This is a genomic window from Microbacterium alkaliflavum, assembly GCF_044325405.1.
Taxonomy (GTDB): Bacteria; Actinomycetota; Actinomycetes; order Actinomycetales; family Microbacteriaceae; genus Microbacterium; species Microbacterium alkaliflavum.
The window spans coordinates 586,503-642,216 of record NZ_JBIQWL010000001.1 but is presented as its reverse complement, the minus strand read 5'-3'; the positions used below and the strand labels follow the sequence as shown (position 1 = coordinate 642,216).

Genomic DNA, 55,714 nt, shown 5'->3' with positions numbered 1-55,714 from the left:
ACGGCCTCGTCGCCGGTCGCAACGATCCGCAGCTCGGTGCGGGTCACCGTGACCTCCAGACGCGTGCCGTGCCAGTGCACGTTGTACGCGAGCTCGTCCCACGACGCAGGGAGGCGCGGATCGAATGTCAGCTCGCCGAAGTGATCGCGCATGCCGCCGAATCCCGAGACGAGGGCGGTCCACACGCCCCCCGCCGACGCGACGTGCACGCCGTCCTGCGCGTTGTGGTGCAGGTCGCCGAGGTCGACGAACGCCGACTGCCGGAAGTAGTCGAGCGCGAGGTCCTGATATCCGACCTCCGCCGCGAGGATCGACTGCACGACGGCCGACAGCGTCGAGTCGCCCGTGGTCAGCGGGTCGTAGTACTCGAAGTCGGCGAGCTTCTCGTCGTCGGTGAAGTGGTTGCCCTGCAGGAACAGGGCGAGCACGACATCGGCCTGCTTGAGCACCTGGTACCGGTAGATCACGAGCGGGTGGAAGTGCAGGAGGAGAGGCCGCTTGTCGGGCGGCGTGTGCTCGAGGTCCCAGATCTCGCGCTCGAGGAACACGGCGTCCTGGGGGTGGATGCCGAGCGCCGCGCTGTACGGGATGTGCATCGCCTCTGCGGCACGCTCCCACGCCTCGGGTTCCTCCGGGTCCAGGGCGAGCCGGTCGACCATGACGCGATACGCCTCGGGGTCGGTGTCTGCCATGTCGCGCACGGTCCGCGCCGCGAAGCGCAGGTTGAAGCGCGCCATGACGTTCGTGAAGAGGTTGTCGTTGACGACGGTCGTGTACTCGTCGGGTCCGGTGACGCCGTGGATGTGGAAGGTCTCGACCTCGGTGCTGCCGTCGCTCGTGCGCCAGAAGCCGAGCGTCGTCCACAGCCGCGCCGTCTCCACCGCGATGTCGACGCCCTCGCGGTGGAGGAACTCGGTGTCGCCCGTCGACCGCACGTACTTCGCGAGGGCGAAGCTCACGTCGGCGTTGATGTGGTACTGCGCCGTGCCGGCGGCGTAGTAGGCCGAGGCCTCCTCGCCGCTGATGGTGCGCCAGGGGAAGAGCGCGCCGGCCTCGTTGAGCTGGAACGCGCGCCGCCGCGCCGCGGGCAGCATGAGATACCGCATGCGCAGGGCGTTCCGCGCCCACAGCGGCGTCGTGTAGGTCAGGAACGGGAGCACGTAGATCTCGGTGTCCCAGAAGTAGTGGCCGCTGTAGCCCGAGCCGGTGACGCCCTTCGCGGGCACACCCTGGCCATCGGCGCGCGCCGTGGCCTGCGCGAGCTGGAACAGGCACCAGCGCGTCGCCTGCTGCAGGGAGTCGTGTCCGGCGATGCGCACGTCGGAGCGCGCCCAGAACTCGTCGAGCCAGGCCCGCTGCCGCCTGAAGTGCTCGTCGATGCCGACGGCGAGCGCGCGGTCGAGCGTGCGGCGGCAGCGGTCGACGAGCTCGCGCGCGGGCACGCCGCGCGACGTGTGGTAGCTGACGAGCTTCGTGACGGTGATCGGCACGCCCGCCTTCGCCTGCACCCGGAACACGTTCTTGGCGATGTCGCCCTCGATGAGGCGCCGGGCCGAGTACTCGTTGTCCGTCTCGACGACGTGGTCGGCCGCGACGGCGAGCGTCATGCCCGACTGGGTCACGCGGTACGACAGCGCCGAGCGCAGGTCGTCCTGCCAGAACTCCTGCGGCTGCAGCACGCGCTCGTGGAACTTCTCGGTCTTGCGCGGGTCGAACCCGCTCCGCTTCGTCGCCACCGGCGACCCGCCGTAGACGTCTTCGCCGTCCTGGCGGTTGATGATCTGGCAGCTGACCGTGACGGGTGCGTCGTCGTTGAGGACGACGACCTTGACCCGCATGATCGCGAGGTGCTTCTCCTCGAACGACACGAGCCGCTCGAACTCGATGCGCACCTCTTTGCCCGACGGCGTCACCCAGAGCAGGCTCCGGCGCAGCACGCCGTCGCGCATGTCGAGCACGCGCTCGTAGTCGCGCACGTCGGCGACGTCGAACGAGAGCGGCTCGTCGTCGACGTAGACGCGCATGATCTTCGCGTCGGGCGCGTTGATGATCGTCTGGCCGACCTCGGCGAAGCCGTACGCCTGCTCGGCGTGACGGATCGGGAAGATCTCGTGGAAGCCGTTGATGAACGTGCCGTGCTCATGCGCGTGGCGACCCTCCGGCAGGTTGCCGCGCAGGCCCAGATAGCCGTTGCCCACGGCGAAGAGCGTCTCGGTGACACCCGCGTCGGCGAGGGAGAACTCCCTCTCGACCAGGCGCCACGGGTCGACGGGAAAGCGGTCGCGGTCGATCACGGAACGAGCTCCTCGAGGTCTGCGACGACGATGTGCGCGCCGGCCCCGCGCAGGTCTTCCGCACCCACGCCGCGGTCGACGCCGACGATGAGAGCGAAACCGCCGGCGGCGGCCGACTTGACGCCGCTCAAGGCGTCTTCGACGGCGACGCTGCGTGCCGGATCGACCTGCAGCATCTTCGCCGCCTCGACGAACACGTCGGGCGCGGGCTTGGAGGCGAGGTGGTCGCGCTCGGCGATGACGCCGTCCATGACGACCGGGAAGCGATCGCGGATGCCGGCGACCTGCAGCACCTCCTCCGCGTTCTTCGAGCTCGACACGATCGCGACGGGCGTACCGGCGGCCGCGAGCACGTCGAGCAGGGCCACCGACCCCGGATACGGCTCGATGCCGTCGGCGCGCAGGACGCGCGAGAACACCTCGTTCTTCCGGTTGCCGATGCCGCAGACCGTGTCGGCGGCGGGCTCATCCGACGGGTGTCCCCACGGCACCTCGACGTCGCGGCTGTGCAGCAGGCTCGCGACTCCGTCGTAGCGCTTCTTGCCGTCGAGGTAGTCGAAGTAGTCGCGGTCGGTGTAGGCCGGTTCGATGCCCCACGCCCCGAACAGCTCCTCGAACATCGCCCGCCAGGCGTGCATGTGCACTTCCGCGGTCGGTGTGATCACCCCGTCCAGGTCGAAGAGGACAGCGTCGTATGCGGTCAGGTCGGGCAGGGCGTCAGCGGGCACAGAACCTCCTGGCGAGGGCTGAACGGGTCGAGGAGTCGGCTCTACGTCGCGCCGTCATGCAAGCGTAGTCGGCACGACTCGGCGCGTGGGTGTCGGAACGATGACGGTTTGTCAGGAGGCGGCCGACAGGGTCTGGCGGGCGATCTCGAGCTCCTCGTCGGTCGGCACGACGAGCACGGTCACGGCTGAGGCGTCCGTCGAGATGATCCGGATGCCGCGGCTCCGCGCCGTGTTGCGCTCGGGGTCGACCTCGACCCCCGCGAACCCGAGGGTCTCGAGCGCCCCGGCGCGGACCTGGGGGGAATTCTCGCCGACGCCGGCCGTGAACGAGATGACGTCGACGCCCCCGAGCTGAGCGAGATAGGCCCCCGCGTAGGCGCGAAGTCGATGCAGGTAGACCTCGAACGCGAGGGCGGCCTCGGCATCCCCCTTCTCGACCCGCTCCTGGATGTCGCGCATGTCGGACGCGCCCGCGAGGCCGAGCAGGCCGCTCTGCTTGTTGAGCAGCGTGTCGAGGTCGGCGATCGAGAGGTCGGCGCGTCGGGCGAGGTGGAAGAGCACGGCGGGGTCGATGTCGCCCGAGCGGGTGCCCATGACGAGACCTTCCAGCGGCGTGAGGCCCATCGAGGTCTCGACGGAGCGCCCGCCGTCGACAGCCGTGACGGACGCGCCGTTGCCGAGATGGAAGACGATCTGCTTCAGATCTTCCAGCGGACGACGGAGGAAGGCGGCTGCCGCTTCGGAGACGAACTTGTGCGACGTGCCGTGGAAGCCGTAACGGCGGATGCGGTGCGTCTCGGCGAGCTCGCGGTCGATCGCGTAGGTGTAGGCGGCGGGCGGCAGCGTCTGGTGGAAGGCCGTGTCGAAGACGGCGACGTGCGGGAGGTCGGGGAACGCGTCCTTCGCGGCGCGGATCCCCTGCAGCGCGCCGGGGTTGTGCAGCGGCGCGAGCACCGACAGCTCGTCGATGTTGATCTCGACGAGGGGCGTGATGACAGTGGGCTCGAAGAAACGCGCTCCGCCGTGCACGACGCGGTGTCCGACGGCGACGGGCGACCGCTCGTCGAGCGAGGGTCCGTGCTCGGCGAACGCGTCGAGCATGACCCGGAATCCGACGGTGTGGTCGGGGATCGGGAGCTCCCGCGTGTACGTGGCGTCGGTGGCGGTGATGGACCCCTCGACAGGCTCGGGGACAGCCTCGCCCTCCCGGCCGCGGAAGAACACCGTGTGCCTCGACTCGCCCATCTCCTGGCCGATGCGCTCGACCAGGCCCGAGGCGAGGACCGCCTCGGCCTCCATGTCGATGAGCTGGTACTTGAACGACGACGAGCCGCTGTTGACGACGAGCACGACGCTCACGAGGCATCCCCCTGCGCCTGGATCGCCGTGATGGCGATCGTGTTGACGATGTCGTCGACGAGGGCTCCCCGCGACAGGTCGTTGATCGGCTTGTTGAGGCCCTGCAGCACGGGGCCGATCGCGACGGCGCCGGCCGAACGCTGCACCGCTTTATAGGTGTTGTTGCCCGTGTTGAGATCCGGGAAGACGAACACCGTCGCGCGGCCGGCGACAGACGACCCCGGCATCTTGGTCTTCGCGACAGCCGCGTCGGCGGCGGCGTCGTACTGGATGGGGCCTTCCACGAGCAGCTCCGGTGCACGCGACCGCACGAGGGCCGTGGCATCCCGCACCTTCTCGACCTCGGCGCCCGAGCCCGACTCCCCCGTCGAGTACGAGAGCATCGCGACGCGGGGCTCGATGCCGAACTGGGATGCCGTCGCCGCCGACGAGACCGCGATGTCGGCGAGCTGCTCGGAGGTGGGATCGGGGATCACGGCGCAGTCGCCGTAGACGAGCACTCGGTCGGCGAGCGCCATGAGGAACACCGACGACACGACCGAGACGCCCGGCTTCGTCTTGATGACCTCGAACGCGGGCCGGATCGTGTGCGCCGTCGTGTGCGCGGCGCCCGAGACCATGCCGTCGGCGAGCCCCAGGTGCACCATGAGCGTCCCGAAGTAGGAGACGTCCGTCACGGTGTCGGCGGCCTGCGCGTAGGTGACGCCCTTGTGGGCGCGCAGGCGCTCGTACTCCCGGGCGAACTTGTCGACGTGCACGGCGTCGAACGGCGACAGGATGTCGGCGCCCTTCAGGTCGATGCCGAGCTCGAGCGCCCGGTTTCGCACCTCGATCTCCTCACCGAGGATCGTGAGGTCGGCGATGCCGCGCGAGAGCACCGTGGCCGCGGCGCGCAGGATGCGGTCGTCGTCGCCCTCGGGCAGCACGATGCGCCGGCGGTCGGACCGTGCTCGCTCCATGAGCCCGTACTCGAACATGAGCGGCGTCACGACCGTCGCGCGGGCGAGGCCGAGCGATCGGGCCAGTCCTTCGGTGTCGACGTGCGTCTCGAACATCGCGAGCGCCGTGTCGTACCGGCGCTGCGAGTCGGCGGCCAGGCGCCCGCGCGTCGAGACGACCTTGACTGCGGTCTCGTACGTTCCCGCGTCGGTCGTCATGATCGGGATCGTCACGCCGAGGCCGTCGATGAGCCGATCGATGTCGTCGGGCAGCGGGAAGGGGCCGTTGAGCACGATGCCCGCGAGCGAGGGGAACGTCCCGGACCGGTGTGCGAGGAGGGCTGCGAGAAGCACCTCCGTGCGGTCGGCGGCGAGGATCAGCAGCGCACTCTCGAACAGGCGCGGCAGCACGTTGACCATCGACATGCCCGCCACGACCACGCCGAGCACTTCGCGGGTGAGCAGATCGGGGTCGCCCTTGAGCAGCTTCGCATCGAGTGCGCGCATGACCCCGCGCACCGACGGGGCGACGAGGAAGCGGTCTTCCGGAAGCGCCCACACCGACACCGTGCGGTCGGGGGCGGCGCGCTCGGGCGCCGGCGAGGCGTCCACGACCGACTGGATCGACTCGACGATGTCGACGAGCTTGTCCGGATCGGCGCGATTGGCGACGACGGCGAGCAGTCCGGCGCGGCCGTGCGCGAGCTCGGCGAGCGCGAGCGACGTGATCTGCCCCATCTCGTCGGGCGTTCGTGCCGGCGACAGGCCCAGCTCGCCCTGGCCCGCACGTCCGCTTAGCACGAGCAGCACGGGCGCGCCGAGGTTCGCCGCGATGCGGGCGTTGTAGCCCAGCTCGGCGGGGCTGCCGACGTCGGTGTAGTCGCTGCCCACGATCACGACGGCGTCGCACTTCGATTCGACGGCCTTGTAGCGCTCGACGATCGTCGCGAGCGCGGCATCCGGATCCCTCCGCACGTCGTCGTAGGTGACGCCGACGCACAGGTCGTAGTCGAGGTCGACGCCGTCGTGTGCGAGCAGCATCTCGAGCACGTAGTCGCGCTCGGCCGTCGACCGCGCGATGGGTCGGAAGACCCCCACACGCGGAGTCGCATGACTCAGCGCGTCGAGCACCCCCAATGCCACCGTGGACTTGCCCGAGTGACCTTCCGAAGACGTGATGAAGATGCTCTGCGCCACGGGTTCCAGCCTATGGGCGGGCCCGCCGCCACGGCCATGGATATCTCGCCGGCGAGGGAGATCGGTAGGCTCGCGGCCATGTCCCCGACACCCGGCGTCGACGTCCCCGACCACCGCGGCCGCACCGGCCTCGACCGCACGGGCCGCGACCTCGACCGCAACTCCAACGTGCGCGTCACCGACGTCGAGCTGCTCGCGGCGGCGTGGCATGTGCTGCGCAGGACGACGTTCGAATACACGGATGCCGCGGGCTCCACATCGACGCAGCAGCGCGAGACCTACGACCGCGGCAACGGCGCGACCGCGCTCCTCTACGACGCCGACCGCCGCACGGTGCTGCTCACACGGCAGTTCCGCTACCCCGTCTACGTCAACGACCACCCCGACGGCATGCTCGTCGAGACGGCGGCGGGCCTGCTCGACGACGACGATCCCGAGACGGCGATCCGCCGCGAGGCCGCCGAGGAGACGGGCCTTCAGATCGGCGAGGTCGAGCACGTGTACGACGTCTACATGAGCCCCGGCTCGGTCACCGAGCGGCTGCACTTCTTCGCGGCGCCGTACGAGGCATCCGCTCGCATGCACGACCGTGCCGGGCTCGCGGAAGAGGGCGAGGACATCGAGCTGGTCGAGCTGGGCATCGACGAGGCGCTCGCGTGGATCCGCGACGGGCGCATCCAGGACGCCAAGACGATCATGCTGCTGCACTGGTCGGTCCTCGAGGGTCCGTTCGCGCGATGACGGTGCGGCGCCGGGTCACGATCGCACTGCTCGTCGTGTACTCGGCGTTCGTCGCGTACCTGACGCTGACCCCGACGGGCCCGGACGATGGCGCGACGACTCGGCTCCTCAAGCGGCTCCTGGACCAGCTCCACGCGCAGGGCGTCCTGCTGTGGATCGACTTCCTGACGATCGAGTTCCTCGCGAACATCGCGATGTTCGTGCCGCTGGGGGTGCTCACGGCGCTGCTGATCAGCCGAAGGAACCGGTGGATGCTGCTCGTGATCGGCACGGCGGCATCTGGCTTCATCGAGCTCATGCAGCTGCTGTTCCTGCCCGAGCGCTATGCCGACTGGCGCGACCTCGTGTCGAACACGATCGGGTTCCTGCTGGGCGCCGGTCTCACCCTGGCGATCAGCACCCGTGCCCGTGCCCGCACCCGCGCGCGGGCAAAATAAGACTCTCCGCGAACCCGGCAGAGCCTGGTTACCCTTGCTACGTTTCCGTCCTGGGGGAGTTGGCCTGGATGCCGCCTCGCGGAGAGCTGTGAACAGTCTACCTGTCCCGCAACGTGTGAATGTCAGGGCCTCCCCTGATTCGCAGCCCGCGAATGTCAGGGCCTTCCCAGGCCCGCCCGTCACAGGGCACGGTTAGGATCGATTCACGGGCATCGACGCCCGGGCGCGACGGTGGGACGAGGGAGTCGCAGTGGCAGATACGGCGATGACGGATGCTTCGACGGAGGCTCCCGCAGATCTCGATGCAGACGGGTTCGCTCGCACCACCGAGCGCATCCTCGCGTCGGTCGGCAGCGTCATCGACGGCAAGCCCGACGCCGTGCGGTCGGCACTGGTCTGCCTCCTCGCCGAAGGTCACCTGCTGATCGAAGACGTGCCCGGCGTCGGCAAGACGATGCTCGCGCGAGCACTCGCGGCATCCGTCGACGCGACGGTGCGCCGCATCCAGTTCACCCCCGATCTGCTGCCCGGCGACGTCACCGGCGTGAGCGTCTTCAACCCCGTCGAGCGTGAGTTCGAGTTCAAGCCGGGCGCCGTGTTCGCGAACCTCGTGATCGCCGACGAGATCAACCGCTCCTCCCCCAAGACGCAGTCTGCGCTGCTGGAGGCGATGGAGGAGCGCCAGGTCACCGTCGACGGGCGCTCGCACATGCTCCCCGACCCGTTCCTCGTCGTGGCGACGCAGAACCCCCTCGAGATGGAGGGCACGTACGCCCTCCCCGAGGCGCAGCGCGATCGCTTCATGATGCGCATCTCGATGGGCTATCCCGACGCCAAGTCGGAGGCCCTCATGCTCCGCCAGCGCGACACCGTCAATCCGCTCGAGGCGATCACCGCCGTCGTGTCGGCCGTCGAGGTCGCGGCGCTCGTCGCGTGGGCGCGCGCCGTGCACGTCGCCCCCACGATCGAGGACTACGCGGTCGCGCTCTCGCAGGCGACCCGCAGCCACTCCGACCTGCGCCTGGGCGCGAGCCCCCGCGCGACGCTGCAGCTCGTGCGCGCCGCCAAGGTGTGGGCCGCTCTCGACGGCCGTGGCTTCGTCATCCCCGACGACATCACGGCCCTCCTCCTCCCCGTCTTCGCGCACCGCCTCATTCCGACGCGGTCCGCCGGCGGCTCGCGCGCCCGTTCCGGCGCCGACGCCATCACGGCGATACTCGAGCGCATCGCCCAGGGCGTGCGCGTTCCCATCGCAGCGAGGTAGGAATGAGGCGCCTCTGGCCGTTCACCCCCCGCGGGACGGGGGCGCTCGTGCTGGCGGTCGTCTGCTTCGTCGTCGCCAACGAGGTCGGCGTCGTCGAACTCCTCTATTTCGGGATGCTGCTCATCGGCGTGCTCGTCGCGAGCCTCGTGTCGCTGCACCTCGTGCGCCGCTCCGACCGCGTCACCCGCTCGCTCTCCCCCGACGTCGGCACCGTCGGGCGCCCGACCACCGTCATCGCGCAGATCGGCGTTCGCTCCCCCTTGCCCACGGCCCCCGGGAGGTGGGAGGACACGCTGCCCAAGGGCGTGCGGGGTGGCGCGGGGGGCACCTTCCCGGCGCGCGGCTCGGGCCTGAGCGGTGCGGAGCGCACCGTCGAGCTCGAATACACCGTGACCGGGGTGCGGCGCGGCATCCATTCGATCGGCCCGCTCTCGGTGACCTCGACCGATCCGTTCGGCCTCGCACGCCGGCGGACGGTCTTCACCGACGACACGCGCATCACGATCGCGCCCGCGATCCTCGAGCTCTCCGCTCTGACGAACCTGCTCGGCGACGCGGGTGGCACGCTGCACACGCAGAACAACCAGCTCGGCCAGGGCGCCGACAACCTCGTGGCGCGCCCGTACGTGCCAGGCGACTCGATGCGGCGCATCCACTGGCGTGCGTCGGCCCACCGCGGCGACCTCATGGTGCGACAGGAGGAGCAGGAGTCGACGCCCGACGCCGTCGTCGTGCTCGACCGCGGCGTGCTGCGCTACACGGCCGAGGCGATGACCTCCACGGGTGCCGACCCCGGATTCGAGGCCGCCGTCACGGTCGCGATCTCGGTCATCTCGCGGCTCGTGCATGACGGCTACGCGACCGACGTCGTCGACTCGGACGGCACGCCGCTCGTCGACCGTCTCGACGGCGGCGACATGACCGAGGTCGAAGACGTGCGCACGCTGTTCGCCAACGTCATGGCGCGCCGCGACGACCACCTGCACCACCTGCCCAAGCTCTTCGCCGGCACGATGACGGGTCCCGTCGTGCTCATCACAGGTCGCTTCGACAAGGCCGACGCCGATGCCATCGCACCCGTCGTGCACCACAGCTCGCTGCCGATCCTCTTCGCCGTCTCGCCGACGCCGGAGGCGCTCGACCGCGCGCTCGACGTGGGCTGGCACGCGGCATCCATCGATCCCGACGCCGACATCGCGCACGCGTGGACCGGCGCCGTCGAGCGGGGGGTGAGCCGTGCCTACCGCTGAGCCCCGCCTCCGCGCCGAGCCGCGCGGCGAGGCCCGTCCCGAGGAGTCGCGCCGCCCGCCCGACCTGCCGTTGACGATCGGCTTGTTCGTCGCGGTGTTCGCGGCGCTGCTGCCTGTACTCGGAGTCATCGAGGCGGGGCCGTGGCTCGCGGGGGCGGTGCTCTTGACGGCGCTCATCCTCGCCGCGGGCTACATCGCGCGGCACAACCGCCTGCCCGCCGTGGCGGTGAGCCTCATCGAGCTCGCCGTGTGGGTGCTGACGCTCACGTTCTTCTTCTTCCGCGACACGGCGCTGCTGTGGCTCTTCCCGACACCCGAGACGTTCCGCGCGGTGCCCGACGCCCTGGCCGTCGCGGGCAACGACATCGCCCTGGGCGCCGCCCCCCTCACGGCGGGCAACGAACTCGCGTTCATGATCGTCGGCGCGACGGGGCTCCTCACGATCATCGTCGACCACGTCGTCTTGACGGCACGGATGCCGCTCCTCGCCGCCGTCGGACTCATCGCCGTCTCGCTCATCCCGGCGATCGCCGTGCCGCGCGGAGTGGAACTGCCCGGATTCATCCTGCTCGCGGCCGCGATCCTCTTCCTCATCCGCTCGGAGACGCGGTCGCGCGAGCCGAAGGTCCAGCGCGACGCATCCCGTGCCGCCGGCGTGCCCGCTACGGCGCTCGGAATCGGCGCGATCGCCGTCGTCGTCGCGATCGTCGCCGCACCGCTGCTCCCACAGCCTGCCGCCCAGCCGGGCGCGGGAGGCATCGGCACCGGGCCGGGAATCGACGTGTCGCTGCAGCTCGGCGACGACCTGCGGCGCCCGCGCGAGACCACCGCGCTCATCGTGCGCACCGACGAGCCGTCGCCGCCGTACCTGCGCGCCGCGACGCTATCGTCGTTCGACGGCTCGGTGTGGGAGCCCGACCGACTGCGCTCGGTGCCACTCACGAGCGACTTCGCCCTCAACGACGTGAGCGTCGGGACGGGCGTGCGAGTGACGGAGTACAAGACCGAGGTCGAGGTCAGGGAACTCGTGTCGCCGTGGCTGCCTGTCGCGTTCCCCGCCGTCGCGGTCAACGGGCTGCAGGGCGACTGGGAGGCCGTGCCGTACAACCGCACTGTCGTGTCGCGCACGAGCTCGAGCGCGGGTCAGAAGTACGAGGTCGTGACGCACGATCCCCGGCCGACCCTCGAGCAGATGCGCGCAGCGCACTCGGGCGGCCCCGAGATCCGCGACGACACGACGAAACTGCCCGACAATCTGCCCGCGATCATCCGCGACACGGCCGCGCAGGTGACGGAGGGAGCCGAATCCGACTACGACGCCCTCGCGATGCTGCAGCGCTGGTTCCGCAGTGGCGACTTCACGTACTCCCTCGAATCGCCCGTCGAGCAGGGTTTCGACGGCAGCGGCGCCGACGCGGTCGCCAAGTTCCTCGAGGTGAAGAAGGGCTACTGCGTGCACTTCGCGTCGGCCTTCGCACTCATGGCCAGGACGCTCGGGATGCCGTCGCGCATCGTCGTCGGCTACCTTCCCGGCACGGCCACCAACGATTCGGTCGACGGCGAGACCGTCTACGAGGTCATGAGCAGCCAGCTGCACGCATGGCCCGAGGTGTACTTCGACGGCATTGGCTGGATCCCGTTCGAGCCGACGACCGGCCTCGGCGTGCCCACGACGTTCGCGCCGGCATCCACGCTCAACGGCTCGGGCGACGATTCGAACGACGTGACCTCGACCCCTTCGCCGTCGTCGTCGTCGCAGCGCCCCGACGAGGGTCAGGACCCGGGCTCGGTCGACCAGTCGTCGGGCAGCCAGTCGACGACCGCCATCAACGCCCTCCCGACCGCCGCGATCGCGTTCGGCGTGCTCCTCGCCCTCGCGATCCCGGCGCTGCTGCAGTTCGCGCGCACGCGGCGACTGCTCGGGGCGGCTGCGACCGGCGACGCCGTCGCGGCGTGGGTGATCGTGCAGGATGCGGCGATCGACCTCGGCATCCCCGTGCCAGGCTCGGACTCTCCGCGCGTGCTGGGCCGAAGACTCATCGACGAGTTCGGCGCTCCCCTGGCCGAGACGACTCTGCTCGTGAGCGCGATCGAGCGCGCGAGCTATGCCGGCGGGCTCCCGTACACGCCCGTCGCGGGACTGTCGGAGGCGGCTGTGGCCGTGCGCTCGGCACTTTTCGTCGGGATGCCGTCGGCTCGGCGGGCGTTCGCCGTCATCGTGCCGCGGTCGCTCGTCGTGCGGCCCGGGTCGGTGTATGCGGGGGCCGGGGCACGGACGCGGTTCTGACCGGTTCGGTCGGGTGCCGCTCAGCAGGTAGGATGGCCTACGGCCCTTTGGGGCCACGGAGGATTCGCCTAGTGGCCTATGGCGCACGCTTGGAAAGCGTGTTGGGTGAAAGCCCTCGGGGGTTCGAATCCCCCATCCTCCGCACGGTGATGAGTCGCGACATAGGAGACATCTGAGTCGCGTCATGGGAGACATTTCGTCAGGGAGAGCTCGGCCATCGGCCGGGCTCTTTCTGCGTGTTGCGGCAGTAGGTGCGGGTGGGGTCGATCGTGTCGGTCGCGAGGATCTCGCCGGTGTCGAGCGGGATCACGGTGACGGTGTGTTCAGCGGTGAGGGCGAGGATCTCTCGGGCGATGAGTCTCTTCACGCAGGGGATGATCTCGCGTTTTGCTGGGTCCTTCGGCGGTGCGACGTTCGACGTAAGCGCGCCGACTTGACGGCGGACTCCGGCCCGGGATGTTGTGCGCATCCCGGGCCGGGTCGTCGCTACGCGTCGTTGAATGGGCCGATCACAGTCCCAGTCCGGTGAGGAGACGGTTCAGCAGCGCGCCGATTCCATTCAGCGGGCCGCTGTTGTCGAGAAGTCCGGCGACCGCGCAGAGAAGGTTGCCGAGGAGGTTGCCCGCGCCGGGAACGGCGGTGATGTCGAGTTGGACTTCGTTGAGGTCGACGACCAGTCCGAGCAGGTCGAGGTGCAGCGGGCCGAGGTCCAGGTTGAGGATAGAACACGATCCGCCGACTGCGAGGTTGTCGATGGTTGTGGTGAAGGGTGTCGCGGCGATGGGTACGCCGTTCAGGACTCCTTGGATGGTTCCGGTCAACTGGAGAACGCCGTCGACGGTGCGGACGGTGAGATCACTGATCTGTCCGACGAAGCCAGTTCCTGTCACGGGCAACGCCGTGGGAGCGGCGGGCGCTTGCGCCACCGCGGCCGGCGACGTCGTCGGCGGTGCGGCGTTGGCTGCCATGGCGGGCAGCACACCCAACGTGGTTGAAAGGGCGAGGGCGACTCCTGCGCTGGCGAGTTTGCTCCTGCGCAACATGGTTTGCACTTCCTTTCATCGCGTCTCGCGGCAGGGTGCTGCGAGCCGAAGTGTCCACGGTAGATCGATTGCGAGGAACGAAGCTTCCGGGTTCAATTCAGGGCATCGCGGCGCTATGATCACGCTCCGGCGAATGCCCTCCCCTGCTTGGTGTGTGCGGTCACGGGGTGCGAATGTCGTTGGGACTCCGTTCCCACGACCGCGCCTCCTCCGGGAAATCCAGCCGTTCGCTCGATGCTCGCCCACGCGGGTGCGGCTGAGCACGTTCGGCGCTGACCGCAAAGGGGTTCAGGTGCACGAGGGCGCGATCCTCGATATGAATCGGCGTCGCCGACCCTCCGCAGTGGATGGTGCCCACATCGCTCACCCCAAATGCTCGCCCCATACGGTGGATGAGATTCTTCTCACCCCGCGACCCCTGCCGCGGCGCAGCCTGGGCGGTCCCTCGCTCGCGGGATTCGCCACGCGAGCGAGGGGCCTGGGCGAGGGCGTCAGCCGTCACGGACTAGGGGAATCACCCGCGGGGGTTCGGGCCACCACTGTTCAAAAGCGGAGCGCAACGACGCGCACGATCGCTTGCCGCCCAAGCTAGAGGAACGCGTACGAGGCGAGCGTGGGGTGGACACCGCGGCGCGTATGCGCTATCCCGCCCGGCTCGGTCTGGGGCTGTCAAGTCCCCCCCGATATTCGGGCGCCGGGGTTAGGTTTCCGAGATGAACGACGCGTTGCCGCACTTGGGGCGGAGAGGACGAACAGCGTGACTCAGGGCACCGATCAGCCTGACACCGCCGCCTTGCTCGATGGCCGCTACCACCTTCACGAACGCCTCGGCGTGGGCGGGATGGCGGAGGTCTTCCGAGCTGACGACGCCATGCTCGGCCGCACCGTTGCCATCAAGATGCTCCGGTCGGAAAGCGACGCGCTGGCCGCACCAGTTCGCGCTCAACGTGAAGTCAGCGCACTTTCACGCATGACGCATCCGTCCCTGGTGACCCTGCTCGAGGCGCAGATCGAGACGAATCGCGCGCGCTACCTGGTGATGGAGTTCGTCGATGGCCCCACTCTTGCCCAGCGGCTGCATGAAGGACCACTGCCGCTGGCACAAGCCCGCCACCTTGCGATCGAGCTCGCCTCCGGATTGAACGCCGTTCACGAGGCCGGCCTCGTTCATCGCGACGTCAAGCCGTCGAACATCCTGCTCGCACAGGCGTCCGGAGTTTCGGCCCACTTCCACGTGAAGCTCGCTGACTTCGGCTTGGCACAGCTCGCCAGCACGGCGGCCGTGACCACGCCCGGCCTGGTGATGGGCACCGCCGAGTACCTCGCGCCCGAGCAGGTGCGCGGCGAGGCGTGCAGCCCCGCCTCCGACATCTACGCTTTCGGGCTCGTGCTGCTGGAGTCGATCACGGGCGAGCGAGCGTTTCCGCACGCCTCCGGCATCGGCGCCGTCATTGTCAGGCTCATCGAGTCTCCCGAGATCCCTGCCTCCCTCGACCCGCAGTGGACAAACCTGTTGCGAAGGATGCTGGCGACCGACCCAGCGCAACGCCCCACCGCCCTCCAACTCGTCCACACCCTCACGTCGCTACCGGCTACAGACGCCAGCCACCCCAGCTCCGAACTCGCCCACACCCCGGAGGTCCTGCGATCCGCGACGGAAACGGATCTCGCGCGCTCTCGACCCCTGGTAGGCGACGCTCGGGTGCGTCCGGTCCGCCACGGTCGAGCGTGGCGCTTGCCACGTCCACTGCTCGCGATCGTCTCGGTGGCGGCAGCCGTTGTGCTCTGCTCATCCGCGATTTTGACTAATCTCGCACTCCCACCCGATGGCTCAGCGTCAGCCGACGTGCCGACCAGCCAGCGGGGAGTGCCAGGAACTCTGCCCGGCGCGGCAACCATCGACGCGGTAGTCCAGTCGGAAACGATCGACACCGTCGATGCGCCAGTTCCGCCGACCACGGATTCGGTCACCCCCGGATCGCCCGGGACGCAGGGAATCCACCCCCCGGCCCACGAAGACAAGGGCGCGCAACAGGACGCTCACAGCACACAGAAGCAAGCCGACCAGGCCGCGCGACAAGCGGAGAAGGACGCAGCGAGCCAGCAGCGTGACGCCGACAAGGCCGCTCGCCAGGCGGATCGTGGAGCCAAGAAGAATGGCTGAGCCAGGTCAGCGCCCCCAACTTGGGTGGCACAGTTAAGGCACATTCACTCGCGACGTGCCGTGAATCCTGAGGCCGATTTCTGCAGGTCGGGCATCCGGCGGCATTCCGAAATCCGCGGAATCACCGGAAAGGAGCCGGGTCATTCGCCCGGGAAGACGAGAGTTCGAATCCCGCATCCTCCGCCAAATGTTCTTTGGGTACTGCTCTTCGGCCTCGCACACAGATGCGACGTTGCCGACCCATCCCTCTACTCCGCCGCCCTCAGGCGGTGAGGGTGAAGTCGTAGCGGGCGCGGCCGCCGAGGCGGGGGGTTCGGGTGGGGTCGACGTGGGTGGGTGGGATGAACCAGACTTTCGCGGTCACGCCGGCGCCGTCGATGTGGATGTCCCAGTCTTCGTCGTGGACGCGGTGGTGGCAGCGGGTGCAGAGCAGGATGCCGTTGTCAAGGTCGGTGGGTCCGGTGTCCCGGTCCCACCATTTCAGGTGGTGGACCTGGGTCATCCCGGGTGGCAGGCCGCAGCCGGCGCAGCCGCCGTCGCGTTCGGTGAGGGCGAGTTTCTGGGCCCGGGTGAACAGGCGTTTGGATCGTCCGTAGTCGAGGATGTCGCTGTCTCCACCGAGGACGAGGGGGATGATGTGCGCGTCGGCGGCCATCCGCCGCACCGTGGCGACCGAGACGGGCTGGGCGATGCCGTCGATGGTGCCGTACCCGCTCCCCGTTTCGAGCTGTTCCAGTCCGATCCGGACGATGATGGTGGCGCCGCCGGTGGGGATGTCGGCGTGGTCGCAGTCCAGGACGTGCCGGCACAAGGTGGCCAGCGCGTCGGCCTGCAACTGCGGGATCGTCCGCCGGTCGTCGTCGCCGATCGGGCCGCTTCGGTCGCCGGTTGCGCCGGTTCGCTGATCGTGCCGCCGGCGGAGCTGTTCGCCGACGAGCGCGTCGATGGCGGTTTTGACGGGTGCGCCGCGTTCCGGGTCCAGGCGCGCGTCGATGACGATCGACCCGTCCTGCTCTTCCCGGATGTGCAGGTAGGCGGCCGCGCGGAGGTCGTCCTCATGCGGGGCGACGCCGTCGGGGTTCAGCCAGGCTTCGGCGCGGGTGAGGATCTTGCGCAGCTGATCCATTCCCAGCCCGTGCGCCTGCGCGACCAGCACCCGCTCCGCCTCCCGCAGCGCCTCCCGCAGCGCCTCCCCATCCGCGCGGTACGCGACCCGGTCCAGCAGCGCGACGATCGCCGCCGCCGCCGCCACGCTGAGCCGCCCACCGGACAAGCCGGCCGCGACCTCGGGATGCTTGGGTGGCGCCTGGGCGCCGGTGAGGGTCATCCGGGGCGCGGTGGCCTCCCCGACGGCGACCAGCCGGGCCGCGTCCCCCACGTTCGCGCCCGTCGCGGCGGCGATCATCGACGTCGGGGTGCGGTATCCCTGCTGCTTGGCCAGCCCCGCACTGCCCAGCTCCACCCGGGACGCCCGCGCGATCTCCGCGGCGATGGTGGCGTGCATCGCGTCCACATGCCGCCGCAGCACTCCCATCGCCGTGTTCAGCACCGCTAGCGGCGCACCCTCCACCCCATCCGCGGAGGCGACTCCGCCGACATGCGCGGCATCCCACGCCGTGCGGGCGGCCGCGAGTGCGGCTTCCACACCGGCGAAAGGATCTGTCATGCCACTATAGTACATACGTTCGAACCAAGTGTCTAGTATCAATCTTCGATTACCCACCCAATCAGGGCCGAAATCTCGGGACTGCCGCATTAGCGGGCTCACGCACCGTCGATCGATCATCGTATCTTTGTTCTATCCGCCGCTCTCGGGCATCTCGCCCATTACGCCACTTCAGTCGATATCGCCAGGGGGTCCCCGGAGGTTCGACCGCTTCCTAGCGTGGATGTCAGGGCGACCAATCCGGCCGCCGTTCGAATCCCTCGCAGGAACACGAAGGAGAGAGGCATGTCCTCAACTTGGGACGCCTGGGACTACCGTGAGTCGGCCGACCGGGGACCCGGATCGCGCGATGTGGTGGGCTACCACGTGCACGCCACCGACGGCGACATCGGCAAGATCGATGAAGCCAGCAACGAGGCGGGCAACAGCCGCCTGGTCGTCGACACCGGACCGTGGATCTTCGGCCGGAAGGTGATCCTCCCCGCCGGCACCGTGCAGCGGGTCGACGACGAAGACCAGAAGGTCTACGTCGACCTGACGAAGGATCAGATCAAGGACTCCCCGGAGTGGGACAAGAACAATGCGGAGACGGATGACGCCTACCGCGGCCGACTCGACTCCTACTACGGCGATCAGTACCGGTCATAAGCCGATCGGAGGGATGGGTGCTCAGCCCCGGCTGGGCACCCATCGCTTTGCGGTCGGCGGCCTCGCGAGTTGTTGCAGAATCTGCAACAACTGCCTGCAGGTCCCCTTCGAGGACGACAAGACCGCAAGAATCTCCGGTCGACCCGGAGACGACGACTGATCGTCAGCCTCTGGGCTTGGGCGAAACGCTCAAGACGGGTCGTCGGCGAGCGTCGGCTCCTCGGAGAGCATGCCGACGATCAACGCGATCATCAGGTGCTTCTCCTTCGGGTCGCTCATCGCGACCATGAGGGTGATCGCTGCGAGCGCGTTGTTCGAGATCCGCGGGACGCCGTGTGCGTCATCCAGCGCCCTGTTGCGCACGAGGAAGTGGGCGAAGAGCGCCGCAGCGCTGCGCTTGTTGCCGTCGGTCAGCGGGTGGTCCTTGACGACGAGGTAGAGCAGGTTCGCGGCCTTCTCCTGCACAGTCGGATAGAGCTCCTCTCCCCCGAACCCCTGGTAGATCGCGTCGATGATGCCGTCCAGGGCATCGCCTCGTTCACCGCCGAAGAGCGCGTCCTGCGGGAACGCGGCGGCGACCTGATCGATGACCGCTCGAGCCCCGTCATACGTGAGGAACCATGTGGGGCTGTCGCCCTCACCGGCTGGGATCTCGCCTTCGTCGTACGCGCGCAGGATGCGGAGACTGGGGAGATAGTTCGCGACGACCCTCGCGACGTTGGCGATCAGTTCATCGCTGGACTGGGAAAGCTCCTGCACGATCGATCTCTGCTGCGCGAGTCGTCGCTCGTTGAGAGCAACGCCCTCGATCAGGTACTGGCGCAGCACCTGCGTCGCCCAGCGACGGAAACTCACGCCCTCGGGCGACTTCACGCGGTATCCGACCGAGATGGCGACATCCAGGTTGTAGTGCGCGACCTGGTAGGTCTTGCCGTCGGCAGCAGTTGTTGCAAAATCTGCAACAGCTGCCTCGCGCTCCAGTTCACCGTCGTCGAAGACGTTGCGCAGGTGCCTCGAGATCGTCGACTTGTCGCGACCGAACAGCTCGACGAGCTGGTCGGCCGACAGCCACACGGTCTCGGCGTCGGCGCGCACGGCCAGCTCGAACTCGCCGCTCGCCGATCGGTAGAGCTCGACACCCTGGGCTTCCGGCACTCGTCGCCTCCCGCTGCGTATGGGGACGGAGGCGATCGGGCCGCCTCGCCAACACGATCAGGCTATGTCGGCTCGCGGAGGTCGGGCAGATCACGCGCCGGGCGACCGTGTGGTCCGGGATGCCTCGACCCGTGTTCCACACAGGGGAAGCGCGCGAGTCGAACGAGGTCGAGCGCGGAACCTCCGGCGTGGCCGGTCAGCTCCAGGTGTGCACAGGCTCGTTCGTGTGCATGGCCTCGCGATACTCGAGCAGCGTCGCCCGCAGCGCGTCATACCGGTCCATCCCGGCCCGGCCGTGCATCCGGTCCACGAACCAGCCGGCGCCCGTCACGCCCGACAGGCAGCGCCCCTCGATGATGCCGAGCAGGCGATCACGAACCGACGCGTCGACCCCCCACTTCTCGAGCCCCACGTGCGCCATCGGCAGCAGGCGCCGCAGCACGAGCTCGGTCGCGGGCACTTGACCGACGCCAGGCCAATAGAGCTGGGCGTCGATGCCGTCGCGGGCGGCGGTGTGGAAGTTCTCCTCGGCGGCCGTGAACGACAGCTGCGACCAGAGAGGCCGGTCGTTCTCGGCGATCGCCCGCACGAGCCCGAAGTAGAACGCCGCATTGGCCATGATGTCGACGACGGTGGGGCCCGCGGCAAGCAGCCGGTTCTCGACCCGCAGGTGCGGCACGCCGCCGGCGACGTCGTAGATCGGCCGGTTCCAGCGGTAGATCGTGCCGTTGTGCAGGCGCAGCTCCGCGAGGGACGGGATGCCGCCTGACTCGAGCACTTCCATCGGGTCGTCGTCGTGCACGATCGGCAGCAGCGCCGGGAAGTAGCGGACGTTCTCCTCGAACAGGTCGAACACCGACGTGATCCAGCGCTCGCCGAACCACACCCGCGGCCGCACCCCCTGCACTTTGAGCTCCTCGCTGCGCGTATCGGTCGCCTGTTCGAACAGCGGGATGCGCGTCTCGCGCCACAGCTCCTTGCCCAGCAGATACGGCGAGTTCGACGAGACCGCCAGCTGCACGCCCGCGATCGCCTGGGAGGCGTTCCAGTACGCCGCGAACGAGTCCGGCGACGTCTGCACGTGCAGCTGCGTGCTCGTGCACGCGGCCTCGGGAAGGATCGAGTCGGCGGTGGTCCGCAGTCGCTCGGGCCCGTCGATCGAGATCGCGATGTCCTCGCCGCGCGCGTTCAGGATCTGCTCGCTGAGCAGCCGGTAGCGCGGATTCGCGCTGATGCTGTCGGGGCGCAGATGCCCCTCGGCGAGGGTTGGCAGGATGCCGATCATCACGAGGTGCGCGCCGACAGTCGACGACCGCAGCTCGGCATTGTTGAGGCTGCGCCGCAGCCCCTCCTCGAAGGTCGTGAGCCCCCCTTGCCGCGGCCGGGCGGGTGGCACGTTGATCTCGATGTTGAACTGGCCGAGCTCGGTCTGGAACGCGGCATCCGCGATCGCCTCGAGCGCCTGCGCATTGCGCAGCGCGGGGTCGCCCTTCTCGTCGACGAGGTTCAACTCGACTTCGAGCCCCGTCAGCGGGTCGTCGGTGTCGAAGTGCGCTTCACGCAGCATGCGCGCGAACACATCGAGATTGCGCCGGACCTTCTCGCGATGCCGCGTGCGATCGGCGCGCGTGAACTCCAGTGCCGGGACGTCCTCCCCCATGGCGCAAACACTAGCGAGCAGCTCCCCCGCCATCCAGAGAGTGGATGCTTCAGCGCCGGCGTTCGCTCCATTGCGCGGGCTCCGGCATCCGGGATGCCGCCTGCTCCTCCCCCTCGGAGATGAGCGTCGCGAGCCGCAGGCGGGCGAGAACCTCGGTGCGCACGCGGCGCACGCGGGCCTCGTTCCGCTGCAGCGCCTCATGGCCGGCGGTGGACCACCACCGGTCGAGCGCGTCGTAGACCTCGGCCGCATCCTGCTGATCGACGAGGTCGCCAGTGAGCCGGGCGATGCCCGTCTGGCGCCCCGAGCGATCGGCGCGGAAGGCGTGGAACCAGAGGATGAGCGCCGCGACGCCCGCGCACGCGAGCAGCGTGAGGCCGGACGACGCCGCGAGGGACGGGTCGGCCGCGCCCCAACGGAAGACCACGACGTACGCCGCGGCCAGGAGCCACAGCATCCCGAATATGAGGTGGATCACGGCCGGAGCGCGCGAGCCCCACAGCGATCCGTTCGCGCGGCGCGGTTCGAGCCACCAGAACAGCGCCACCGAGACCGCCGCGCACAGGCCCGAGGACAGCATCCCGCTCTCCAGCGAAACTCGCGTCGTGAGCGCGAGCGCCACGGCGACTGCGCCGAGGAGGAACGCGAGACCGAGCAGCCAGCGGTGCAGCGAGGTCGACGTGCGCACTCTCGCGGCGATGGGGTCGCGACGCTCGTTCGCGGCCCGCACGGCCGCGGCACGCGTGCGCTCGTGGTCGGCGAGCACGCGGGCGTCGGAGGCGAGCACGGCGACCCGCCAGGCGTCCTCGATTGCGGCCCGGCTGTCGCGGTAGTCCGCGTCGAAGAGGATCAGGTCGATGCGGCCGAGCGCGCGGTCGTCGAGTCCCGTGACGGAGTCGTGTCCGGATCCGGCCATCGCACCCCCTCACCGTGAGGATCCGCGTCTACACCCCAGGGTAGGACGGCACGTCAGACCGCGTCAGGCGTCGGCTCCGACTCGGACTCGGTCATGTCGCTCGCGTGGAGCACGATACCCCTGCGGGTGGACGCGTCGGCGAGCTTCTGCAGCCACGTGGCGTCCAGCGGCTCTCCTTCGGGCTCGTCGAAGACGAAGCGCATCGGGATGGCGGGCTGCACGCGGATGGTCGTGCTCCCCCACATCTCGGCGGCGGGATGAGGCCAGGTGATCGTGAAGCTCTCGTTGCGCCGCAGCTTGGCGGAGATCACCACCTTGAGATGCGCGAGCAGGCGATCCGGCATCCACACCGGGGTGGCGACGACGCCGTAATAGAGGTTTCCCATGCTTCTTCCCGCGGCGCGCAGGCGACCCCCGACCTGCGCACGGCCATTGTTTGTGGACGCCCGCCGAGCGCTGCGAGTCGGCAGCGGAAGTCCCCCCAAGCGGCGGGCGTCCTCGATCGGTCGCAGCGTCTGTTCCGACCCCGCAGGTCAACCGATATAGGGATTCTATCGCGGCCCTATACCGTTTCTAAAGATGTGGAGCGGTTTCCCAGGGAGGCGCCGTCAGCCGTCGGCCGCCCACGACAAGCCCGGCGACAAAGGGGCCCCCGCGGGGGCCGAGGCGTGTTGCGCGGGGTGACGCGGCTGCGACCTCGAGTGGTGGTCGCGGGTCGAAGATGGAAGACGTGCCCGAGACCGCAGCATCCCTCACCCTCGACAGCCCCCACGCGGACGCCACCGTGCTCGACAACGCCGCGTGGCACGCGCTGACGGGCCCGCACGCGCGCTTCGCGATCGGCGGCGAGCTCGTGCGCCGCTATCCGGAAGACGTCGCCCCGTTCGTCGCGGTGCGCTCGTGGGACGACCCGGACGTCTGGGACGCTCTCATCGATCTCGTCGGTCCGGACGCCGAGATCGGCCTGTCGGCCTTCGACGGCGCGCTCCCCCGCGGCTGGGAGGTCATCGGCCAGGGCGAGGGCGTGCAGCTCGTCGAGACCGATGCCCTCGAGACTCGGCCCTACGACGAGGCCGTCGAGCTGGGCGCGGATGACGCCGCCGAGATGCTCGCGATCGTCGAACGCAATCAGCCCGGTCCGTTCCGGCCCCGGACGTACGAACTCGGCCGGTATATCGGCATCCGCCGCGGCGGCCGACTTGTCGCGATGGCCGGCGAGCGCCTGCACCCGCAGGGCTGGACCGAGATCAGCGCCGTCGCGACCGACGAAGACCACCGCCGGCAGGGACTCGCGTCGCGGCTCGTGCTCGATGTGGCCTTCCACATCCAGCAGCGTGGCGACCGCGCCCTGCTGCACGCCGCCGCAACCAACACGGGCGCGATCGCCGCTTACGAGCGGCTCGGCTTCGCGCTTCGGCGGCGCACGGTCTTCTCGGCGGTCCGCACTCCCGCGTAGCCGGGGTCTTCACCCCGCGTCCGCGCCGCTCCCCGGCATCCGATTCGGGATGCCGGGGAGCGGGGTGGTCGGTCAGTTGACCGGGGCGACCTCCGACGTCACTGCGGCGACCGCCGCGTGGATCGCGTCGAGGGTCGCCTGCGGCTGCGAGACCATCGAGACGTGCGAGCCCTCGACCTCGGTGATCGTCGAGCCGGCGCGCTCGGCCATGCGGCGCTGCGTGTCGATCGGGATCGTCAGGTCGAGCGTTCCCAGCACTGCCCAGCTCGGGATCGTCTTCCAGGCCGGCTCCCCGGACGGCGTGACGTTGGCGATGAGGGATGCCGGGCGCTGCGTCGCCGCGATGAGCCACCGGTCGGCTTCGGGGAGATCCTGGGCGAAGGCGGTGTGCACGGTCTCGGGCTTGAGGAAGGCGTCGAAGACCCCCTCCGGCGCTCCGGGATACGCGGCGAAGTCGAGCACGGTCGTCGGGTCGGCGACATCGAGCGCTGAGCCGGACCCGGCGAGGATGCCGACGATCGTCTCGCCCTCGTCGGGGAGGAACGCGTCGACGTAGACGAGCGCACGCACGTCGCCGCCCTTCGCGCCCGCGTTGGTGATGACGGCGCCGCCGTAGGAGTGGCCGACGAGCACGACGGGACCCGACGTGCGCTGCGCGAGGAACGATGCGATGTACGCGGCATCCCCTTCCAGTCCGCGCAGTTCGTTCGGCGGGGCGAGCACCGTGAATCCCTCTGCCTGGAGCTGCGGGATGACGGCGTTCCAGCTCGCCGCGTCGGCCCACGCTCCGTGGACGAGGACGATGGTGGGTTTGGTGTCCGGCATTCGACTTCCGATCTTTCGCGCCGCGTCGTCGCGGCAACCGATGGGGTGCGCGTCCCGAGTGCTGTGCCGGACGCAGTCCACACATTAGGAGCGCTCCCACGGTGCGCGGGAGTGCGTTTACAAAGAATTCACACGGTCCCTCGCGCCGAGATTCACGCTATCCGGAGCACGATGGCGCCCGGCATCCGTCTGACGACGAAGCGCACGAAGGGCCGGGCCAGTTCCGTCGCCTCCGGCGAATCGACGATCCGAGGGTCGGTTGTCCGGATGGTGCGTCCCTTCCACGTGAGGTCGGCGCCTCGCGCAGCGACGACGTTGCGCGCCCAATTCGTGTTCGTCCCCCACGGCAGGCCGATGAGCACGATGCTCTTGTCCGCAGTCGGGATGACCGCGATCGGCGTCGCGTACTCCGTGCCGCTGCGGCGGCCGTGGTGGTGGATGACGGCCCACAACGGGAACCAGCGGCGCCCCGCCAGCGCGCGCGCGACGGGTTCAAAGGCGCGCTGGGCGGCGGGTCGCTCGGCCATCACGCCGCCGTCACGCTCGAAGGATCTTCTGCATCGGGCGGCCCTTCGCGAGCTCGTCGACGAGCTTGTCGAGGTAGCGGATCTTCTGCATGAGCGGGTCTTCGATCTGCTCGACGCGCATGCCGCAGACGACGCCCGTGATGAGCGTCGCGTTGGGGTTCAGGTCGGCGTCGGCGAAGAAGTCCTCGAAGGTCGTGTGCTCGTCGAGATGCTGCTGGAGTTCGGCGTCGTCGAAGCCCGTCAGCCACTCGATGACCTCGTCGAGCTCGGCGGTCGTGCGGCCCTTCTTCTCCACCTTCGTCACATAGTGCGGGTAGACCGAGGCGAAGCTCGTCGTGAAGATCCTGTGCACCTGGCCAGCGTACGTATGCGCCGCTTCGATGTCACCCGGCCGCGGCGCGCGCGTACCGCGCTGCGAGGTGTGCGAGGTTGTCGCGCAGCTCGGCCGGCGACTCCACCGTGAAGTCGATGCCGAGCATCCCGATGTAGACCGCGATGGTCTCGAGCGAGTCGGCTCCCGTGACGAGCACCGACTCGTGCTCGCCGATCGCCTCGACGACGCCGACCGCCGGGTTGATGCGCTCGAGCACCGCGTCCGCGGCCGCGGCGATGCGGAGACGGGCGTGCACGTTCCAGCCGCTCGCCGCCGCCGTGCGCATCGTGAAGGCGGTGTAGTCGCCGCCCGGCACGAGCCGCGGTGAGAAGGCGCGATGCGTGCGCATGCGCGGATGCAGGCGGTCGACCCGGAACACGTCCCACTCCCCCGAGTCCGGGTCGCGCGCGACGAGGTACCACCGCCGATGCCAGGCCAGCAGGCGATACGGCTCGACGAGCCGCGGCACCTCGTCGTAGTCGAACCGCAGCCATTCGACGGCGCGGATCGCCGTCGCGACGGCCTGGAGCACGACGGGATCGACCTCGGGATCGGGCGCATCGGTGCCGGTGTTCTCGGGCGCGTGGTCGATGACCGTGGCGAGCGCCTCGACGGTGGGGCGCAACCGGCTCGGCAGCACCTGCTCGAGTTTGCCGAGCGCGCGCCCCGCGGCTTCCGAGACGCCGGAGACGGATGCCGCGGAGCGGAGGCCGATCGCCACCGCGACGGCTTCCTCGTCGTCGAGCAGCAGCGGCGGCAGGCGCCCACCCGCGCCGAGCCGATAGCCGCCGATCGAGCCGCGCACGGAGTCGACGGGATAGTCGAGGTCGCGCAGCCTCTCGATGTCGTTGCGGATCGTGCGGGTCGTGACGCCGAGGCGCTCGGCGAGCTCGGGGCCCGACCAGGTCGGACGCGATTGGAGGAGGCCGAGGAGGGCCAGCAGCCGCCCCGCGGTGTCCGTCATCGGATTCCGCTCATCAGGAACGATCCTTTCCGCTATCGACCGTACCTTCGGTCACATGAACACCACCACCGCCATCCGCCCCTTCACCGTCGAGGTGCCGCAGGCCGACCTCGACGACCTCGCCGACCGCCTCGCCCGCACACGCCTCCCCCAGCCGGCGCCCGGCGACGACTGGACGACCGGCACCCCCAACCACTACCTGCGTTCGGCCGTCGACAGGTGGCGCGAGTTCGACTGGCGTGCTGTGGAAGCGCGAATCAACGCCGTGCCCCATTTCCTGACCGAGGTCGACGGACAGACCATCCACTTCATCCACGTCGTGTCGCAGCATCCCGATGCCACTCCGCTTCTCCTGGCGCACACGTATCCCGGCTCGTCGGTCGACTATCTCGACGTGATCGACCGGCTCGTCGACCCCGTCGCCTACGGCGGTCGCGCCGAGGACGCCTTCGACCTCGTGATCCCCGACGCGCCCGGCTTCGGCTTCTCGAACCCCGTCGTCGAGTCGGGCTGGACCGTCGCCCGCGTCGCGCGCGCATACGACGCGCTCATGCGCCGCCTCGGATACGAGCGCTATGGCGTGCACGGCTCGGACAACGGCGCGATGGTCGCGCGCGAGCTCGGCCTGCTGCAGCCCGACGGGTTCCTCGGCCTGCACGTGCTGCAGCTGTTCTCGTTCCCGTCGGGCGACCCCACCGAGTTCGAGCGGCTCACGCCTGCCGACTACGCGGGGCTCGAGCACATGCAGTGGTTCCAGAAGGTCGGCGGCTACAACACGATGAACGCGTCGCGCCCCCAGACGATCGCCGCGGCGCTGAGCGACTCGCCGGTCGGCCTGCTCGCCTACAGCGAACTGTTCGAATCGTTCGGCAACGGGACCTCGCGCGTTCCCCTCGACTCCGTGCTGACCGAGGTGAGCATCGCGTGGTTCACGAACGCCGCCGCGGGCATGAGTCGCGCGTACTGGGAGAACGCGGCCGCCGACGGCGAGCCGGCGGTCAACCACGCCCCGACCGGTGTCGCCGTCTTCGCCGACGACTTCCAGACCATCCGCGTCTTCGCCGAGCGCGACAACGATGACATCGTGCACTGGAGCCGCTTCCCCGAGGGCGGCCACTTCGCGGCGCTCGAGGTGCCCGACGTGCTCGCCGACGACATCCGGGCCTTCTTCGCGGGGCTCCGCTGACCCCCGGGTGTGCCGCATCTCGGCTGGCTGTGTCGACGCGCCGTCGCCACGGCCTCGCGGCGCCTCATCGGCACCAGCGAGCCGAGCTGCGGCACGCCGGCGTTCCTCCCGACGTCGCCGTCGACTCCTCGACGCTCAGGGGCCCGGGGCGCGGGGCCGTGAACACGGCTGCGGGGATTTCGCATGACGCACCGCCGTGCCCCGGCGCGTCTGCCGAAATCCCCGCGGTTGTGCACGCCGTCGGGGAGGGGCGATCGAGGCGGCGATAGCAGGTCACGCTCCGGATGCCAATCCCCATCGCCGTCGGACCCGGGCGCCCGTATCGTCCATGCACCGCGTCCGCATTTCGCCGGCGCGAGAGCGATCGGAAGACCCCATGACTTCGTTCGGCTACACCCTGATGTGCGAGCAGAGCGGCCCGCGAGAGCTGATCGGGTACGCGGAGGCCGCGGAGCGGGCCGGATTCGACTTCGAGGTGTCGAGCGACCACTACACGCCGTGGCTCGTGAGCCAGGGCCACTCGCCCTACGCGTGGGCGCTCCTCGGCGCCGTGGCGCACGCGACGTCGCGGGTGGAGCTCATGACCTACGTGACGTGCCCGACGGCGCGGTACCACCCCGCTGTCGTCGCGCAGAAGGCCGCGACACTGCAGATCCTCAGCCAGGGCCGGTTCACCCTGGGACTGGGATCGGGCGAGAACCTCAACGAGCACATCGTCGGCGAGGGGTGGCCGAACGTCGGCGTGCGCCAGGCGAAGCTCGTCGAGGCGATCGAGATCATCCGCGAACTCCACACCGGCCAGCTCGTCACCTACGACGGCGAGTACTTCCGGGTCGACTCGGCGCGCGTGTGGGACGTGCCCGATTCGCCCGTCGGGATCGGCGTCGCGGTGTCGGGCGAGGAGTCGATCGCTTCGTTCGCTCCCCTCGCGGACCACATGATCGCCGTCGAACCCCAAGCGGAGCTGGTGCACAAGTGGTCGGAAGTCCACGAGGGCAAGTCGCGCAAGATCGGGCAGGTGCCGATCTGCTGGGATCCGGATGAGGATGTCGCGATCCGGCGCGCGCACGATCAGTTCCGCTGGTTCGCGGGCGGCTGGGCTGTCAACAGCGAACTGCCGCACCCCGGGTCTTTTGCCGCGGCGAGCCAGTTCGTGCGGCCCGAAGACGTGTCGGGAAAGATCGCATGCGGCCCGGATCTCGACAAGCTCGCCGCGTCCGTCCGACCCTACGTGGACGCCGGCTTCACCGACGTGGCCCTCGTTCAGATCGGCGACGAGCAGCAGGACCGGTTCCTCGACGAGGTCGCCGAGCCGCTCCTCGAGCGGATGAGGGCCCTGGCCTCCAGTCGGTGAGCGAGCCGTTCGGGCTCGACCCCTCGACAGGCTCGGGGACCAGGGGCCTTCAGCGGACACGACTGCGGGGATTCGGCACGACGCGCCGGCCCGCGTCGGCATGTCGGTCGAAATCCCCTCAGTTGTGCGCGGGCGGATCCGCGGCGAGCTCAGCGCCCGGTGTCGGGCGTCTCGAGCGGGATCTCGCGGGAGTGGTCCCAGGGCTCGGTCCAGCCGAGGCGGTCGAACAGGCCGTCGAGCAGCATGCCGGTGAAGCCCCAGACGAGGTGCTCGCGCTCCCCGTCGCGCACGAGGAACCCCGGTCCACGCCACTCCTGACCGTCGCGTCGGATCACGGTCACGCCGCGGTTGCCGGGATCGAGCAGGTCGGCGACCGGGGCGCGGAACACGTCGGCCGACTCGGCCTCGTCGACCACCCGGACAGGTGAGGGATGCCGCCACCAGCCGAGCACGGGGGTGACGAGATGCTGTGAGAAGGCCAGGGGCACGTTCACGAGCGTGCCGAGCACCTCGACGCCTGCCGGGTCGAGTCCCGTCTCCTCCTGCGCCTCGCGCAGTGCCGCAGCGATCGGACCATCGTCGCCGGGGTCGACGCGACCGCCCGGGAACGCGACCTGGCCGGGGTGAGCGCGGAGCGTCGTGGCGCGGGCGAGGAGCAGCAGGTCGAGGTCGCGCGATACCGCCCTGGCCTGCGCGTCATGGTCGCTGGGCAGCGAATCCAGCACGCCGAAGAGGATCAGCACCGCCGCGTCGCGGGCATCCGCGCCTTCGGGCAGCTGCACGAACGACGTGAACTTCGCCCCGTTCTCGGCGAGCGCCGCGAGCTGCGCCCGCGCGGACTGCGGGGTCGATGGGGCGAGCACCCGTTCAGGTTACGCCGCCCCACGCGCGGGAAGACCGGGAAGCGGCATCCACTCTTGTCCTTCGCGCGCGTAGCACCCACCCATGCCGTCCGCAATCCCAGGGCGACTCGGCGCGAGCCGCCCTAGCGTCGAGGGACCGCACACGGAAGGACATGACGATGGCTGCGACCGCGACGAAGGCCCCCACCACGAAGACTCCCCCGAAGAACCGGCGGCGTCCCGCGAAGGGCGGTGCGATGCTGACCGACGAGCAGAACGCGGAGAACGGGTTCCGCGCCTCGGAGGAGCTCAGCGAAAGCCTGCAGCGCGTGCTCGTCGACCTCGTCGAACTGTCGATCCAGGGGAAGCAGGCGCACTGGAACGTCGTGGGCAAGAACTTCCGCGACACGCACCGCCAGCTCGACACGATCGTCAAGGCTGCTCGCGAGTTCAGCGACATCGTCGCAGAGCGGATGCGGGCGCTGCACGCCCTCCCGGACGGCCGCAGCGACACCGTCGCCGAGACGACGAGCCTTCCCGAATTCCCGCAGGGCGAGATCGACACGGCAGAGGTGATCGACCTCATGACGGAGCGGCTCGAGGCGACGACGGGCACCTGCCGGGACGTGCACGACGCCGTCGACGAAGAGGACCCGACCTCCGCCGACATCCTCCATCAGATCCTCGAATCGCTCGAGCAGCTCGCCTGGATGACGAGCGCCGAGAACCGCACTCCGGCGTCGCGCTGACGCGGAAACCGCATTCTCACAGCCTTCTCACCAACCCTCGAATTCGCGCGGAATTCCGGGCCGGGGAAGGCCTCCTGAACGTCGCCTGAGTGGCCCATGTCCAGGTAACGTTCAGATAACGCTCAGAAAACACCTTCAGGATCTGGGTTTTGTGTCGCAGCAGCGGCCGTACGCGTCGACCTCGCCGACGCCGACTTACTGACACGAAACCCGAATTCATGCCTTCGAACTCTCCCGCCTCGCCTGCCCGCAGAACCCGCCGACTCATCGAGCGCCGCGCCCGTCGCCGCCCCGCACTGGTCGCCGCGGCGGCCGCCGTCGGAGTTCTGACGGTCGTCGGCATCGCCCAGGCCGTGCCCGTTTCGGCCGCTGATGCATCCGGATCCACCCCGAGCTTCGCCCTCGCGTCGTACAGCACGCCGATTCACTCGGACGCCGTCGCCGCGCCCGCCGAGAGCTCGGCCACGACCGACGCGCACGCCGCCGTCGACGCCGCTGCCGCCGCCGTCACGGCCGCGCAGAGCGTCACCGCCGACATCGCCTCGTCGGGCCTCGACGTGGGCGTCGCCGACACGTCGGTCGACACGACCGACCTCCAGGCCGCATCCGACCGGCTCGAGCTCGGCATCGGCCACCTCCCCGAGCCGCTGCTGCCCGATGTCACCGACGACGTGACGACCCTCGTCACGTCGGCGAACGACGAGACCGCGAGCCTGCGCGGCCGCCTCGACGCCGCGAAGGCGCTGAAGGCCCAGCAGGAGGCCGAGGCCAAGGCCGCCGCCGAGGCTGCCGCCGCGAAGGCCGCCGCCGAGGCTGCCGCCGCGAAGGCGACCACGACCAAGAAGTCGTCGGGCGGCTCTGGATCGGCCCCGTCGGTGCCGATCCCCTCGGGCAACGGCAACGGCGACAACAGCCCGGCCGGCGCGCAGGCGTTCGCGCACTCGCAGTTCGGCAACTACGGCTGGGGCGACGACCAGTTCGGCTGCCTCGTGTCGCTGTGGAACAAGGAGTCGGGCTGGAACTACCAGGCCTACAACCGCGGCAGCGGTGCCTACGGCATCCCGCAGGCCCTCCCCGGCAGCAAGATGGGCTCGGCCGGCGCCGACTGGCAGAGCAATGCCGCCACGCAGGTGCTGTGGGGTCTCGGCTACGTGTCGGGCCGCTACGGCACGCCCTGCAACGCGTGGGGACACTCGCAGTCGACCGGTTGGTACTGACCCTTCGCGACTGAGCGCTTTCAGGGGGTGGATGCTGCAGCATCCACCCCCTTCTGCTTTTCGGTCCACCAGCCCCCCTGTCGCATGTCGCAGGCCAGAGCGACACTGGGACGGGGAGAGGGGTACCGACAATGACAGACCCGAACTACACCGCGCTGCTCTTGGTGATCGATCGCAGCGGGTCGATGGCGACCATTCGCGACGACATGGTGGGCGGCATGCAGGAGCTGCTGCGCGACCAGGCGGCTCAGCCCGGCATGCTCACCGTCGATGTCGTCATCTTCGACAACGTCGTCGAGTGGCAGCACGCGTTCGCCGATCCGAAAGACGTCGTGATCGAGCTCGTCCCGCGCGGATCGACGGCGCTGTACGACGCGCTCGGCGGCGCGATCGCCCAGTTCGGGCAGAGACTCGCCGAATTGCCGGAGCACGCCAGACCGGGTGTCGTCACCGTCGTCGTGGTGACCGACGGCGAGGAGAACGCGAGCGTCGAATGGACGGCCGAGACGGTTCGCGGCTCGGTCGCGCACCAGCAGGAGGTCTACGGCTGGCACTTCGTCTTCCTGGGCGCGAATCAGGATGCCGCGCTGTCGGCCGGCCGCATCGGCATCGCACCTTCGTCCGCGATGTCGTATTCGGCGGCGCCCGCCGCGGTCCGGTCGACGTCGGCTTCGCTGGGCCGCTTCATGAGCGACCTGCGCGCGGGTCGGGCGAAGGGCTTCACCGACGCCGAGCGCTCGTCGGCGATGACGGGCGAGGAGGACGATCCCGACCGCGCCTGACGACCCGGCCGGCGACGCGTGGGGTGGTGGGTCGAGCCGGGCCATTGACGGCTCGAGCCGCCCCTGGGATGCTGACGACATCGCGTGCCATCGTTTTGGGGACGAGGGTGACTGCCATGGTGATGTCGGTGCGTGCGACCGAGGCGAAGGCGTCGGTCGACATCGTGACGAACTTCTATGCTCGCGTGCAGGCGGTGGCCGACGATCCGGCGGCGCTCGACTTCACGTTCGGGAATCCGCACGAGTTCCCACTGCCGGGCCTGTCGGCCGCGATCAAGGCGCAGATCGATCCGAAGTCGGTCGAATGGTTCGCGTACAAGACGAGCGAGCGCGAGGCTCAGGATGCCGTCGCAGCAGGCCTGCGCGCAGAGCTCGGCCTCCCGTTCGAACCCGACGACATCGCGATGACGCAGGGCGCGTTCGGCGCGATGTCGCTCGCCTTCGCCCTTCTGGCCGATGTCGGCGACGAGGTCGTCATCCCGGTTCCCGGATGGTTCTGCTACGAGCCGATGCTGTACGCGGCCAACCTCGTGCCGGTGGGGGTGCCGCTCGCCGAAGGCAACTTCGAGCTCGACGTCGAGGCGATCTCCCGCGCGATCACGCCGCGCACGCGCATCGTCGTCGTGAACTCCCCCGCCAATCCGACGGGTCGTGTCTATCCGAAAGGCGCATGGGACGCGCTCGCCGAGGTGCTCGAGGACGCATCGCAGGCGAACGGCCGGCGCATCTGGATCCTGTCCGATGAGCCGTACCGGCGCATCCGCTTCGACGGCATCGCGTTCGCGACGCCCGCCGCGTCCTACGCCAACACGATGATCGACTACAGCTACGCGAAGGTCATGCTCGCGCCCGGCCAGCGTCTCGGCTACCTCGCGCTCTCACCCCTTCTCCCGCCCGCCGAGCGCGCCGAGCTTCAGGAGGCCTTCATGCCGCTCGGGCTCGCGATCGGGTGGGGATTCCCCGACGCGATCATGCAGTACGCGGTGCCGGCGCTCGAGACGGTGTCGCTCGACCTGGCCGAACTGACCCGCAAGCGCGATCGCATGTACGACGCGCTCATCGGCGCCGGCTTCGAGGTCACCAAACCCGAGGGCACCTTCTACCTGTGGGGCCGGGCTCCCGGCGGCGACGCGAAGGCGTTCTGCGACGCCCTCGCGGCACGCAGCGTGTACCTCATGCCCGGGACGCTGTTCGGCCAGCCCCACCACTTCCGCATCTCGCTCACGGCGACGATGGACATGATCGAGGCAGCGCTCCCCCACATCCTGGAGGTCGCGAGCGACCTGTCTTAACCGACGAGACTGCCGTCGGTCAGCGCGCGAGGCCGCCGCGCAGGCATTGCGTCTGCGCGACAGCCTCGGGAAGGACCGGATCAGGCGGCCGGGCCCTCCGCGAGCGTGACGTCGGCCGACCGGGTGTGGCCGGAGGCGTCGACCCAGGTGATCGTCACGGTGTCGCCCGGCTCGTGGCCCGAGAGCAGCGTGCTGAGGGACGAGGCATCCGTCACCGCCTTGCCGTCGACCGCCGTGATGGTGTCACCGGCCGTCAGGCCCGCCTCCTCGGCCGGGGTGCCGGTGTAGACGCCCGCGATGAGCGCCCCGCTCGCGGTGGAAGTGCCGCCGTAGACGCCGTAGCGGCCGCGCGCGGTGCTCTGCTGGGCGAGTCCGACACCGAGGAACGCGGGGTAGCCGACGGTCACGCCGTCGGACTCGTCGCCGTTCACGATCTGCTGGGCGATCTTCAGGGCGTCCTCGATCGGGATCGCCCACGCCGACGTCGTCGCCGAGCCGGTCGAGGCCGCCGTGGTCATCCCGACGACCTCTCCCTGCGCGTCGAGGAGGGCACCGCCCGAGTCGCCCGAGACGACGTCGGCGGCGATCTGGATCATGCCGTCCAGCGTCTCGCCCGCGACGCTTCCCTCCGACGACGTCGTGACCGTCGTCTCGAGGCCTGTGATCTGCCCGTCCGCGGCGAGCAGCTCTCCGCCGCCGTTCGCGTTGCCGATCGCCGTGACGGCCTGGCCGACTGTCTCGGCATCCTGATCGATCGTGACGGTCGCAAGCCCCGATGCGCCCTCGAGCTGCAGCAGTGCGACGTCGTCCTGCGCGTCGGTGCCGACGACCTTGGCCGTGTAGGTCTCGCCGGTCGAGGCGACCGTCACCTGGATCTTCGTCGAACCCGAGACGACGTGGTTGTTCGTGAGCACGAGCCCGTCACTGGTGAGCACCATGCCGGTGCCGGCGGCCGCGGCATCCTGATATCCCAGCACGGTGTCGATGAGCACGACGCCCGTGGATTCGTCGGCCGTCGCCGAGGTCGCGTCGGCGACCGTGGACCGGCTCCGCGAGCCGTACGAACTGTAGGGATCCGAGCCGTAGCCGGACTGCGATCCGGGGTAGGACGGGATGTAGGCGGCGGTAGCCGTCGCGGGGGTGGCGTTCGCGGCGATCGGGATGCCGAAGCTCAGCGCTCCCGCGCAGACGAGGGTCGTGGCGGTCGTGGCGAAGAGCCATCGCCGACGGCTGTGAGCGGGGACGGCGGTGCTGTGCTGCGGGGCGGTGCTCTCGGACATGGGTTCCTCTTTCTCGTGGAACCGATGTCAGCAACCCACGCTCGGAACGGGCGAGCGAACAGCTATGGCCGAGCTATGTCTCGCGGGCTTCGGGCTGGTCGGGGGAGGAATTCACAGCGCGCTCCCAGCCTCGCGGGACCAAAACAGCCGAGGCATCCGTTCTTCCTCTGTGACGCCGCAGCCAGCCGCGTCTTCCCAAGGAGGAACCGTGACCGACCACGACTACCGCAAGACCCCCGAGGCGCTCAGCCGCCTCACCGCCGCCCAGTACCGCGTGACCCAGGACGACGGCACCGAGCCGGCGTTCCGCAACGAGTACTGGAACAACCACGACGCCGGCATCTACGTCGACGTCGTCTCGGGGCAGCCCCTCTTCTCGTCGATCGACAAGTACGACAGCGGGACGGGCTGGCCGAGCTTCACGCGGCCGATCGAATCCGACGCCGTGCGGACGAAGACCGACTGGAAGCTCATCGTCCCGCGCACCGAGGTGCGCTCGACGGGCGCCGACAGCCACTTGGGCCATGTGTTCCGCGACGGCCCACGGGATGCCGGGGGCCTGAGATACTGCATGAACTCGGCCTCGCTGCGGTTCATCCCCGTCGCCGACCTCGAGACCGAGGGCTACGGCGCGTACCGAAACCTCTTCACCACCGACCAGGAGAACGCATCATGACCAGCGGACCTTTCGACACCGGCGAGATCACCCGCACCCCCGGCACCGAGACGGCCGTCCTCGCGGGCGGATGCTTCTGGGGCATGGAGGACCTCATCCGCCGCCAGCCCGGCGTGCTCGACACCCGCGTCGGCTACACGGGCGGCGAGAACGCGCACGCGACGTACCGCAAGCACCCCGGCCACGCCGAGGCCGTGGAGATCGTCTTCGACCCGTCGAAGACGTCGTACCGCGACATCCTCGCGTTCTTCTTCCAGATCCACGACCCGTCGACCCGGAACCGCCAGGGCAACGACATCGGCACGAGCTACCGCTCGGCGATCTTCCCGCTCTCCCCCGAGCAGGCCCAGGTCGCCCGCGACACGATCGCCGACGTGGACGCCTCGGGCCTCTGGCCCGGCAAGGCCGTCACGACGATCGAGCCCGAGGGCCCGTTCTGGGAGGCCGAGCCCGAGCATCAGGACTACCTGATCACGTACCCGAACGGGTACACCTGCCACTTCCCGCGCGCGGGATGGGTGCTGCCCAAGCGCGCCGAGACGACCGCGTAGTCCTCGGTTCAGGATGCCGCGGCCCCAGTGCGGGTCGCGGCATCCGTCGTCTCTGCGCCCTCCTCGTCACGCGCGGCGGTTGCGGCCGCGGCTCTGCCTTCGTCGAGACAGGGGATCTCGCCGAGACCGGGGGTCGCGTCCCCAGGTTTCGGCGAGATCCCCTGTCTCGACTGCATGGCCTGGCTCCCGCGGCAGGCACGGGGGGTGCGGTTGAAACGTCTTAGCCGAGGGCTTGACCTGGCTCACTCACTGAGACGAGGATGGGAAAGCGTCTTATCGGGAAACGCTTTCCCGCATCAGGCTCAAGCCGGAGCGGGGTGACAGCACAGATCAAGGGAGATTCCGTGAGTCATACTCGTCGTCCCCAACGATGGAGGTCGATCCTCACCGCGATCGTCGCGTCGGCGCTCGTCGCATCGGGCGCCCTCGCCGCCGCGACACCCGCGAACGCCGCGGGCGAGGTCGACTATTCGTTCGACTTCGGCGGGCCATCGAGCCCCGTGGCGACCGGCTGGATCGGCGTCAACCCGGGCACCGCGTACAGTGCGGCGCAGGGCTACGGCTTCACCACGGCGCCGGCGAGCAACGGCTTCCGCGACCGCGGCGGCGACGACCTCATGGCGCGCGACTTCACGATCGGCACCACGCAGGTGTTCGCGGTCGACGTGCCGAACGGCACCTACGAGGTCACGACGTGGGCAGGCGACCTCATCGCCGGCAACGCGACGAACTTCGACGTCGAGGGCACGGCGTTCGCAGGTCCCCGCACGACGACGGGACAGGTGCACGAGCAGTTCTTCCCGGCGATCGCCGTCGCCGACGGGCAGCTCACCGTCCGCGTGACGGGCGGCGACGGCCGCATCAACGGCATCCGCGTGCAGACGCCGCTTGCGGCGCCGGCCGGAGTCGCAGCATCCGTCGACGCCCAGCATGAGACCGTCGGCCTCAGCTGGCGGCCCGTGGCGGGTGCGACCGGCTACGCCGTCTACCGTTCGGCGCCCGGCGGCGAACTGGCCGAGATCGGACGCGCCGACGGCACGACCTTCTCCGACACCCAGGTCGAGCTCGGCGAGTCGTACGACTACGCCGTCGCGACCGTCAAGGGCGCACGCGTGTCACGCGCGGGTGACCGGGTCGCGGCATCCGTCGTCGACTCCTCCGTCACGAAGCCTGCGACGCCGACCGGCCTCATGACCTCGGCCATCGACCGCAACACCGTCACGATCGGGTGGGATGCCTCGCCCGACGTCCTGCAGTGGCGCGTGCTGCGCTCGACGCGGGCGGACATCCCGTTCGAGCTCGTTGCGACGGTGACCGAGCCGACCTTCACCGACACCGACGTGCTCACGACGCGCCCGTACCTGTACAAGGTCGTCGCGCAGAACGCGGGCGGATCGTCGGACGCGACCGAGGCGTATGCGACGGCGGTCGCGACGACACTCGTGCGGCAGGCCGAGTACCTCGACCGCTCCCCCGTCGCCGTCAAGACCGACGACGGCATCTACCTCGGCTGGCGACTGCTCGGCCTCGATGACCGTGCGCTCGCGTTCGACGTGTACCGCGACGGCGTGAAGATCACGGAACAGCCGATCACCGACACGACGAACTACACCGACGCCGACGGCACCGTCGACTCGAGATATCTCGTGACGGCGCACGTGGGCGACCGCGAGGTCAGCGTCACCGACCAGTTCACGGTGTGGGACCAGAACCACCTCGACATCCCGCTGAACAAGCCGGCCGACGACACGCTCCCCGACGGCAAGACGGTCACCTACTGGCCCGGCGACGGGACCGTCGGCGATGTCGACGGCGACGGACAGTACGAGCTCGTCTTCCTCTGGCAGCCGTCGATCTCGAAGGACAACTCGCAGTCGGGCTACACCGGCAAGGTCTACGCCGAGGCCGTGGAGTTCGACGGCACGAGCCTGTGGCGCATCGATCTGGGCGTCAACATCCGCGCAGGCGCCCACTACACGCAGCTCGAGGTGTACGACTTCGACGGCGACGGCAAGGCCGAGGTCGCCTTCAAGACCGCCGACGGCACGACCGACGGCGTCGGCACCGTGATCGGCGACGCGAAGGCCGACTACCGCAACTCGAGCGGCTACATCCTGAGCGGCCCCGAGTTCCTCACGGTGTTCGACGGACAGACCGGCGCCGCCATCGACACGGTCGACTACGTGCCCGGTCGCGGAAGCGTCGCCGCATGGGGCGACTCGTACGGCAACCGCGTCGACCGCTTCCTCGCGGGCGTCGCGTACCTCGACGGGCAGCATCCCTCGCTCGTCACGAGCCGCGGGTACTACACGCGCACCGTCATCGTCGCGTGGGACCTCGTCGACGGGAAGCTCGTACAGCGCTGGAACTTCGACTCGAACGTCGCGGGCAAGCAGTACGAGGGCCAGGGCAACCACCAGTTCGTCACGGCCGACGTCGACCGCGACGGCCTCGACGAGATCGTCTTCGGCTCGATGACGATCGACGACGACGGCACGCCGCTCTACAACACGAAGCTGCAGCACGGCGACGCGCTGCACGTGGGCGACTTCGTCATCGACCGCCCTGGGCTCGAGGTCTACGCCGTGCACGAGGATGCGACCTCCAACGGCAACGTCATCGCGTCGATGCGGGATGCCGAGACCGGCGAGGTGCTCTGGTCGAACCCCGGCACCCGTGACACGGGCCGCGGCGCGGCGGATGACATCGACCCCACGTCACCCGGCGCCGAGGCGTGGAACATCGGGGGCGACTTCGCGTGGAACTCCAAGGTCGGCTCGCTCAACGCCGCCGACGGCACGCTGCTGTCGAACGACATCCCGGCCGCGAACTTCGTGACGTGGTGGGACGGCGACCTCACGCGTGAGATCACCGACCACGACTACAGCGAGGCGAATGCCTCGGGCGTGCCGACGATCTCGAAGTGGGATCCGGCGACCAAGAAGTCGGTGCTGCTCCAGCGGCTCGACGGCACCCTGACGAACAACACCACCAAGGGCAATCCCGTGCTCCAGGCCGACCTGTTCGGCGACTGGCGCGAAGAGCTCGCGGTGCGCCTGGAGGACGGCAGCGGCATCCGGATCTACACGACGACCGACGTCACCGAGGCGCGTCTGCCGACCCTCATGCACGATTCGCAGTACCGGCAGTCGGTCGCCGGCCAGAACTCGGCCTACAACCAGCCGCCCCACCCGTCGTACTTCATCGGCGCGGGCATGGGCGCGGCTCCGGCCGCGTCGATCCGCTACCTCGGGGCGCCCGCGGCGGATGAGTCGGCTCCGTCCGTGTCGGGACTCCCGTCGGGGACCGTGGTCACCGACAAGCCGCTGCAGCTCGCGATCGCGGCCGCCGACCCCGAGAGCGGCGTGCGCACGCTCGCGGTCACGGTCGGCGGCAAGGCAGTCGCACCCGACGCCGCGGTCGACCTCGCGAAGCTCGGCCTGTTCGGCGACGTCGAGGTCACCGCGACCGCGACGAACCATGCGGGACTCGTGACGACGCAGTCGTCGCAGATCCTTGTGGTGCGGGCGGATGCCTCGGCCAAGACCGCGCCCGGACGCGGGACACTGTCCAACACGAGCGGGTGGGAGTACGGCCTGCACGACGGGAACTACGACGTCGTGATGAACCTGTGGTCGGGCACGCCGGGGAGCATCTTCCGGCTCTACGAGAACGGCACTCTCGTCGCGACGAAGGTGCTGCCCGCGACGACGGCGACGTCGCAGACGACCGGCGTCACGTTCACCGGCAAGCCCAACGGCACCTACGTGTACACGGGCGAGCTCATCAACGCGAAGGGCAGGACCGCGACGACGTCGACCACCGTCAAGGTCACGAACGCCGCACCCGCGGTTCCCGTCGTGTCGCACGACAACCAGGACAAGGACGGCTCGTTCGCGGCGACCGCCGACCTCTGGTGGGGCACGAACGCCACGTCGTACCGCTTCGAGCTCGACGGGCACGTCGTCGGGTCGGGCGACCTCGTCGCCAAGACGCCGGGCGCGCAGCGTGCGAGCGTCGCGCTGACCGGCGTCGCAGCAGGCAAGCACACGCTCGTCGCCGTCTTCGCCAACACGAACGGCGAGACGGCGTCCAAGCCGGTGACGGTCGAGGTGCGCTGACCGTTCGGTCGGAGGGTGAGGGATGCCGCGGCCCGCGTGGGTCGCGGCATCCCTTTGCCTCTTCGGCGCGGTCGGGCATGACTCGGCCGCGGTGATGTGCGAGTCGCCCGGCATCGCACCCGCAGTTCGCCGCGGGCGAGCGCGGCCCGCCATGGTTCGCCCGCGGCACTATGCGGGTGCGGCCAGTTGCACCCGCACTTCGCCGCGGGCGAGCATCCGCACGGCGATCTTCGAGGCGGCTCGCGTAGACTGCGCGGGTGTTTGCTTTCGCGAGGCCTGCGGGCGTGAGGGGGCTGTCGACGCGCGCTGCGTCGGCGGGCCACAGAGCCTGAGGCTCATCCCCGCATCACTCGGCGAGCGCGTTCCGCGCTCCGAGCCCCTCCTCACGAACATCGTCGCCTCATGGGCGACCGCACAGAAAGAACGCGCATGCGTCCCCTCACCGACGCCCAGATCCGGGCATCCTTCGTCAACGCCTCGCGCAGCGAGCGCAAGAACCTCACCCTCCCCGCCGACTTCGCCGAGCGCCCCTGGGACCGCCTCGACTTCCTCGGCTGGCGCGACCCGAAGCTGCCGCAGGTCGGCTATCTCGTGCTCGACCTCGACGGCGAGCTCGTCGGCCTGCTCCTGCGCCAGACCGAGACGCGCACCCGCGCACGTGCGCAGTGCTCGTGGTGCTCCGACATCCACCTGCCGAACGAGGTCGTGTTCTACATGACCAAGCGCGTCGGCGACGCCGGCCGCCGCGGCGACACCGTCGGCACCCACGTGTGCGAGAACTTCGAGTGCTCGCACAACGCGCGCAAGCTGCCGCCGTCGGCCTACCTCGGGTTCGACCGCGAAGCCGCGCGTGACCGCCGCATCGAGCAGCTGCGCGAGCACGTCGCCGGCTTCGTCCGCGAGGTCCGCGGCGGGGTGTGATCGAAGAGTGGATGCCGCGGCCCGGCCGGGTCGCGGCATCCATCCCCTCTCCCTTGCTTCGTCGAGACAGGGGATTCTCGCCGAAACCCAGGGCGTCGCCCTCGGGTTCGAGTCGAATCCCCTGTCTCGGTGAAGATCGGACGTCAGCCGGCGGCGTTCTCGAGCAGCGCGGGACACGCGCCGCCCGGCTCGGTTGCGAGCTCGAAGTGCCAGCGCTCGTTGGCGTAGATCTGGCAGAGGCCCCACGCCGCGCCGTGCGCGATGAGCCACGACTGCGCATCGAGCGGCCCGATGTCGACAGCGCGGCCCGTCACGTGGTGAGAGCGGTCTGGAGCGGCCACCCACTGCAGGGCGATCTCCGTGCTCCCGTACTTCTTGACGGCGTCCTCGAGGAGCCACTGCTGATACCGCGCCGTGCGCCAGCCGCTCGTCACCTCGAACGAGACTCCGTCGACGGATGCCGCGGCCTCCGCCTCGCGGACGGCGGCGAGCAGCGCCGGATCGAGGTTCGAGATCGCCGCGACGTCCGCGTCGCCGAGGGTCACGGGCTCCGCGAGGAAGCCGTCATCCACCCGCGGCGCGTACGGTGCGGCGAGCACCCCGGCCTGCACGAACATGACGGCCCACAGCCCTACGGCGAGGGTCACCGCGACGACGGCACCGACCGCGACGAAGGCGACGCGTCGACCCGGCGGGTTCGAGCGGACGAGGGAGGGGCGGAGAACACTCATGCGAGCCATCCCACGCGTGCGCGTGTTGCGAGGGCGTAAGCAGAGGACCATATGCCCGCGATATGCCGTCCGACCTAGGCTTGCTCGCATGCGCGTGCTGATCGTCGAGGACGAGCTCTACCTCGCCGAAGCGATCCGCGACGGGCTGCGGCTCGAGGCGATCGCCGCCGACCTCGCGGGCGACGGCGACACCGCGCTCGAGCTCCTCGCCGTCAACGCGTACGACGTCGTCGTGCTCGACCGCGACATCCCCGGTCCGAACGGTGACGAGATCGCGCGCCGCATCGCGGCTCGTCCGCCGGGTCCGCGCATCCTCATGCTCACTGCCGCAGACCGGCTCGACGACAAGGCGACGGGCTTCGAGAGCGGCGCCGACGACTACCTCACCAAGCCCTTCGCGCTGCGCGAGCTCGTGCTGCGGATCCGCGCCCTCGGCCGCCGCCCGGCGGACAGCACTCCCCCCATCGTCGAGTTCGCCGGCGTCCGGCTGGATTCCTTCCGTCGCGAGGTGTATCGCGATGGCCGGTATGTCTCGCTCACGCGGAAGCAGTTCGCCGTGCTCGAAGTGCTGATCACGGCGCGCGGCGGCGTCATCAGCGCCGAGGATCTGCTCGAACGCGCGTGGGACGAGAACGCCGACCCGTTCACGAACGCCGTGCGCATCACGATCTCGACGCTGCGCAAGCGGCTCGGCGAGCCGTGGGTCATCGAGACCGTCCCGGGCGTCGGGTACCGGATGTCAGTCGATGCTGCCCTCTGAGTCGACACGACGTCCCGGCCTGTCGGTGCGCGTGAAGCTCACGCTGAGCTACGCCGCGCTCGTGGTCGTCGCGGGCATCGCGCTGTTCGCCGTGGGACTGCTCCTGCTCCGCTTCGTGCCCGAGGGGAACATCAGTGTCGACGGCGGCGGCTGGGCGCCCAACCGCTCGAACCTGCTCGAGGTCTTCGTGCGCTACACGTGGTGGGCGATCGCGGGGCTCGCGGCGTTCGGCCTCGTCGGCGGATGGGTGCTGGCCGGCATCGTGCTCGGGCCCCTCGACCGCATGACCCAGGTCGCGCGCCGCGGCGACCTCGACGAGCGCATCGCCCTGCCCGGTTCACGCGACGAGCTGACCGACCTCGCCGATGCCTTCGACGCGATGCTCGCGCGCGTGCAGCACACGCTCGACGAGGAGCGCCGCTTCGCCGCCAACGCCTCGCACGAACTGCGCACTCCGCATGCGATCATCCGCACGATGGTCGAAGTGGCGCAGGCCGACCCCTCGGGGCGCGACGTCGACACTCTTCTGGCGCGCATCGCGGCGACCAATGAGCGGGCGATCGCGGTCACCGAGTCGCTGCTGGCACTAGCCCGCGTCGGACGCGGCGGCGAGATCTCGCGGGATCCCGTCGACCTGGCCGGGGTGGTTGCCGGGGTGGTCGAGGAGGAGTCTCGGGATGCCGCGGGCCGCGGCATCCATCTGCTCGTGTCGTCGGCACCCGCGACGATCGCCGGCGACCGCACGCTCGTCGAGCGGCTCGTCGCGAACCTCGTCCGCAACGCCGTCGTGCACAACACGCCGGGTGGGAGCGTGTGGCTCGCAATCGAGGCCGACGGGTCTCGCGCGGTGCTGAGCGTCGAGAACACCGGCCCCGTGCTCGATCCCGCCGTCGTTGCGACGCTGACGGAGCCGTTCGTGCGCGGCGCGGGGCGCTCACGCGGCCCGGAGAGCGCCGAGGGGTCGGGACTAGGACTCGCCATCGTCGCCGGCATCGTGCGGGCGCACGGCGGATCGCTGCGCCTCTCCGCACGCGACGGCGGCGGACTCGTCGTGCGGGTCGGCCTGCCGTCGGCCTGAGCACGACCGAGCCCGGCCTGCAGCGGCGGCCGTCCTGCAACTCGGGGGGGTGGGGCTGGAGGGGCGTGCGTACGCGCAGAGCCCCGCGTGTCGTCTCAGCCGGCCGAGGTGGGGCACGGGTCCGGTTGCAGCCGGGCGCTCCCCGTCGAAGGGTCGACTCGGCCGTTCGAGGGGCACCGGAGACCGACTCCCGGCCTCGGTCGCTCTCGCGCCGCGGCTTCGTCCGAGCGCGCTGGATCTCGACGCCGCGGATGCCGGAACGGCAGCGGTCGATCAGCGACGGCGGGCGCGGCGCAGGACGGCCCGGAGGGCGAAGAAGAGGCCGACCGCGAGCGCACCGACCGCGGCGCCGGCGGTGTTCGCGAAGACGTCCTGCGGGTCGGGCACACGACCGGGGATGCGCGCTTGGGCGAACTCGACTGCTGCCGAGACCGCGATGCCGAGCGGGATCGCGAGCAGCCAGAGCCGCTGGCCGAGGAGCAGCGCCACCGCGACCCCGAGCGGCACGAAGAGGATCGCATTGAGGATGCGTTCGACCTCGAGTGTGGACAGCTCCTGGAGGAGCGGGCCGACGGCGAACTCCGTCGCACGCATGAACAGCGCGCGGGTGGGTGCCACGATGCTCCGCGGGGCGAGCGTGAGCGCGACGACGACGCACGCGGCCGCCATCGCGGCGACGACGGCCCAGGGGCGCGTCGCGGTGCGGGTGCGGACACCGGTGAGGTCCGTCATGGTTCGCCTCTCGATCGGGGAGAACCAGTCCATCGGCCCTGTTGTTGCGTCAGCGTATGGTCCGCTCGATGAATGCTGAGCGTTCCCTCACGCTTCCCTGACGACGCGAGCGCGCGCGTGCCAGAATGCGCCGGAGGGAGGGCGAGCGTGCGACAGATCGCGGTCATCCGCAGCGGCGGCCAGACCGGCGCCGATCGCGGCGCGCTGGAGGCCGCCGTCGCCGCGGGCGTGCCGATCGCGGGCTGGTGCCCCCGCGGAGGTCTCGCCGAGGACTTCCCCGATCCGCCCGGACTGCTCGCGGTGTATCCCACCCTCGTCGAGACGCCGTCGGACGATCCCGCACAGCGCACGCGGTGGAATGTGCGCGACGCCGACGCGACGCTCATCGTCGTACCCGGAAGCGCGTGGCACTCCCCCGGCACCGACCTCACGCGCCGCGTCGCGCTCGAGCTGGAACGCCCGGTGTTCACCCTCACCGGCGACGACCTCTCCGGGCTCCGCGCCTGGCTCGAAACGGTCGGGGGCGCGGTGCTCAACGTGGCGGGGCCGCGCGAGAGCCAGGCGCCGGGCATCCAAGAGCGCACGCGAAGAGTCGTGGCCTCCTTGCTGGGCGGTCAGCCGGCATAGTGACCGGCGCGGATGTCGCCTTCGGCCTGTGGATCGCCGACGGCGAGGGGGCGACCTCGACGAGATCCAGCGCGCAGTGGTCGGTGAGCTTCGGGGCGCGGTCGCGGGGCAGCTCAGCTGCCGGGAAGGCGGGAGCGGATACCGCGCAGCCCCTTGCCGCCGCGCATGACGTCGCCGAAGTGGAACGCCAGGATGAACGCCATCCCCGAGGCGGCGATGCCTGCCCCGACCCACTCCGCCGGGGTTCTGATGCCTCGCGCCATGAGCAGCGCGCCGGCGACGGCGTTGGCCGTACTCCAGGCGACGTTGACCCCCGGCGCTGAGAGGCCGACGCCGGGCGGATCGGCGAACGGCGTCGGGAAGGGTCTGCCTTGCACTCCGGCGACTCCGTGCGGCACGGCGTTGACGAGCAGGGCGGCACCGGCGGCGGCACGCAGGACCGAGAGCGCGGACATGCGGCAACCTTACGGCCGGCGCCCGGCCCAGCCTGCGAACAGGGCGTGCAGCAGCGCGGGGATCGAGGCGATCATGAGGATCGTGCCGAACACGGCGTCCTGCCCGCGGAGCAGGATGCCGCCGATCAGCAGGCCGGCGAAGAGCGTCGCCGAGATGACACGGCGCCCGGTGCGTTCCAGCGCGCGCATGCGCTGGTCGAGGCGCGGAGTCTCGACGGCGACCCGCCCATTCTCGACGCGCGTCGCGAGGTCATCGAGCCGTCGGGGCAGGCGCGCGACGATGCCGGCGACGTCGGCCGCCTCCTTCCCGAGCGCCTGGACGATGTTGCCGCGCTCGTCGCGCAGCAGCTGCGCTGCGTAGGGCTCGACGGCGCTCCACATGTTGAACTCGGGGTCGAGCGCGCTGCACATCCCCGACGTGATCGAGATCGCCCGGATGATGAGGAGGAAGTTCTCCGGCAGCTGGAAAGGCAGCGCGCGCACGACGTCGCCGAACTCGACGGCGAAGTCGCGGAACTCGCGCGGATCGACGCGCTGGAGCTCCGCGAACCCCATCCCTCCGAAGCGCGAGAACAGCTCCGTCATCGCCCGCTCGAGCTCGTTCGTGTCGGCCGACGGCAGGAGCACGCCGACGTCGCGGATGCTCTCGACGAGCTGCCGGCCGTTGCGCGCGGCGACGGCGATGAGGAGCTGCTGCAGTCCGTGCCGCAGCCGGTCGGGAACCTCGCCCATCATCCCGAAGTCGATGAACGTGAGCCGCCAGGGCGGGGATGCCGCAGCCGACCCATCGGCACGGACCGCGGCCGGGCCCCGCCCGGAGGCTCCGCGCGGCGCGCCGGCGCCGCTCAGAGTGGCCGCGGCATCCCTCTTCAAAGGGGTGACGAAGATGTTGCCGGGATGCGGGTCGGCATGGAAGTAGCCGTCGACGAACAGCTGGTCGAACATGACCGTCGCGAACGTGTGGGCGACCTCGGCGGGATCGATGCCGGCGGCGCGGAGCGCGTCGACGTCGTTGATCTTGATCGCCGTGACGTCGGCGAGGGTCAATACGCGGCGGGTCGTGCGCTCCCAGGCGACCTGCGGCACGTCGACGCGCGCGTCGTGCGCGAAATTCGCCGCGAAGCGCTCGGCGTTGCCGGCCTCATGCAGGTACTCGATCTCGAGCATGCTCGTGTGTGCGAACTCGGTGACGAGGCCCGGCAGGTCGACGTGATCCGAGATGGCCCGCACGCGGTTGAGGTAGCCCGCGACGCGACGCAGCGCGTGCAGGTCGACGTCGACGATCTCGTCGATGCCGGGGCGCTGGATCTTGACGATGACGTCGGCGAAACCGGTGTCGGCGGCATCGCTCGGCAGCAGCCGCGCCCGGTGCGCTTGCCCGAGGGATGCCGCGGCCACGGGGTTCGGATCCACCCACTCGTAGGCGCGATCGAGCGGCAGGCCGAGTTCAGCCTCGGCGAGCTCGCGAATCGCGGGGAAGGCCACGGGCGGCACTTCGTCCTGCAGACCCTCGAGCTCTTTCGTGATCTCTGGCGGCAGTACGTCGAGACGCGACGACATGAACTGCCCGACCTTGATCATGAGGCCGCCGAGCGAGATCGCGAGCGTGTGGAAGTTGCGTGCGATGTCCGTCAGCCGCGCTGCGCGCCCGCGGGCCGCGAACCGACGCAGGCCGATGCGCGGCAGGATCAGCTCGAACCACCACGCTTCCAGCATGTACCGGATCGCGAACCGCATGATGCGGCGGTACCGGGCGCGCGAGCTGGCGACGTCGGGCATCGAATCTCCTTGATGCCTCGACAAGCTCGGCACAGGCGCTATCTGCGGCGTGGGCGCGGTATGCGGTGGTTCCTCCGCCCCACTCAATCCTCGGCGAGGATGGAGTAGAGCCTACGCCGGGCCTCGTCGAGCACCTCCACGGCCTGCTGCACCTGCTCGGGCGTGCCCGTACGACCGACCTGCGCCGCCGCCTGCGCGAGCTTCATGCCGGACTTCGGCAGGGCGCCCATGCGGGAATCCTGCGAGGAGGACGACTCCCACGGCGCAGGCTTGCCCTCGCCGGCGTCGACCTCGGCGCGGCCGGCGTCGGTCAGCGAGTAGGTCTTCTTGCCATTGGACTCCTCGGCGCTGATCAGGCCCTCGTCGGCGAGCATCTGCAGCGTCGGGTACACCGAGCCGGGGCTCGGCTTCCAGGAGCCGCCGCTGCGCTCCTCGATCTCGTGGATGATCTGGTAGCCGTGCATCGGCTGCTCGGCGAGGAGCGCGAGCACCGCCGCGCGGACGTCGCCGCGCGACATCCGTCCGCCGCCGCCGGAGACGACGCCCCCGAACCGCTGCTCGAATCCGTCGCGCAGCTGTTGCAGGGTCTCCCACAGATCGGGGCCCGGCCGACCGGACCCCGGGCCGCCGCGATGGCGCCCGCCGAAGGGATCTCCCGGGAACGGACCGCTCATGATGGACCTCCTTGCGATGGATGCGTCCGACAGTGGACGACACCTACCGATATATCGCTGACGGGATGCCGAGTCCAGAGGTCAGGCGGAATTCACGGTGCGGATTCAGGTTCAACGACTGTTCCGCCGAAGCGCTCTGCGGAGGCGACCTGCTCGGCGACGCGGCGGAGGGCGAGGAGCAGCGGCTCGATGAGGACGGAGCCGAGGACGACGTATCGCACCGCGGCCTCGGGCGACTCGGTCGGCACGTTCGCGATCTCGGCCTGGGCGAGCGTGCGCACGGATTCGAGGTACGCCGCCATGACGGCATCCGGAATCCGGAAGCCGGCCCGCTCGACGCCCTGGAGCGCTCGCGCGACCCCCGCGAGCACCTGCTCGTCGCACAGGCCCGGCTGCCAGCCGAGGTCTCGCGCGAGCCGCTCTGCGTCGACGGTGTCGATCTGGCCGTCGGCGGGCGGCATGACGGCGGCGTGCGCGGCGCCGAGCAGATCGTGCGGGCTCGCGGGCGGATCGTCGAGGGCGTCGAGCACCTTGCGCGTCTCGGCGACAGTCACGCCGGCGCCGATGAGGGCGCGGATGACGCGCAGCCGCTGCTCGTGCTCCGAACCATAGGTGGCCTGCGTCGGCGACGTGCGCTCCCCCTCGGGCAGCAGACCTTCACGCAGGTAGTACTTGATCGTCGCGACCGGCACTTCCGTCTGCGTCGACAGCTCCGAGATCCGCATGTCTCACCCCTTGACTTCGATAGTACTGCTATCCATTATGGATAGTGTTGCTATCCAGTAAGGAGATCATCATGGGCAAGGTCATCGAAGGGCGCATGACACACCGTCACGAGGGCGAACTCGTGGTCTTCCACATCGGGATGCAGATCAACCGCTGGTGGCGGCCCGATCTGTGGGGTCCCGCCTTCTTCGCCATGCCGGGCATGCTCAAGGAGCTCAGCATCGATCCCGACTCGGGGCTGCTGGGCTACGAGCTGCTCTTCGGCTCGGGCGGTCCGTACATCGTGCAGTACTGGTCGTCGATCGAGAAGCTCTATGCCTACGCCTCGAACCCCGCCGCTCAGCACCGCCCGGCCTGGGCGCGGTTCAACAAGGCCGCGCGCAAGACCCCCGGAGCCGTCGGCGTGTGGCACGAGACCTACCTCGTGGATCGCGCCGAGAGCGTCTTCGTCTCGACGAAGCCCATGGGCCTGCCCAAGGCGACGGAGCTCGTGCCGGTAGGACCCAGCCACGATCGCGCGCGAGCCCGATTCGAGGATGGGCGGACGGCCGCCGCCGAGCCGACCGCATGACGTGCGGGCGCGGGTAGGCTCGGCGCATGGCGGCGGAGCCCGGATGGTACGACGACGGCACCGGCGTGCAGCGCTGGTGGGACGGCGTCCGTTGGACCGAGCACTACGCCGACCTGTCGACAGCGCGCGTCGAGCTGCACGCCGGCGCGAACTCCCCGGGGAGCCCGGACGAGTTCGGCGGCATCGTCGTGGACGCCCGTGTCATCCGCTGCGGACGGCTGACCCAGCCCATCGGCGGGGTCGTCGCACTCGTGGCCACGGCCGACGAGATCCTCAAGCGTCCCGCCTACACGACAGCCGCACACACGCGTTCGCTGTTCAGCTCGGCCGGCCCGATCAAGCCTCGGTACTTCGCCCGCCTCGACCGGCGCACGCTGCACGTCGCGGTGGAGAGCGCGCAGCAGCTGTGGCTCGCGCCCGTCGGCGCTCACGACGAGGCGAGGGCGCGCCAGTTCGCGTCATGGGTCAACGCGAGCGCGCAGCATTACCGCTACGGCTGAGTCTGGGCCGGCGCCGGTGTTGCGCGGATGTTGACGACGCGGTGCGGATCCTCCCCCATCGCGAACTCGAGCCGCACGGGGTCGCCTCCGGGGTTGTCGTAGAGTCGCACGCCATCGCCCAGCAGCACCGGCGCGATATGCAGATCGAACTCGTCGAGGAGACCGCGCTCGAGCAGCTGGCGGCCGATCGACGCCGAGAGCACCTCGACGTTCCTGCCGCCCGCGGCATCCCGAGCGATCTCGAGCGCCTCTGCGACGTCGCAGTCGAGGACCGTGATGCCCTTGCTCGGCGGCGCGTCCTCCGGGTGGTGGGTCAGCGCGAAGACCGGCCCCGTCCAGGCGCCGCCGTACAGCGTCGCGGCGTCGGGGAAGGCATCCATCCCCGCTCGACCGCCGAGCACGGCGCCGGTCGTCGCGAGGTACTCGTCGATGAGGCCGGACCGGGCCGTGAAGCCGTCCATCCAGTCCATCGAGTGACCCGGGCCGGCGATGAAGCCGTCGAGTGACATCGTGAAGTGGCAGATCGCCTTGCCGGCCGCCGTCTGAGGCGCGGTGTCGGCCATGATCAACTCTCGCCCGGTCGGCGCACGCGATAGCGCACGTGCGTCACGACCGACGCCCCGCGGGTGCTGAGGAGCTCGAGGTCGACCGGCCCGACACCGTCGAACAGGCGGAGTCCCCCGCCCACGATGGTGGGCGAGATCTGCAGCATGAGCTCGTCGATCAGCCCCGCGCCGACGTACTGGTTGATCGTGCTGACACCGCCGGCGATGTGCACGTTGTGGGTGCCCGCGGCATCCCGCGCCTGCTCGAGAGCCGACTCGATGCCGTCGGTGACGAAGTGGAACGTCGTGCCGCCCTCCATCTCGATCGTCTCGCGCGGATGGTGCGTGAGCACGAACACGGGCGCGTGGTACGGCGGGTTCGGACCCCACCAGCCCGTCCAGTCGCCACGCCACTCTCCGCGGATCGGACCGAACATGTTGCGGCCCATCACGAAGGCGCCGGCGTCGACGATCGCATCGATCTCGGCGCGGTTCTCGTCGGGGGTCTCGAACATCCACTGGTGCAGGAGATCGTTGGGGGCGTCGCCGAACGGACGCTCCTCGGTCTGGTTGTGTCCCGAGCCGATCCCGTCGAGCGAGATCGACATCGTTCCGATGACTTTCTGCATCTTCCACCTCCGGTTGCAATCTGCAACTGGTTCCACACGGTACGCCAGACCGGTTGTAGAATGCAAGCAGTATGGTGGAATCGCAGCGCTCGGGATGCCCGATCAACCTCTCGCTCGAGGTGATCGGCGACAAGTGGTCGCTGCTCGTCATCCGCGACATGATGTTCGGCAACCGCCGGCACTTCCGCGAGCTGCTCCTCGGTTCGGAGGAGGGCATCGCCTCCAACATCCTCGCCGACCGCCTGCAGCGGCTGACCGAGCAGGGCCTCGTCTCGCGACGCCCCGACCCGACGCACAAGCAGAAGGTCATCTACAGCCTCACCGAGCCCGCGATCCAGCTCGTGCCGGTGCTCGCCGCGCTCGGCTCGTGGGGCCGCCGGCACCTGCCCGTGTCGCGCGAACTCTCGATCCGCGCCGAGCTGCTCGAACGCGGCGGCCCCGAGATGTGGGATGCCTTCATGGACGAGCTGCGCGAGCTGCACCTCGGCACGGCGCGACCGGACGGCTCACGATCGGTCCTCACCGAGCTCCGGGAGGCCTACTTCGCCGAAGTCGCGGCGGTGGCGGCGGAGACCGCCGAGGCAGAACCCGTGCCGGAGCTCGGCTCGCTCTGACGACACGCCGAGTCGACGGCCCGACGAAGCGACTCCTGCACCGATCAGCCGAGACCCGGCACGGTTCGAGGCTCAGCCGAGCCGGGCGAGCAGCGCCCGCGCGACCGATGCAGACGACTGCGGGTTCTGCCCCGTGATGAGCGCGCCGTCCTCGACGACGAAGTCGGCCCACGGCTCGGCCGACTCGATCGTGAGACCGCGGTCGCGCAGCGTCGACTCCAGCAGCCACGGCGCCTTCGGCGCGAGGCCGCCCTGGATCTCCTCGGCGTCGGTGAAGGCCGCCACGGTGCGCCCGGACGCCGCGAGCGACCCGTCGGCGCGCGTCGCAGCGAGCAGGGCCGCGAGTCCGTGGCACACGAGCGCGACCGGCTTGCCGTCGTCGAGCGCGGCGACGAGGAGTGCCCCCGACGCGCCGTCGCGCGCGAGGTCTTCCATCGGACCATGCCCGCCGGGGTAGAACACCGCGTCGAAGGCGGAGAGGTCGACGTCGGCGAGTGTCGACGGTGCGGCAAGTCCCGGCACGACGGCGAGTCTCTCGCGCAGTGCGTCGCGCTCAGCCTCCGTCGCGCCCAGCGACCCCTCGTCGGCGACGGGCGCGACGCCGCCGGGCGTCGCGAAGACGACGTCGTGACCCGCGGCCGTCAGCAGTTCGAAGGGCGTGAGCAGCTCCTCGGCCCAATAGCCGGTGGGATGAGCGGTGCCGTCGGCGAGCGTCCAGTGACGGGCACCGGTGACGACGAACAGAACGGTGGACATGAGATCTCCTCTGGTCGGGCGGCCTCGGGGCCGGCACTGAAGAGGAACGGATGCCGCTCCCAAGCACTTCCGATAGCTTGGTGATGTGGTCCATAACGATCCTGATGGGTTGAGTGATCTCGCGCTGTGGCGTGCGTTCCTGGCCGTCCATACGACGGGCAGCCTGACGGCCGCCGCGCGCCGGATGGGGATCACTCAGCCGGCGGTGTCGGCACAGCTGCAGGCGCTCGAGCGCATCGTGGGTGAGCGCCTCTTCGAGCGCACGGCGCGCGGTGTCGTGCCCACTCCCCGCGCGGACGCCCTCGCGGGGCGGCTCGCCGGGCCCTTCAGCGCCGTCGCGGAGGCGCTGTCCAGCCCCGGGCGCGGCGCACGTGGTGGCTCGGAGCCCGCGGTCCGCCTCGGGGGCGCGGCCGAGCTGCTCGGCGAGGTCGTCGCCCCGCTGCTCGCACCCCTGGTCGCGGACGGCGTGCGCGTGCTGATCGTGCCCGGCATGACCGGCGCGCTCCTCGACGGCGTGCGCGCCGGAAACCTCGATCTCGCGATCCTGTCGGAGCGGCCGCGCGGGCGCGCCGTGCGTGCGACGCCGTTCGTCGACGAGACGTTCGTGCTCGTCGGGGCGCCGGCGCTCATCGGCGAACACGGACTGGCGCCGAACCGGCCCGCGGCATCAGGGTCGATCCTCTTCGAGGAGGTCCCGCTCCTCGCATATGCGCACGACGTGCCGATCCTCCGGCGCTTCTGGCGCCATGTCTTCGGCGCCCGCCTCGACAGGGAGCCTGCCCTCACGGTCCCCGACCTCCGCGCACTGCGCGATGCGGCCATCGCGGGCGCCGGCGTCACCGTGCTGCCGGCCTACCTGTGCCGCGCCGCCCTCCACGCCGGCGCCCTCGTCGACCTGCAGCCGACCGACGACCCGCCGATCAACACGCTCTACCTCGCGGAGCGGACCGGCGCCGCTGCACGGCCGCACATCGAGCGGGTGCGGCAGCTGATCGTCGGCTCGGTCGCGGCCGTCGTGGGCGACGAATCGCGTTGAGCGAGGGCGCACCCGTGCCGCATCTCGGCTCGTCACGACGACACGCCGCGTCCGAGGCCGTTGGAGGCCACTTCTCCACCACTCAGCCGAGATGCGGGACGGGTTGAGGCGTCCCTGCCGGTCGATGCGCGTGACCGGCCCGAGGCTCCGCGCATGCTCGGGCTCGACCCCTCGACAAGCTCGGGGACCGGAACCGGCGAAGGGGACGGAACCGTCGATCGGGACCGGAACCGGCGAAGGGGACGGAACCGTCGATCGGGACCGGAACCGGGGAAGGGGACGGAACCGTCGATCGGCACCGGAACCGGCGAAGGGGACGGGCCCCGTCGATCCGCACCGGAACCCGCGGAGTGCGCCCGAACCGGCGAAGGGCACCGGAACGGGCGAAGGGCCGCCGAACCGGCGAGCGTCAGTCGAGCCGGGTGACGTCGATCTGGAGCTCGTGCGCGAGCCGCTCAAGCTCTGCCACGAGCCCGTCGACCTCGACGGAGGCCGGCACGACGGCCGAGATCGTCGCCTCGAACAGGCGACCGCCGGCCATGGCGGCATCCTTCGTCTCGCTCGTCATGCGCTCGATCGACACACCCTGCGCACCGAGGGTCGACGAGAGCTCGCGCACGATGCCGGGGTGGTCGTTGCCGAGCACCTGGAAGGCGAAGCGGCGGGCGGGCGCGGCATCCGTCGCGGCCGGCGTGCCGGGGATCGCGACCGTCACGAGCCCTTCGACCTGCGTCAGCGCCGCGCGCAGCGCGTCGGCGCGGTCGCTCGCCACCGAGACCTCGACGATGCCGGCGAACGCCCCCGCGAGTTCGGCGAGCTGGCTGTTCTCCCAGTTGCCGCCATGCCCCTCGATGACCTCGGCGACAGCGGCGACGAGTCCGGCGCGATCGTCGCCGACAATCGTGAGCACGAGAGTTGTCATGGCCCTCAGCGTAGGCCAGGCGACCCCGGCGCGGTCAGGACTTCGGCGGCAGGAGCGGCCGCAGCGCGTCGCCCATGACCCCCGCGAGCTCGGCGCTGAACGCCGCCGTCATGTGATGCGAGTCGCGGTACACGAGGGTGTCGCCGAGGATCGGCGGGCACCAGTCGTCGGTGCAGAGGTAGTCGGTGAAGTCGAGCAGCGGGATGCCGCGCGCCGAGGTCGCGTGCACGGCGGCCTCGCGCGAGACGTCCGACAGTGCGACCGAGCGCGGCTGGCCGCAGGCCTCCGCGTTGCTCAGGTGCGCCGAGAGGCACGGAGCGGGGTCTTCTCGCAGATCGGGGGTGTCGGCGATCATCGCCTTGGGTGCCGTGATCGCGTCGAGTGTCTCGCCGTACGCGTCCTCCCATGTCGCCACGTCGTCGTCGACGCCGGGCGCGAGATCGGGATCGCTGTAGCCCGCGAGCAGCACGAGCGCCGGCTGCTCATCGTTGAGGGCCTTGATGACCGCCGCGCGCCAGTCGGCGCACTGGGGGTACGGCGTGCCTCGGCGCGTCGAGTCGATCGTCGCGACGGGGCACGAACTCTTCGTGTGCACCTCCAGCGCGTAGCCGGCAGACAGCGCGAAGGCCTCGACCGCAGGGAACCAGTGCGCCGCGTGCGAGTCGCCGAACAGCACGATGTGCGGCGCCGACGGGTCGCCGTAGACGCAGTCGCCCGCGTCAGTCGCCGCCGTCCCGCGCATGCAGTGGTCGGCATATACCGTCGGGAGGCTGTCGTCGGCAGCGCGCAGTGACGGCTTCAGGTTCTCCGGCACGAAGTCCGTGACCTGCGGCGGCGCTTCGATCGCCGGAGACGAGGCATCCTGCCCCGTACTCAAAGTGCGCGTGTCGGCGTAGGCGTAGGCGCCCGTCGCGACGAGCAGGCACGCAATCGAGCCCATGGCGGCGCCGATCAACGTGCGGCGCGTGCGAGCCCGAGTGAGCCACGGTGCGCGCCGGATGGGGTCTTCCACGAACCGGTACATCGCCCACGCCGCGGGCACGCACGCGACGGCGATGAGCAGGGTCGCCCACAGCGGCAGGCCGTTGCGGGCGATCGCCTCGGGGATCACGAGTGCCGGCCAGTGCACGAGGTACAGCGAGTACGAGATCGTGCCGATGAACACCATTCCGCGGGTAGACAGGATGCCTGTCGGCCCGAGCCGATGGCCGGACGCACCGGCCGCGATGACGAGCGCCGTGCCGAGCACGGGAAGCGCGGCCCACGCGCCGGGGAAGAGTGTGTCGCCGGTGAACAGCACGACCGACCCCGCGATCGCCGCGATGCCGAGCCATCCGAGGGCGGGTGCGAAGCGGTCGGGCACGATCCGCTCGCGCCGCATCAGCGCGTAGGCGATCAGTCCGCCGACGCCCAGTTCCCACGCACGCGTCGGCAGCCAGAAGAAGGCGATCGGCTGCTGCACGAATGTCAGCCAGACGCACGCCGCGAACGATGCCGCGACCATGGCGAGCAGCATCCCGAACAGTGCGCGACGCGAGCGCACGACGGCCCACGCGAGTCCCAGGAGTGCGGGCCACACGAGGTAGAACTGTTCCTCGACGCCGAGCGACCAGTAGTGCTGGAAGAGTGACGGGTTGGTCGATTCCGCGAGGTAGTCGGTCTGGTCCATGGCGAACAGGTAGTTCGGCACGTACAGCGCCGTCGCGACGGCGCCCC

The 55,714-nt window shown here is 70.0% G+C and carries 53 protein-coding genes, 1 tRNA gene and 1 other RNA gene (1 of these 55 running past the window's edge); 26 read left to right on the top strand and 29 right to left on the bottom strand.

From position 1 onward, the window contains the following. The 4 genes from ACH3VR_RS02730 to pta all read right to left on the bottom strand — a co-directional run. On the bottom strand, positions 1–2,294 hold the 5' portion of the coding sequence (locus tag ACH3VR_RS02730; RefSeq protein WP_396639210.1) for a glycoside hydrolase family 65 protein. 226 nt of this gene lie to the left of the window's left edge; 2,294 of the gene's 2,520 nt are visible here — the first part of the coding sequence; the start codon lies at positions 2,292–2,294; its stop codon lies off the left edge, out of view. Further along, complete coding sequence (locus tag ACH3VR_RS02725; protein ID WP_396639209.1) at positions 2,291–3,022, bottom strand: HAD family hydrolase; 732 nt, start codon at positions 3,020–3,022, stop codon at positions 2,291–2,293. The genes ACH3VR_RS02730 and ACH3VR_RS02725 overlap by 4 nt, the downstream gene beginning before the upstream one ends. Before the next feature lie 111 nt (positions 3,023–3,133). Then, positions 3,134–4,381 (bottom strand): acetate/propionate family kinase, encoded by a 1,248-nt coding sequence (locus ACH3VR_RS02720; RefSeq protein ID WP_396639208.1) that lies wholly within the window; start codon positions 4,379–4,381, stop codon positions 3,134–3,136. Continuing rightward, the gene (pta, locus tag ACH3VR_RS02715; RefSeq protein ID WP_396639207.1) at positions 4,378–6,516 is read right to left on the bottom strand and encodes a phosphate acetyltransferase; all 2,139 of its coding nucleotides are present in this window, start codon (positions 6,514–6,516) and stop codon (positions 4,378–4,380) included. Before pta ends, ACH3VR_RS02720 begins: the two co-directional genes overlap by 4 nt. Positions 6,517–6,594: 78 nt before the next feature. On the opposite strand from pta, the gene ACH3VR_RS02710 reads away from it, so the two are divergent. Both ACH3VR_RS02710 and ACH3VR_RS02705 read left to right on the top strand, forming a co-directional pair. Beyond that, complete coding sequence (locus tag ACH3VR_RS02710; protein ID WP_396639206.1) at positions 6,595–7,257, top strand: NUDIX domain-containing protein; 663 nt, start codon at positions 6,595–6,597, stop codon at positions 7,255–7,257. Further along, complete coding sequence (locus ACH3VR_RS02705; protein ID WP_396639205.1) at positions 7,254–7,694, top strand: VanZ family protein; 441 nt, start codon at positions 7,254–7,256, stop codon at positions 7,692–7,694. Before ACH3VR_RS02710 ends, ACH3VR_RS02705 begins: the two co-directional genes overlap by 4 nt. Here ACH3VR_RS02705 and ffs read toward each other — a convergent pair. After that, positions 7,689–7,785, bottom strand: an RNA gene (gene ffs, locus ACH3VR_RS02700) — signal recognition particle sRNA small type. The genes ACH3VR_RS02705 and ffs overlap by 6 nt on opposite strands. A gap of 174 nt (positions 7,786–7,959) precedes the next feature. On the opposite strand from ffs, the gene ACH3VR_RS02695 reads away from it, so the two are divergent. The 4 genes from ACH3VR_RS02695 (at position 7,960) to ACH3VR_RS02680 (ending at position 12,637) form a co-directional block, all read left to right on the top strand. Beyond that, entirely contained in the window at positions 7,960–8,958 is a 999-nt protein-coding gene (locus ACH3VR_RS02695) for an AAA family ATPase (RefSeq protein WP_396639647.1), read from the top strand. 2 nt (positions 8,959–8,960) lie between these two features. Then, on the top strand, positions 8,961–10,208 hold the full coding sequence (locus ACH3VR_RS02690; protein WP_396639204.1) for a DUF58 domain-containing protein: 1,248 nt from the start codon (positions 8,961–8,963) through the stop codon (positions 10,206–10,208). Beyond that, positions 10,195–12,495: a transglutaminase family protein gene (locus tag ACH3VR_RS02685; protein ID WP_396639203.1), complete on the top strand. Its 2,301-nt coding sequence runs from the start codon at positions 10,195–10,197 to the stop codon at positions 12,493–12,495. The genes ACH3VR_RS02690 and ACH3VR_RS02685 overlap by 14 nt, the downstream gene beginning before the upstream one ends. Positions 12,496–12,552: 57 nt before the next feature. Then, positions 12,553–12,637, top strand: a tRNA-Ser gene (locus tag ACH3VR_RS02680). 57 nt (positions 12,638–12,694) lie between these two features. On the opposite strand, the gene ACH3VR_RS02675 is transcribed toward ACH3VR_RS02680, so the two are convergent. Then, positions 12,695–12,862 carry a hypothetical protein gene (locus ACH3VR_RS02675; RefSeq protein ID WP_396639202.1) on the bottom strand — a complete coding sequence of 56 codons (168 nt, stop codon included), beginning with the start codon at positions 12,860–12,862 and terminating at the stop codon, positions 12,695–12,697. A gap of 142 nt (positions 12,863–13,004) precedes the next feature. Beyond that, the gene (locus ACH3VR_RS02670; RefSeq protein ID WP_396639201.1) at positions 13,005–13,538 is read right to left on the bottom strand and encodes an ABC transporter substrate-binding protein; all 534 of its coding nucleotides are present in this window, start codon (positions 13,536–13,538) and stop codon (positions 13,005–13,007) included. A 757-nt stretch (positions 13,539–14,295) separates the two neighbouring features. Here ACH3VR_RS02670 and ACH3VR_RS02665 point away from each other — a divergent pair. Further along, positions 14,296–15,702 (top strand): serine/threonine-protein kinase, encoded by a 1,407-nt coding sequence (locus tag ACH3VR_RS02665; RefSeq protein WP_396639200.1) that lies wholly within the window; start codon positions 14,296–14,298, stop codon positions 15,700–15,702. A 262-nt stretch (positions 15,703–15,964) separates the two neighbouring features. On the opposite strand, the gene ACH3VR_RS02660 is transcribed toward ACH3VR_RS02665, so the two are convergent. Next, positions 15,965–17,368: an HNH endonuclease gene (locus ACH3VR_RS02660; RefSeq protein WP_396639199.1), complete on the bottom strand. Its 1,404-nt coding sequence runs from the start codon at positions 17,366–17,368 to the stop codon at positions 15,965–15,967. Between the two features lie 285 nt (positions 17,369–17,653). Between ACH3VR_RS02660 and ACH3VR_RS02655 the strand changes: the two genes are divergently transcribed. After that, positions 17,654–18,016, top strand: coding sequence for a PRC-barrel domain-containing protein (locus ACH3VR_RS02655; RefSeq protein WP_396639198.1), 363 nt, complete (start codon positions 17,654–17,656; stop codon positions 18,014–18,016). Between the two features lie 189 nt (positions 18,017–18,205). On the opposite strand, the gene rhuM is transcribed toward ACH3VR_RS02655, so the two are convergent. From rhuM to ACH3VR_RS02635, 4 genes are all read right to left on the bottom strand, one after another. Beyond that, positions 18,206–19,171: a RhuM family protein gene (gene rhuM, locus ACH3VR_RS02650; RefSeq protein WP_396639197.1), complete on the bottom strand. Its 966-nt coding sequence runs from the start codon at positions 19,169–19,171 to the stop codon at positions 18,206–18,208. Positions 19,172–19,367: 196 nt separating this feature from the next. Further along, complete coding sequence (locus ACH3VR_RS02645; protein WP_396639196.1) at positions 19,368–20,831, bottom strand: glutamate--cysteine ligase; 1,464 nt, start codon at positions 20,829–20,831, stop codon at positions 19,368–19,370. A 49-nt stretch (positions 20,832–20,880) separates the two neighbouring features. Further along, positions 20,881–21,747, bottom strand: coding sequence for a hypothetical protein (locus ACH3VR_RS02640; protein WP_396639195.1), 867 nt, complete (start codon positions 21,745–21,747; stop codon positions 20,881–20,883). A gap of 53 nt (positions 21,748–21,800) precedes the next feature. Then, positions 21,801–22,133, bottom strand: coding sequence for a DUF7882 family protein (locus tag ACH3VR_RS02635; protein ID WP_396639194.1), 333 nt, complete (start codon positions 22,131–22,133; stop codon positions 21,801–21,803). Positions 22,134–22,477: 344 nt separating this feature from the next. Between ACH3VR_RS02635 and ACH3VR_RS02630 the strand changes: the two genes are divergently transcribed. Continuing rightward, complete coding sequence (locus ACH3VR_RS02630; RefSeq protein ID WP_396639193.1) at positions 22,478–23,203, top strand: GNAT family N-acetyltransferase; 726 nt, start codon at positions 22,478–22,480, stop codon at positions 23,201–23,203. A gap of 72 nt (positions 23,204–23,275) precedes the next feature. On the opposite strand, the gene ACH3VR_RS02625 is transcribed toward ACH3VR_RS02630, so the two are convergent. The 4 genes from ACH3VR_RS02625 to ACH3VR_RS02610 form a co-directional block, all read right to left on the bottom strand. Beyond that, a complete protein-coding gene (locus ACH3VR_RS02625) occupies positions 23,276–24,028 on the bottom strand; it encodes an alpha/beta fold hydrolase (protein ID WP_396639192.1) in 753 nt (250 codons plus the stop codon). Positions 24,029–24,180: 152 nt separating this feature from the next. Beyond that, positions 24,181–24,555, bottom strand: coding sequence for a nitroreductase family deazaflavin-dependent oxidoreductase (locus ACH3VR_RS02620; protein WP_396639191.1), 375 nt, complete (start codon positions 24,553–24,555; stop codon positions 24,181–24,183). A gap of 10 nt (positions 24,556–24,565) precedes the next feature. Further along, positions 24,566–24,907 (bottom strand): DUF2200 domain-containing protein, encoded by a 342-nt coding sequence (locus tag ACH3VR_RS02615; protein WP_396639190.1) that lies wholly within the window; start codon positions 24,905–24,907, stop codon positions 24,566–24,568. A gap of 31 nt (positions 24,908–24,938) precedes the next feature. Then, complete coding sequence (locus ACH3VR_RS02610; protein ID WP_396639189.1) at positions 24,939–25,892, bottom strand: helix-turn-helix transcriptional regulator; 954 nt, start codon at positions 25,890–25,892, stop codon at positions 24,939–24,941. A gap of 55 nt (positions 25,893–25,947) precedes the next feature. Here ACH3VR_RS02610 and ACH3VR_RS02605 point away from each other — a divergent pair, with 55 nt between their 5' ends. Beyond that, a complete protein-coding gene (locus ACH3VR_RS02605; protein WP_396639188.1) occupies positions 25,948–27,078 on the top strand; it encodes an epoxide hydrolase family protein in 1,131 nt (376 codons plus the stop codon). A 376-nt stretch (positions 27,079–27,454) separates the two neighbouring features. Further along, the gene (locus tag ACH3VR_RS02600; protein ID WP_396639187.1) at positions 27,455–28,432 is read left to right on the top strand and encodes an LLM class F420-dependent oxidoreductase; all 978 of its coding nucleotides are present in this window, start codon (positions 27,455–27,457) and stop codon (positions 28,430–28,432) included. Positions 28,433–28,581: 149 nt separating this feature from the next. Here the strand turns inward: ACH3VR_RS02600 and ACH3VR_RS02595 are convergent, their stop codons facing one another. Continuing rightward, on the bottom strand, positions 28,582–29,295 hold the full coding sequence (locus ACH3VR_RS02595; RefSeq protein ID WP_396639186.1) for an NUDIX hydrolase: 714 nt from the start codon (positions 29,293–29,295) through the stop codon (positions 28,582–28,584). Between the two features lie 158 nt (positions 29,296–29,453). Between ACH3VR_RS02595 and ACH3VR_RS02590 the strand changes: the two genes are divergently transcribed. The 4 genes from ACH3VR_RS02590 to ACH3VR_RS02575 all read left to right on the top strand — a co-directional run bounded on the left by ACH3VR_RS02590 (position 29,454) and on the right by ACH3VR_RS02575 (position 33,314). Next, the gene (locus ACH3VR_RS02590) at positions 29,454–30,023 is read left to right on the top strand and encodes a Dps family protein (RefSeq protein WP_396639185.1); all 570 of its coding nucleotides are present in this window, start codon (positions 29,454–29,456) and stop codon (positions 30,021–30,023) included. A gap of 218 nt (positions 30,024–30,241) precedes the next feature. Then, positions 30,242–31,240: an aggregation-promoting factor C-terminal-like domain-containing protein gene (locus tag ACH3VR_RS02585; RefSeq protein ID WP_396639184.1), complete on the top strand. Its 999-nt coding sequence runs from the start codon at positions 30,242–30,244 to the stop codon at positions 31,238–31,240. A 131-nt stretch (positions 31,241–31,371) separates the two neighbouring features. Then, positions 31,372–32,022, top strand: a complete 651-nt coding sequence (locus tag ACH3VR_RS02580) for a VWA domain-containing protein (protein ID WP_396639183.1) — start codon at positions 31,372–31,374, stop codon at positions 32,020–32,022. 116 nt (positions 32,023–32,138) lie between these two features. Continuing rightward, on the top strand, positions 32,139–33,314 hold the full coding sequence (locus tag ACH3VR_RS02575) for an aminotransferase class I/II-fold pyridoxal phosphate-dependent enzyme (RefSeq protein ID WP_396639646.1): 1,176 nt from the start codon (positions 32,139–32,141) through the stop codon (positions 33,312–33,314). An 80-nt stretch (positions 33,315–33,394) separates the two neighbouring features. On the opposite strand, the gene ACH3VR_RS02570 is transcribed toward ACH3VR_RS02575, so the two are convergent. Continuing rightward, entirely contained in the window at positions 33,395–34,594 is a 1,200-nt protein-coding gene (locus tag ACH3VR_RS02570; protein WP_396639182.1) for a S1C family serine protease, read from the bottom strand. A gap of 208 nt (positions 34,595–34,802) precedes the next feature. On the opposite strand from ACH3VR_RS02570, the gene msrB reads away from it, so the two are divergent. The 4 genes from msrB to ACH3VR_RS02550 all read left to right on the top strand — a co-directional run bounded on the left by msrB (position 34,803) and on the right by ACH3VR_RS02550 (position 40,863). Beyond that, positions 34,803–35,270, top strand: a complete 468-nt coding sequence (gene msrB, locus ACH3VR_RS02565; protein ID WP_396639181.1) for a peptide-methionine (R)-S-oxide reductase MsrB — start codon at positions 34,803–34,805, stop codon at positions 35,268–35,270. Then, a complete protein-coding gene (gene msrA, locus ACH3VR_RS02560) occupies positions 35,267–35,821 on the top strand; it encodes a peptide-methionine (S)-S-oxide reductase MsrA (RefSeq protein ID WP_396639180.1) in 555 nt (184 codons plus the stop codon). Before msrB ends, msrA begins: the two co-directional genes overlap by 4 nt. Before the next feature lie 344 nt (positions 35,822–36,165). Next, a complete protein-coding gene (locus ACH3VR_RS02555) occupies positions 36,166–39,942 on the top strand; it encodes a rhamnogalacturonan lyase family protein (protein WP_396639179.1) in 3,777 nt (1,258 codons plus the stop codon). Between the two features lie 429 nt (positions 39,943–40,371). Further along, a complete protein-coding gene (locus tag ACH3VR_RS02550; RefSeq protein ID WP_396639178.1) occupies positions 40,372–40,863 on the top strand; it encodes an FBP domain-containing protein in 492 nt (163 codons plus the stop codon). A 143-nt stretch (positions 40,864–41,006) separates the two neighbouring features. Here ACH3VR_RS02550 and ACH3VR_RS02545 read toward each other — a convergent pair whose 3' ends face one another. Next, a complete protein-coding gene (locus ACH3VR_RS02545) occupies positions 41,007–41,594 on the bottom strand; it encodes a M15 family metallopeptidase (RefSeq protein ID WP_396639177.1) in 588 nt (195 codons plus the stop codon). Between the two features lie 88 nt (positions 41,595–41,682). Between ACH3VR_RS02545 and ACH3VR_RS02540 the strand changes: the two genes are divergently transcribed. Together ACH3VR_RS02540 and ACH3VR_RS02535 are read left to right on the top strand one after the other, a co-directional pair. Further along, positions 41,683–42,354, top strand: coding sequence for a response regulator transcription factor (locus ACH3VR_RS02540; RefSeq protein ID WP_396639176.1), 672 nt, complete (start codon positions 41,683–41,685; stop codon positions 42,352–42,354). Continuing rightward, positions 42,341–43,432, top strand: coding sequence for a sensor histidine kinase (locus ACH3VR_RS02535; protein ID WP_396639175.1), 1,092 nt, complete (start codon positions 42,341–42,343; stop codon positions 43,430–43,432). The genes ACH3VR_RS02540 and ACH3VR_RS02535 overlap by 14 nt, the downstream gene beginning before the upstream one ends. Before the next feature lie 273 nt (positions 43,433–43,705). On the opposite strand, the gene ACH3VR_RS02530 is transcribed toward ACH3VR_RS02535, so the two are convergent. Beyond that, positions 43,706–44,164 (bottom strand): VanZ family protein, encoded by a 459-nt coding sequence (locus ACH3VR_RS02530; RefSeq protein ID WP_396639174.1) that lies wholly within the window; start codon positions 44,162–44,164, stop codon positions 43,706–43,708. A gap of 147 nt (positions 44,165–44,311) precedes the next feature. On the opposite strand from ACH3VR_RS02530, the gene ACH3VR_RS02525 reads away from it, so the two are divergent. Continuing rightward, positions 44,312–44,791, top strand: a complete 480-nt coding sequence (locus ACH3VR_RS02525; protein ID WP_396639173.1) for a putative molybdenum carrier protein — start codon at positions 44,312–44,314, stop codon at positions 44,789–44,791. A 113-nt stretch (positions 44,792–44,904) separates the two neighbouring features. Here ACH3VR_RS02525 and ACH3VR_RS02520 read toward each other — a convergent pair whose 3' ends face one another. The 4 genes from ACH3VR_RS02520 to ACH3VR_RS02505 all read right to left on the bottom strand — a co-directional run bounded on the left by ACH3VR_RS02520 (position 44,905) and on the right by ACH3VR_RS02505 (position 48,424). Beyond that, positions 44,905–45,246: a hypothetical protein gene (locus ACH3VR_RS02520; RefSeq protein WP_396639172.1), complete on the bottom strand. Its 342-nt coding sequence runs from the start codon at positions 45,244–45,246 to the stop codon at positions 44,905–44,907. Between the two features lie 9 nt (positions 45,247–45,255). Then, a complete protein-coding gene (locus ACH3VR_RS02515; RefSeq protein ID WP_396639171.1) occupies positions 45,256–47,025 on the bottom strand; it encodes an ABC1 kinase family protein in 1,770 nt (589 codons plus the stop codon). Between the two features lie 83 nt (positions 47,026–47,108). Beyond that, on the bottom strand, positions 47,109–47,699 hold the full coding sequence (locus ACH3VR_RS02510) for a PadR family transcriptional regulator (RefSeq protein WP_396639170.1): 591 nt from the start codon (positions 47,697–47,699) through the stop codon (positions 47,109–47,111). 92 nt (positions 47,700–47,791) lie between these two features. Then, positions 47,792–48,424: a MerR family transcriptional regulator gene (locus ACH3VR_RS02505; protein WP_396639169.1), complete on the bottom strand. Its 633-nt coding sequence runs from the start codon at positions 48,422–48,424 to the stop codon at positions 47,792–47,794. A gap of 71 nt (positions 48,425–48,495) precedes the next feature. Between ACH3VR_RS02505 and ACH3VR_RS02500 the strand changes: the two genes are divergently transcribed. Then, positions 48,496–48,996, top strand: a complete 501-nt coding sequence (locus ACH3VR_RS02500; RefSeq protein ID WP_396639168.1) for a DUF4188 domain-containing protein — start codon at positions 48,496–48,498, stop codon at positions 48,994–48,996. A 26-nt stretch (positions 48,997–49,022) separates the two neighbouring features. Continuing rightward, positions 49,023–49,496 carry a DUF2510 domain-containing protein gene (locus tag ACH3VR_RS02495; protein ID WP_396639167.1) on the top strand — a complete coding sequence of 158 codons (474 nt, stop codon included), beginning with the start codon at positions 49,023–49,025 and terminating at the stop codon, positions 49,494–49,496. Here ACH3VR_RS02495 and ACH3VR_RS02490 read toward each other — a convergent pair. After that, positions 49,487–50,059, bottom strand: a complete 573-nt coding sequence (locus ACH3VR_RS02490; RefSeq protein ID WP_396639166.1) for a dihydrofolate reductase family protein — start codon at positions 50,057–50,059, stop codon at positions 49,487–49,489. The two genes, ACH3VR_RS02495 and ACH3VR_RS02490, sit on opposite strands and share 10 nt — an antisense overlap. Positions 50,060–50,061: 2 nt before the next feature. Beyond that, positions 50,062–50,670, bottom strand: a complete 609-nt coding sequence (locus tag ACH3VR_RS02485; protein ID WP_396639165.1) for a dihydrofolate reductase family protein — start codon at positions 50,668–50,670, stop codon at positions 50,062–50,064. 71 nt (positions 50,671–50,741) lie between these two features. Here ACH3VR_RS02485 and ACH3VR_RS02480 point away from each other — a divergent pair, with 71 nt between their 5' ends. After that, positions 50,742–51,284: a winged helix-turn-helix transcriptional regulator gene (locus ACH3VR_RS02480; protein WP_396639164.1), complete on the top strand. Its 543-nt coding sequence runs from the start codon at positions 50,742–50,744 to the stop codon at positions 51,282–51,284. A 72-nt stretch (positions 51,285–51,356) separates the two neighbouring features. On the opposite strand, the gene ACH3VR_RS02475 is transcribed toward ACH3VR_RS02480, so the two are convergent. Next, positions 51,357–52,040: a type 1 glutamine amidotransferase domain-containing protein gene (locus ACH3VR_RS02475; protein WP_396639163.1), complete on the bottom strand. Its 684-nt coding sequence runs from the start codon at positions 52,038–52,040 to the stop codon at positions 51,357–51,359. Positions 52,041–52,149: 109 nt separating this feature from the next. On the opposite strand from ACH3VR_RS02475, the gene ACH3VR_RS02470 reads away from it, so the two are divergent. Continuing rightward, positions 52,150–53,076 (top strand): LysR family transcriptional regulator, encoded by a 927-nt coding sequence (locus ACH3VR_RS02470; protein ID WP_396639162.1) that lies wholly within the window; start codon positions 52,150–52,152, stop codon positions 53,074–53,076. Positions 53,077–53,485: 409 nt separating this feature from the next. Here the strand turns inward: ACH3VR_RS02470 and ACH3VR_RS02465 are convergent, their stop codons facing one another. Continuing rightward, positions 53,486–53,998 carry a glycine cleavage system protein R gene (locus tag ACH3VR_RS02465; RefSeq protein WP_396639161.1) on the bottom strand — a complete coding sequence of 171 codons (513 nt, stop codon included), beginning with the start codon at positions 53,996–53,998 and terminating at the stop codon, positions 53,486–53,488. 34 nt (positions 53,999–54,032) lie between these two features. After that, the coding region (locus tag ACH3VR_RS02460; protein WP_396639160.1) for an acyltransferase family protein at positions 54,033–55,714 on the bottom strand (1,682 nt) is incomplete at its 5' end.

Bases quoted from the DNA above. Each gene is read 5' to 3' on its own strand.
- ACH3VR_RS02660 (WP_396639199.1), bottom strand. From the start codon at position 17,368: ATGACAGATCCTTTCGCCGGTGTGGAAGCCGCACTCGCGGCCGCCCGC.
- ACH3VR_RS02515 (WP_396639171.1), bottom strand. From the start codon at position 47,025: ATGCCCGACGTCGCCAGCTCGCGCGCCCGGTACCGCCGCATCATGCGG.
- ACH3VR_RS02625 (WP_396639192.1), bottom strand. From the start codon at position 24,028: ATGCCGGACACCAAACCCACCATCGTCCTCGTCCACGGAGCGTGGGCC.
- ACH3VR_RS02620 (WP_396639191.1), bottom strand. From the start codon at position 24,555: ATGGCCGAGCGACCCGCCGCCCAGCGCGCCTTTGAACCCGTCGCGCGC.
- ACH3VR_RS02545 (WP_396639177.1), bottom strand. From the start codon at position 41,594: ATGAGTGTTCTCCGCCCCTCCCTCGTCCGCTCGAACCCGCCGGGTCGA.
- ACH3VR_RS02510 (WP_396639170.1), bottom strand. From the start codon at position 47,699: ATGAGCGGTCCGTTCCCGGGAGATCCCTTCGGCGGGCGCCATCGCGGC.
- ACH3VR_RS02655 (WP_396639198.1), top strand. From the start codon at position 17,654: ATGTCCTCAACTTGGGACGCCTGGGACTACCGTGAGTCGGCCGACCGG.
- ACH3VR_RS02490 (WP_396639166.1), bottom strand. From the start codon at position 50,059: ATGGCCGACACCGCGCCTCAGACGGCGGCCGGCAAGGCGATCTGCCAC.
- ACH3VR_RS02465 (WP_396639161.1), bottom strand. From the start codon at position 53,998: ATGACAACTCTCGTGCTCACGATTGTCGGCGACGATCGCGCCGGACTC.
- ACH3VR_RS02530 (WP_396639174.1), bottom strand. From the start codon at position 44,164: ATGACGGACCTCACCGGTGTCCGCACCCGCACCGCGACGCGCCCCTGG.
- ACH3VR_RS02600 (WP_396639187.1), top strand. From the start codon at position 27,455: ATGACTTCGTTCGGCTACACCCTGATGTGCGAGCAGAGCGGCCCGCGA.
- ACH3VR_RS02535 (WP_396639175.1), top strand. From the start codon at position 42,341: ATGCTGCCCTCTGAGTCGACACGACGTCCCGGCCTGTCGGTGCGCGTG.
- ACH3VR_RS02710 (WP_396639206.1), top strand. From the start codon at position 6,595: ATGTCCCCGACACCCGGCGTCGACGTCCCCGACCACCGCGGCCGCACC.
- ACH3VR_RS02505 (WP_396639169.1), bottom strand. From the start codon at position 48,424: ATGCGGATCTCGGAGCTGTCGACGCAGACGGAAGTGCCGGTCGCGACG.
- ACH3VR_RS02540 (WP_396639176.1), top strand. From the start codon at position 41,683: ATGCGCGTGCTGATCGTCGAGGACGAGCTCTACCTCGCCGAAGCGATC.
- ACH3VR_RS02635 (WP_396639194.1), bottom strand. From the start codon at position 22,133: ATGGGAAACCTCTATTACGGCGTCGTCGCCACCCCGGTGTGGATGCCG.
- ACH3VR_RS02550 (WP_396639178.1), top strand. From the start codon at position 40,372: ATGCGTCCCCTCACCGACGCCCAGATCCGGGCATCCTTCGTCAACGCC.
- ACH3VR_RS02695 (WP_396639647.1), top strand. From the start codon at position 7,960: ATGACGGATGCTTCGACGGAGGCTCCCGCAGATCTCGATGCAGACGGG.
- ACH3VR_RS02475 (WP_396639163.1), bottom strand. From the start codon at position 52,040: ATGTCCACCGTTCTGTTCGTCGTCACCGGTGCCCGTCACTGGACGCTC.
- ACH3VR_RS02570 (WP_396639182.1), bottom strand. From the start codon at position 34,594: ATGTCCGAGAGCACCGCCCCGCAGCACAGCACCGCCGTCCCCGCTCAC.
- ACH3VR_RS02605 (WP_396639188.1), top strand. From the start codon at position 25,948: ATGAACACCACCACCGCCATCCGCCCCTTCACCGTCGAGGTGCCGCAG.
- ACH3VR_RS02670 (WP_396639201.1), bottom strand. From the start codon at position 13,538: ATGTTGCGCAGGAGCAAACTCGCCAGCGCAGGAGTCGCCCTCGCCCTT.
- ACH3VR_RS02690 (WP_396639204.1), top strand. From the start codon at position 8,961: ATGAGGCGCCTCTGGCCGTTCACCCCCCGCGGGACGGGGGCGCTCGTG.
- msrA (WP_396639180.1), top strand. From the start codon at position 35,267: ATGACCAGCGGACCTTTCGACACCGGCGAGATCACCCGCACCCCCGGC.
- ACH3VR_RS02500 (WP_396639168.1), top strand. From the start codon at position 48,496: ATGGGCAAGGTCATCGAAGGGCGCATGACACACCGTCACGAGGGCGAA.
- ACH3VR_RS02645 (WP_396639196.1), bottom strand. From the start codon at position 20,831: ATGGGGGAGGACGTCCCGGCACTGGAGTTCACGCGCGCCGATCGCACG.
- ACH3VR_RS02610 (WP_396639189.1), bottom strand. From the start codon at position 25,892: ATGACGGACACCGCGGGGCGGCTGCTGGCCCTCCTCGGCCTCCTCCAA.
- ACH3VR_RS02495 (WP_396639167.1), top strand. From the start codon at position 49,023: ATGGCGGCGGAGCCCGGATGGTACGACGACGGCACCGGCGTGCAGCGC.
- ACH3VR_RS02485 (WP_396639165.1), bottom strand. From the start codon at position 50,670: ATGCAGAAAGTCATCGGAACGATGTCGATCTCGCTCGACGGGATCGGC.
- ACH3VR_RS02580 (WP_396639183.1), top strand. From the start codon at position 31,372: ATGACAGACCCGAACTACACCGCGCTGCTCTTGGTGATCGATCGCAGC.
- ACH3VR_RS02520 (WP_396639172.1), bottom strand. From the start codon at position 45,246: ATGTCCGCGCTCTCGGTCCTGCGTGCCGCCGCCGGTGCCGCCCTGCTC.
- ACH3VR_RS02640 (WP_396639195.1), bottom strand. From the start codon at position 21,747: ATGGCCGGATCCGGACACGACTCCGTCACGGGACTCGACGACCGCGCG.
- ACH3VR_RS02590 (WP_396639185.1), top strand. From the start codon at position 29,454: ATGGCTGCGACCGCGACGAAGGCCCCCACCACGAAGACTCCCCCGAAG.
- ACH3VR_RS02480 (WP_396639164.1), top strand. From the start codon at position 50,742: ATGGTGGAATCGCAGCGCTCGGGATGCCCGATCAACCTCTCGCTCGAG.
- ACH3VR_RS02705 (WP_396639205.1), top strand. From the start codon at position 7,254: ATGACGGTGCGGCGCCGGGTCACGATCGCACTGCTCGTCGTGTACTCG.
- ACH3VR_RS02575 (WP_396639646.1), top strand. From the start codon at position 32,139: ATGGTGATGTCGGTGCGTGCGACCGAGGCGAAGGCGTCGGTCGACATC.
- ACH3VR_RS02585 (WP_396639184.1), top strand. From the start codon at position 30,242: ATGCCTTCGAACTCTCCCGCCTCGCCTGCCCGCAGAACCCGCCGACTC.